General features: G+C 50.8%; 39 protein-coding genes and 1 pseudogene. 17 read left to right on the top strand and 23 right to left on the bottom strand.

All coding sequences use genetic code 11. The features are described 5' to 3' along the window. Positions 1–276: hypothetical protein (locus tag VGM55_RS13890; RefSeq protein ID WP_331635789.1), on the top strand; the 276-nt coding region annotated here is incomplete at its 5' end. 108 nt (positions 277–384) lie between these two features. Then, complete coding sequence (locus VGM55_RS13895) at positions 385–516, top strand: hypothetical protein (protein WP_331635790.1); 132 nt, start codon at positions 385–387, stop codon at positions 514–516. A gap of 426 nt (positions 517–942) precedes the next feature. On the opposite strand, the gene selB is transcribed toward VGM55_RS13895, so the two are convergent. From selB to VGM55_RS13910, 3 genes are all read right to left on the bottom strand, one after another. Continuing rightward, positions 943–2,778, bottom strand: coding sequence for a selenocysteine-specific translation elongation factor (selB, locus tag VGM55_RS13900; protein WP_331635791.1), 1,836 nt, complete (start codon positions 2,776–2,778; stop codon positions 943–945). After that, positions 2,775–4,163 (bottom strand): L-seryl-tRNA(Sec) selenium transferase, encoded by a 1,389-nt coding sequence (gene selA, locus VGM55_RS13905; RefSeq protein ID WP_331635792.1) that lies wholly within the window; start codon positions 4,161–4,163, stop codon positions 2,775–2,777. Before selA ends, selB begins: the two co-directional genes overlap by 4 nt. 69 nt (positions 4,164–4,232) lie before the next feature. After that, positions 4,233–4,841 carry a glutathione S-transferase gene (locus tag VGM55_RS13910; protein ID WP_331635793.1) on the bottom strand — a complete coding sequence of 203 codons (609 nt, stop codon included), beginning with the start codon at positions 4,839–4,841 and terminating at the stop codon, positions 4,233–4,235. A 618-nt stretch (positions 4,842–5,459) separates the two neighbouring features. Here VGM55_RS13910 and VGM55_RS13920 point away from each other — a divergent pair. From VGM55_RS13920 to VGM55_RS13950, 7 genes are all read left to right on the top strand, one after another. After that, positions 5,460–7,379 (top strand): PTS mannitol transporter subunit IICBA, encoded by a 1,920-nt coding sequence (locus VGM55_RS13920; protein ID WP_154187438.1) that lies wholly within the window; start codon positions 5,460–5,462, stop codon positions 7,377–7,379. 160 nt (positions 7,380–7,539) lie between these two features. Beyond that, complete coding sequence (mtlD, locus tag VGM55_RS13925) at positions 7,540–8,688, top strand: mannitol-1-phosphate 5-dehydrogenase (RefSeq protein ID WP_331635794.1); 1,149 nt, start codon at positions 7,540–7,542, stop codon at positions 8,686–8,688. 45 nt (positions 8,689–8,733) lie between these two features. Then, positions 8,734–9,273, top strand: coding sequence for a mannitol operon repressor MtlR (gene mtlR / locus VGM55_RS13930; RefSeq protein ID WP_154187524.1), 540 nt, complete (start codon positions 8,734–8,736; stop codon positions 9,271–9,273). Positions 9,274–9,345: 72 nt separating this feature from the next. Beyond that, on the top strand, positions 9,346–9,708 hold the full coding sequence (locus VGM55_RS13935; protein ID WP_331635795.1) for a YibL family ribosome-associated protein: 363 nt from the start codon (positions 9,346–9,348) through the stop codon (positions 9,706–9,708). 219 nt (positions 9,709–9,927) lie between these two features. Further along, positions 9,928–10,551 carry a hypothetical protein gene (locus VGM55_RS13940; protein ID WP_331635796.1) on the top strand — a complete coding sequence of 208 codons (624 nt, stop codon included), beginning with the start codon at positions 9,928–9,930 and terminating at the stop codon, positions 10,549–10,551. A gap of 32 nt (positions 10,552–10,583) precedes the next feature. After that, positions 10,584–13,256: an autotransporter outer membrane beta-barrel domain-containing protein gene (locus VGM55_RS13945; RefSeq protein ID WP_331635797.1), complete on the top strand. Its 2,673-nt coding sequence runs from the start codon at positions 10,584–10,586 to the stop codon at positions 13,254–13,256. 183 nt (positions 13,257–13,439) lie between these two features. Continuing rightward, positions 13,440–13,685 carry a DUF1471 domain-containing protein gene (locus VGM55_RS13950; protein ID WP_154187442.1) on the top strand — a complete coding sequence of 82 codons (246 nt, stop codon included), beginning with the start codon at positions 13,440–13,442 and terminating at the stop codon, positions 13,683–13,685. A gap of 43 nt (positions 13,686–13,728) precedes the next feature. On the opposite strand, the gene VGM55_RS13955 is transcribed toward VGM55_RS13950, so the two are convergent. Together VGM55_RS13955 and VGM55_RS13960 are read right to left on the bottom strand one after the other, a co-directional pair. Continuing rightward, the gene (locus VGM55_RS13955; protein ID WP_331635798.1) at positions 13,729–14,253 is read right to left on the bottom strand and encodes a GNAT family protein; all 525 of its coding nucleotides are present in this window, start codon (positions 14,251–14,253) and stop codon (positions 13,729–13,731) included. An 83-nt stretch (positions 14,254–14,336) separates the two neighbouring features. Beyond that, positions 14,337–14,510 (bottom strand): DUF1127 domain-containing protein, encoded by a 174-nt coding sequence (locus tag VGM55_RS13960; protein ID WP_154187444.1) that lies wholly within the window; start codon positions 14,508–14,510, stop codon positions 14,337–14,339. Between the two features lie 175 nt (positions 14,511–14,685). Between VGM55_RS13960 and VGM55_RS13965 the strand changes: the two genes are divergently transcribed. Next, a complete protein-coding gene (locus tag VGM55_RS13965) occupies positions 14,686–16,095 on the top strand; it encodes a PLP-dependent aminotransferase family protein (RefSeq protein WP_331635799.1) in 1,410 nt (469 codons plus the stop codon). 182 nt (positions 16,096–16,277) lie between these two features. Continuing rightward, positions 16,278–17,915, top strand: coding sequence for an STY4199 family HEPN domain-containing protein (locus VGM55_RS13970; RefSeq protein ID WP_331635800.1), 1,638 nt, complete (start codon positions 16,278–16,280; stop codon positions 17,913–17,915). A 248-nt stretch (positions 17,916–18,163) separates the two neighbouring features. On the opposite strand, the gene VGM55_RS13975 is transcribed toward VGM55_RS13970, so the two are convergent. The 3 genes from VGM55_RS13975 to VGM55_RS13985 all read right to left on the bottom strand — a co-directional run bounded on the left by VGM55_RS13975 (position 18,164) and on the right by VGM55_RS13985 (position 21,945). Next, on the bottom strand, positions 18,164–19,441 hold the full coding sequence (locus VGM55_RS13975; RefSeq protein WP_331635801.1) for an MFS transporter: 1,278 nt from the start codon (positions 19,439–19,441) through the stop codon (positions 18,164–18,166). A gap of 98 nt (positions 19,442–19,539) precedes the next feature. Continuing rightward, positions 19,540–21,147, bottom strand: a complete 1,608-nt coding sequence (locus VGM55_RS13980) for an FGGY-family carbohydrate kinase (RefSeq protein WP_154187448.1) — start codon at positions 21,145–21,147, stop codon at positions 19,540–19,542. A 48-nt stretch (positions 21,148–21,195) separates the two neighbouring features. Next, positions 21,196–21,945 (bottom strand): SDR family oxidoreductase, encoded by a 750-nt coding sequence (locus VGM55_RS13985; RefSeq protein ID WP_154187449.1) that lies wholly within the window; start codon positions 21,943–21,945, stop codon positions 21,196–21,198. Between the two features lie 147 nt (positions 21,946–22,092). On the opposite strand from VGM55_RS13985, the gene VGM55_RS13990 reads away from it, so the two are divergent. From VGM55_RS13990 to VGM55_RS14000, 3 genes are all read left to right on the top strand, one after another. Then, entirely contained in the window at positions 22,093–23,124 is a 1,032-nt protein-coding gene (locus VGM55_RS13990) for a substrate-binding domain-containing protein (RefSeq protein ID WP_154187525.1), read from the top strand. Positions 23,125–23,717: 593 nt separating this feature from the next. Then, positions 23,718–24,335, top strand: a complete 618-nt coding sequence (locus VGM55_RS13995) for a LuxR C-terminal-related transcriptional regulator (protein WP_154187450.1) — start codon at positions 23,718–23,720, stop codon at positions 24,333–24,335. A 282-nt stretch (positions 24,336–24,617) separates the two neighbouring features. Further along, positions 24,618–26,414 carry a lytic polysaccharide monooxygenase gene (locus VGM55_RS14000; protein WP_331635802.1) on the top strand — a complete coding sequence of 599 codons (1,797 nt, stop codon included), beginning with the start codon at positions 24,618–24,620 and terminating at the stop codon, positions 26,412–26,414. 169 nt (positions 26,415–26,583) lie between these two features. Here the strand turns inward: VGM55_RS14000 and VGM55_RS14005 are convergent, their stop codons facing one another. Continuing rightward, positions 26,584–27,516, bottom strand: a complete 933-nt coding sequence (locus VGM55_RS14005) for an omptin family outer membrane protease (RefSeq protein ID WP_331635803.1) — start codon at positions 27,514–27,516, stop codon at positions 26,584–26,586. 520 nt (positions 27,517–28,036) lie between these two features. Here VGM55_RS14005 and VGM55_RS14010 point away from each other — a divergent pair. Then, entirely contained in the window at positions 28,037–28,573 is a 537-nt protein-coding gene (locus tag VGM55_RS14010; protein ID WP_331635804.1) for a GNAT family protein, read from the top strand. 303 nt (positions 28,574–28,876) lie between these two features. Next, a complete protein-coding gene (locus VGM55_RS14015; RefSeq protein ID WP_331635805.1) occupies positions 28,877–29,770 on the top strand; it encodes a Kdo hydroxylase family protein in 894 nt (297 codons plus the stop codon). Positions 29,771–30,074: 304 nt separating this feature from the next. On the opposite strand, the gene VGM55_RS27510 is transcribed toward VGM55_RS14015, so the two are convergent. The 14 genes from VGM55_RS27510 to VGM55_RS14080 form a co-directional block, all read right to left on the bottom strand. Further along, complete coding sequence (locus VGM55_RS27510; RefSeq protein WP_038477760.1) at positions 30,075–30,326, bottom strand: FaeA/PapI family transcriptional regulator; 252 nt, start codon at positions 30,324–30,326, stop codon at positions 30,075–30,077. A gap of 456 nt (positions 30,327–30,782) precedes the next feature. Next, on the bottom strand, positions 30,783–31,073 hold the full coding sequence (locus VGM55_RS14020; RefSeq protein WP_154187455.1) for an Ig-like domain-containing protein: 291 nt from the start codon (positions 31,071–31,073) through the stop codon (positions 30,783–30,785). Between the two features lie 34 nt (positions 31,074–31,107). Next, positions 31,108–32,028, bottom strand: coding sequence for an Ig-like domain-containing protein (locus tag VGM55_RS14025; RefSeq protein ID WP_154187456.1), 921 nt, complete (start codon positions 32,026–32,028; stop codon positions 31,108–31,110). A gap of 93 nt (positions 32,029–32,121) precedes the next feature. Then, positions 32,122–33,726 carry an Ig-like domain-containing protein gene (locus VGM55_RS14030; protein ID WP_331635806.1) on the bottom strand — a complete coding sequence of 535 codons (1,605 nt, stop codon included), beginning with the start codon at positions 33,724–33,726 and terminating at the stop codon, positions 32,122–32,124. Between the two features lie 64 nt (positions 33,727–33,790). Next, positions 33,791–35,389, bottom strand: coding sequence for an Ig-like domain-containing protein (locus VGM55_RS14035; protein ID WP_331635807.1), 1,599 nt, complete (start codon positions 35,387–35,389; stop codon positions 33,791–33,793). Positions 35,390–35,479: 90 nt separating this feature from the next. After that, complete coding sequence (locus tag VGM55_RS14040) at positions 35,480–37,522, bottom strand: hypothetical protein (protein WP_331635808.1); 2,043 nt, start codon at positions 37,520–37,522, stop codon at positions 35,480–35,482. A 63-nt stretch (positions 37,523–37,585) separates the two neighbouring features. Further along, a complete protein-coding gene (locus tag VGM55_RS14045; RefSeq protein ID WP_154187460.1) occupies positions 37,586–38,665 on the bottom strand; it encodes a hypothetical protein in 1,080 nt (359 codons plus the stop codon). A 15-nt stretch (positions 38,666–38,680) separates the two neighbouring features. After that, the gene (locus tag VGM55_RS14050) at positions 38,681–39,535 is read right to left on the bottom strand and encodes a hypothetical protein (RefSeq protein ID WP_331635809.1); all 855 of its coding nucleotides are present in this window, start codon (positions 39,533–39,535) and stop codon (positions 38,681–38,683) included. Positions 39,536–39,839: 304 nt separating this feature from the next. Then, positions 39,840–41,228 (bottom strand): EAL domain-containing protein, encoded by a 1,389-nt coding sequence (locus tag VGM55_RS14055; RefSeq protein ID WP_154187462.1) that lies wholly within the window; start codon positions 41,226–41,228, stop codon positions 39,840–39,842. Positions 41,229–41,266: 38 nt separating this feature from the next. Next, positions 41,267–41,791 carry a fimbrial protein gene (locus VGM55_RS14060; protein WP_331635810.1) on the bottom strand — a complete coding sequence of 175 codons (525 nt, stop codon included), beginning with the start codon at positions 41,789–41,791 and terminating at the stop codon, positions 41,267–41,269. Between the two features lie 20 nt (positions 41,792–41,811). Next, positions 41,812–42,543, bottom strand: a complete 732-nt coding sequence (locus VGM55_RS14065) for a molecular chaperone (protein WP_331635811.1) — start codon at positions 42,541–42,543, stop codon at positions 41,812–41,814. Between the two features lie 17 nt (positions 42,544–42,560). Then, complete coding sequence (locus VGM55_RS14070; RefSeq protein ID WP_331635812.1) at positions 42,561–43,286, bottom strand: molecular chaperone; 726 nt, start codon at positions 43,284–43,286, stop codon at positions 42,561–42,563. A 26-nt stretch (positions 43,287–43,312) separates the two neighbouring features. Then, complete coding sequence (locus tag VGM55_RS14075; protein ID WP_331635813.1) at positions 43,313–45,760, bottom strand: fimbria/pilus outer membrane usher protein; 2,448 nt, start codon at positions 45,758–45,760, stop codon at positions 43,313–43,315. A gap of 48 nt (positions 45,761–45,808) precedes the next feature. After that, positions 45,809–46,345: a fimbrial protein gene (locus VGM55_RS14080; protein WP_331635814.1), complete on the bottom strand. Its 537-nt coding sequence runs from the start codon at positions 46,343–46,345 to the stop codon at positions 45,809–45,811. A 571-nt stretch (positions 46,346–46,916) separates the two neighbouring features. Here VGM55_RS14080 and VGM55_RS14085 point away from each other — a divergent pair. Then, positions 46,917–47,033: pseudogene (locus VGM55_RS14085) on the top strand (transposase); the annotation flags it as partial. Between the last annotated feature and the right edge of the window lie 139 nt (positions 47,034–47,172).

A 47,172-nucleotide genomic window follows, 5' to 3' on the forward strand; every position in this document is an offset into this window, starting at 1 on the left:
AGTTCCGGGCATTGGACGATTACAGGGCTCATCACTGCCGGCACGACCGTCCACGCTTCCTTGACCTGCAACTATTCCGGCGTCCAGCCGTCCGACTTCGTCGAAACGCTCACCGGCGGAGCCGGGGTCAGCGGTGTGTTAAAAGACGGTGGATACGAGTTCGACATCACCTCCGGGACCACGCACTCGTACACGCTGTCGCGCAAACTGACCAACATCGCTCACGCACCGGGGCACTACCAAGAACCGTGCACCCTGTCGGTTACGCCTACGTGACGCCGAACGCATGGCGACAAGATTTCTCCGAGCGCAATTCGGCCTCGGGCCCCGTTTTTTGAACTCGGTGGTTTTGAGCGCCATCCGGATAAAACCCAGGCGGGAAAGGTGGAAAACGGCTTCGACTGGATGGGCCTGCGGTTTGGGCGCGGTGGGCCCACCGTTGCGCCACGGGCGCTAACAAACCACCGCGAGCGACGCGCGCGGCTTTATGAGCAGGTGACGCCAGCGATTATCTGAGGAAGAAATCGGGCGGCGAATGCATGCGTATGACACGCGGTGGAAAAGATGGGCAGACAGCATGCTGGCGGCGGGAGCGATGCCCGCCGACAGCGGGTGACGCGCGTGTTGTTGCCCGATGGTAATTTACGCTGCAAATCCACATAACAACGGAAACAAACCATGAGCCGCGTTGTCACGGTCGTCGTCACCGCATCCCCAAACCTTCTCTGACCACACCGCTCGCGTAAAGGATGCGATATGCAACTGGCACATGGGCGTCGGAGGCCAGAACGACCAATGGTATGGTCGATACCCTGACAACGGATGTTGGCAATAACTATCCCTGCACGCGTGCGAAAATGACACCATCCAGAAAAATGCGGATGACATCCAGGTAATCTCCCTTCCCGTCCGTTATCACTGGCAACGCCGGCTGATTAGCGGTCAATCCTTCTGAAACAACGCCTTGTCACGCAGCAGGTGGTCGTTGCCGCGCCGGCGGGTAAAGCCGGTTTTGTCGAAATACTCCAGAATCTGAATCGCCAGCTTGCGGCCAACGCCTAGTCTGTCGCGGAAGTCTGCCGCGTTGGTGGCGCCGTGGGTTTGATCCAGTTCGCGGATCAGATCGGCGAAGGTTTGCAGCCGATCGTTACGGTAATAACGATCTTTCAGAATCGCGGTGACCAGACCCTGTTGGGCGGCGGATCGTAGCAGCTGACGCATAACCTGCTCTTCCTGGCCGGTCTCTTTTGCCAGGTCGCGCACCCACCATGGCTCATCGCCAAGCAGCGCGTCTACTTTGTCCCAAACCGCCTGCTGCGTGGCAGAAAAACCGGGCTCATGCCCCGGCAGGTGTAGCCAGCCCTGGCGGCTCATCAGCAGGCCTTCACCGCGCATTCTTTCGATAAGCGACAGCACCAGGCCTTCGTCTTCCGCGGGCAGCGCCATGCGGCGCAGGCGTTCGCGACCAGGGCCGGGCTGATCGTCATGCTGCTGGTGGTAGCGTGCCAGCACGTCGAGCAGTTTTTGCTGCCAGCGGGTAGCAACGTCCTGACTTAGCAGCGCGTTACCCGCCAGCAGGTAGCCCGGCTGACCGAGCAGCGCCTGTAGACCTTCTGCCGTTAACTGACGCGCCCAGCCAATTTCGGTAAGCAGCACGGCCCCGCGCGTTAAATGCGTCTCCAGCGTCTGCCTGTCGTCCCCGGTCTGGGCCAGCTCAGCCAGCCAGCTCAGGAAGGCGGGCTGACGCTTGCCGCGTCGCGGAGCGTTTAGCAGAACGGCCCGCGCCCCGGCAAGCGTGGTGCGGGCGCTGATGTCGCGCAGCACCAGACGGTCGTTATCCGCCAGCCACAGCGGTACATCCAGCACCAGTTCGGCCAGGTTTCCTTCAACCAGGGAAACTCGCCCGGTCACGTGGCGCGCAGAGTGGTGGATATGCAGCGGCTGCCACTGCTGGAGCGGGTGCAGCGTTTGCAGCTCGACAATGACGCGCTCAACCGGCTGCAGCGGTTTTTCGCTCAGCAGCCAGTCGCCCCGGCTGATGTCGGTTTTTTCCGCGTCACCGCTGATGTTCAGCGCAATGCGCTGCCCGGCCATCGCGCTGGAGACCGGCTGGTTTTGCGCATGCAGGCCGCGCACGCGCATCGGTTTCTCCGCGCCGGTCAGCCAGAGCGAATCGCCGATGTTCACTGCGCCGCTCAGCGCCGTGCCGGTGACAACCAGGCCTGCGCCCTTAACCGTAAACGCCCGATCGATAGCCAGACGGAAGCGGTGCGCGGTGGCATGAGGGCGTTCGCTTAGCGCTTTGAGATGCTGCTGTAGCGCTTCTACGCCTTCTCCGCGGGTGGCGGTGGTCACAAAGATTGCGGCGTGAGTATCGCCCAGCAGAACGGCAACTTCGTTGCGGACTTCTTCAATGCGGCTTTCGCTCACGCGGTCGGCTTTGGTCAGCGCAACGGTAATCTGCGGATTGCCCGTCAGCTGTAAAATCGCCAGATGTTCGCGGGTTTGCGCCATCACGCCGTCGTCGCAGGCGATGACCAGCAGCGCATGGTCGATGCCGCCGACGCCCGCCAGCATGTTGGCCAGAAACTTCTCGTGACCCGGCACGTCGATGAAACCAATCACACGGCCATCCGGCTGCGGCCAGTAGGCATAACCGAGGTCGATGGTCATGCCGCGCTTTTTTTCTTCCGGCAGGCGGTCGGCATTTACGCCGGTCAGCGCCTGAAGAAGGGTGGTTTTGCCGTGGTCGACGTGCCCGGCGGTAGCAATAATCATTGGGTAATGCCCTCCAGCAGCAGCGCTTCGTTTTCGAGGCAGCGTAAATCCAGCCACAGGCGGCCATCGGCAATGCGGCCAATCACCGGCCTTTCAAGCTCGCGCAGGGTTTGCGTCAGTGAGGCAAGCGTTGAGCCACGTCCGTCTTTCGGCGTGAAGGTCAGGGCCGCGCCCGGCAGGCGGTCAACGGGCAAAGAGCCGCTGCCGATTTGCGACAGGCACGCTTCAACGCGCACGTTAAATCGTTCGCCAAAACGCTGCTCAAATGCGGGCAGCAGGCGGGTTGCCTGCAAATGGATGTCTTCCGCGCTGCGGGTTAGCAGGCGCAGGGTTGGCAGACGTTCAACCAGCGTTTCCGGGTGCTGGTACAGCCGCAGCGTGGCCTCCAGCGCCGCCAGCGTCATTTTGTCGGCACGCAGCGCGCGCTTAAGCGGGTGGCTCTGGATACGCGCGATAAGCGCCTTTTTGCCAACGATGATCCCGGCCTGTGGGCCACCGAGCAGCTTGTCGCCAGAGAAACTGACCAGGCTCACGCCGTCGGCAATCAGCTGCTGCGGCATCGGCTCCGGCGGCAGGCCCCACTGACTTAGATCCACCAGCGACCCGCTGCCCAGGTCGGTGACGACCGGCAGGTTACGTTCGTTGCCCAGCGCGACCAGTTCGGCCTCGCTGACTGTTTTGGTGAAGCCTTCGATATGATAGTTGCTGGTGTGAACCTTCATCAGCAGCGCGGTGTTTTCGCCCGCGGCCGCGCGGTAGTCTTTCAGGTGTGTGCGGTTGGTCGTGCCGACTTCAACCAGCGTACAGCCCGCCTGGCGCATGACGTCAGGGATGCGAAACGCGCCGCCAATTTCCACCAGTTCGCCGCGCGAAACCACCACGTCGCCGCCGTTCGCACAGGCTGCCAGCATCAGCAGCACCGCTGCCGCATTGTTGTTGACGATGCAGGCGTCTTCCGCGCCGGTCAGTTCGCAAAGCAGGTCGGCGATGGCGCGATCGCGGTGGCCGCGTCCGGCGTCATCCAGCGAATATTCGAGCGTCACGGCGGAGCGCATGGCTTCGCTTACGGCATCAATGGCCGCTTCGGCCTGGAGCGCCCGCCCGAGATTGGTGTGCAGCACGGTGCCGGTCAGGTTGAAAACCGGCTGCAGCGCGCTGCGCTGGCTGGCCTCGAGTACTGCACGTGCTTTCTTTGCCCAGTCCTCACTCCAGTCCGGCAATGCGTTTGCGGTGCGGATGTGCTCGCGCGCTTCGCTCTGCAGCGTGCGCAGGGTGGTCACCACGCGAGTATGGCCGAACTCGGCAAGCAAGGAGGTAAAGGCGGCATCGCGCAGCAGGCGGTCGGTCGCCGGAAGATGACTAAAAAGCGTTTGAGTTATCGTCATGGCAGGGACTGAATTAGGAAATGTGTTAGCAATATTACAGGGGACAGCGTCCCCTGTCCTGGCAGCAGATCATGCCGTGGGTGGTTCGGTGCGGGCAAAACTCTCACGCTGGAACAGCTGTTCGACCAGCCTGACCAGGTGATGGCGGTTTACACACCAGCCCGGCGCGACGCGACGAAAATTAAGATAGCCCACGGCACAGGCCGCGGAAATATTGGCCAGATTGAGCGGCTCTGCCGTCAGCGTGCCGTCGGCGGCGTACTGCTCCAGCATATCCAGGGCGCGACCAATCTTCTCGCGTTGGCGGAACAATACCTCTTCAGACTGCTGCTCTACCGGGCGTAACTTCTCACGTACCGACGTTAACGCCGCGTCCAGAATACCGTCTGATAAGGCTTCAAGCTGGCGCACTTCCAGCGCCGCTTTCGGATCTTGCGGAATCAACGCTGGCGCAACGTTCAACAGCTCAAGGTACTGGGCGATGATCGGTGAATCAAACCAGCGTTCGCCTTCATCGGCGATAAGCGTCGGCACTTTGCCGAGCGGGTTATATTGCGGAGCCGGACTGTCGCCTACCCACGGGTTGACGTTAATAAACTCAAAGCTAAGGCCTTTCTCCAGCAGGATAACCGAGATTTTTCGCACGTAGGGGCTGGTGTAATTACCGATCAGTTTCATGACATTATCCATTTTTGCCAACCAGAGGTAAGTATGGAACAGATACCCAACATTGGTGAAAAAGTCTACGCCTGCCGCGCTTTAACGTAGTCGACGAAGGCGCGTAGCGCGCTGGGCATGTACTGGCGGCTTGGGTAATAAAACTGGAAGGGCGGAAGATCGGGCAGCCAGCCTTCCAGCATCGAAACCAGCCTGCCGCTTCGCTGTAATTTACTTTCATCCCGTGATTACGCTTCGTTTTTTGTCAACGCCTGGATTTTAACTGGATCACATTAGGATTAATCCTCCTCAAAATACTTTGTGAGTTAGATCACAAATAAATAACAAAGACGTCATAACTAAATGTGATGTTAGTCACATAAAAAGGTCAGTCAGGGTTAAAAATGCATCCGTGTACTTTTTTTACACAACGATTATGTGATCGATATCACTCAATATTGACGGGTGATCCCTGAATATTGGTGATCTAAGTCACATAATAAGGCGCTTGCTGGACAGCTTAACGATTCAGTGCCAGATTCGCGTCACTTTACTGCATCAGGCCGGCGACCCTGCCGCTACGTTAACAATAAACCTCGGGCTGCTTTTCAGCGCGGAACACCAACAAGGGGTATGTGTATGTCATCCGATATCAAGATCAAAGTGCAAAGCTTTGGTCGTTTCCTCAGCAATATGGTAATGCCAAATATCGGGGCGTTTATCGCCTGGGGTATTATCACGGCCTTATTTATTCCCACCGGATGGTTGCCAAACGAGACGCTGGCGAAGCTGGTAGGCCCGATGATCACTTACCTGCTACCGCTGCTGATCGGTTTTACCGGTGGTCGCCTGATTGGCGGTGACCGCGGCGGCGTCGTCGGTGCTATCACCACCATGGGCGTTATCGTTGGTGCAGACATGCCGATGTTCCTCGGCGCAATGATTGCAGGCCCGCTGGGCGGCTGGGCGATTAAGCACTTCGACAAATGGGTCGACGGTAAAATCAAATCCGGCTTTGAAATGCTGGTGAACAACTTCTCCGCCGGTATCATCGGGATGATCCTGGCGATTCTGGCGTTCCTCGGCATCGGCCCTGCGGTTGAAGTCCTGTCCAAAGTTCTGGCGGCAGGCGTTAACTTCATGGTGGTGCACGACATGCTGCCGCTGGCGTCTATCTTCGTGGAACCGGCGAAAATCCTGTTCCTGAACAACGCCATCAACCACGGCATCTTCTCGCCGCTGGGTATTCAGCAGTCCCACGAGCTGGGCAAATCCATCTTCTTCCTGATTGAAGCGAACCCGGGTCCGGGTATGGGCGTCCTGCTGGCGTACATGTTCTTCGGTCGCGGTAACGCTAAGCAGTCTGCGGGCGGCGCGGCTATCATCCACTTCCTGGGCGGTATCCACGAAATTTACTTCCCGTACGTACTGATGAACCCCCGTCTGATTCTGGCCGTTATCCTCGGCGGTATGACCGGCGTGTTCACCCTGACCGTGCTGAACGGCGGCCTGGTGTCTCCGGCTTCCCCGGGCTCTATCCTGGCGGTTCTGGCGATGACCCCGAAAGGCGCTTACTTCGCTAACATCGCGGCTATCTGTGCGGCAATGATTGTTTCCTTCGTGGTCTCCGCCATCCTGCTGAAAACCAGCAAAGTGAAAGAAGAAGACGATATCGAAGCTGCGGCTCGCCGTATGCAGGAAATGAAGGCTGAATCCAAAGGTGGCGCAGCGCCGCTGGCGGTAGGTGCTGGCCTGTCTAACGACCTGAGCCACGTGCGTAAAATCATCGTTGCCTGCGATGCAGGTATGGGCTCCAGCGCCATGGGCGCAGGCGTGCTGCGTAAGAAAGTGAACGATGCTGGCCTGAAAAACATCTCCGTGACCAACTGCGCTATCAACAGCCTGCCGGACGACGTTGACCTGGTGATTACCCACCGCGACCTGACCGAGCGTGCGATGCGCCAGGTGCCACAGGCGCAGCATATCTCCCTGACCAACTTCCTCGACAGCAGCCTGTATGCCAACCTGGTTGAGCGTCTGATTGCCTCTCAGAACCTGAGCGACAAAGAAGTGAAGGTGATGAGCAGCCTGGAAGACAGCTTTGTCTCCAGCGAAGACGCGGTATTCAAGCTCGGCGCGGGTAACGTGTTCCTGGGCCTGAAAGCCAGCAACAAAGAAGAAGCGATCCGCTTTGCCGGTGAGCAACTGGTGAACGGCGGCTACGTACAGCCGGAATACGTGGACGCCATGTTTGAGCGCGAAAAACTGACCCCAACCTATCTGGGCGAAGGTATTGCGGTTCCTCACGGTACCGTTGAAGCGAAAGACCGCGTACTGAAAACCGGCGTGGTGTTCTGCCAGTATCCGGAAGGCGTTCACTTCGGTGAAGAGCCGGAAGACGTTGCCCGCCTGGTTATCGGTATTGCCGCCCGCAATAACGAGCACATCCAGGTGATCACCAGCCTGACCAACGCGCTGGATGATGAGTCGGTGATTGAGCGCCTGGCGCACACCACCAGCGTCCAGGAAGTGCTGGATCTGCTGGCCGGTAAGAAATAAGACCCTCACCCCGACCCTCTCCCTAAAAGGGAGAGGGAGTAAAAAGGGGCGATTCTGGATGTACCCTCTCCCTCTTGGGGAGAGGGCTAGGGTGAGGGGATTCGCATACAGTATCCTTACCCCAGCCCTCACGGGTGAAATAATCAGGAAGGTTAACGCAATGAAAGCATTACATTTTGGTGCAGGTAATATCGGTCGTGGCTTTATCGGTAAACTGCTGGCAGACGCCGGTCTGCAGCTGACTTTTGCCGACGTAAACCAGGTGGTTCTGGATGCCCTGAACGCGCGTCACAGCTACCAGGTTCACGTGGTGGGCGAGCAGCAGCAGATTGATACCGTCTCCAACGTGAATGCCGTCAGCAGCATCGGCGACGACGTTGTCGCGCTTATCGCGCAGGTCGACCTGGTTACCACCGCTGTGGGCCCGGTTGTGCTGGAGCGCATCGCGCCAACGCTTGCCAAAGGCCTGGAGCTGCGTCGCGCCAACGGCAACGACACGCCGCTGAACATCATCGCCTGTGAAAATATGGTGCGCGGCACCAGCCAGCTGAAGGAGCACGTGAAAAAAGCGCTGTCCGCTGAGGCATGGGCGTGGGTTGAGCAGCACGTTGGCTTTGTCGATTCTGCGGTTGACCGCATCGTTCCGCCGTCCGAGTCTGCCACCAACGACCCGCTGGAAGTGACCGTTGAAACCTTTAGCGAGTGGATTGTCGATAAAACTCAGTTCAAAGGTGAGCTACCGAACATTCCTGGCATGGAACTTACGGATAATCTTATGGCGTTTGTCGAGCGCAAGCTCTTCACGCTGAATACCGGGCATGCTATAACCGCGTACCTCGGCCAGCTGGCCGGGCACCAGACTATCCGCGATGCCATTCTTGATGAGAAAGTGCGCGCCGTAGTGAAAGGGGCGATGGAAGAGAGCGGCGCGGTGCTGATCAAGCGCTACGGTTTTGAAGCCGATAAGCACGCGGCGTACATCAAGAAAATCCTTGGTCGTTTCGAAAACCCTTATCTGAAAGACGACGTGGAGCGCGTTGGCCGTCAGCCGCTGCGTAAACTCAGCGCCGGCGATCGCCTCGTCAAGCCGCTGCTCGGCACCCTTGAGTACGGTTTACCGCACGTGAACCTGATTAAAGGGATTGCGGCGGCGATGCACTATCACAGCGAGCAGGACCCGCAGGCTCAGGAGCTGAAGCAACTGCTGGCGGCTAAAGGCCCACAGGCCGCACTGGCGGAAGTGTCCGGGCTGGATGCGAACAGCGAAGCCGTTGGTGAGGCGGTGAAGGCGTATAACGCCATAGCGTAACCTTATGCAGGCGCGGTGGATGCCGCGCCTGAAACATGTCTTGTGATGCAGGCAAAAATGGAAGAAACCCAGGCCTTTGAAAACCGCGTGCTTGAGCGACTGAATGCCGGCAAAACCGTAAGAAGCCTGCTGATTGCTGCCGTCGAGCTGTTAACCGAAGCGGTAAATATCCTGGTGCTACAGGTGTTCCGCAAGGACGACTACGCGGTGAAATATGCGGTAGAGCCGCTGCTGGACGGCGACGGGCCGCTGGGCGATCTTTCGGTACGCCTGAAGCTTATCTACGGGCTGGGCGTGCTGAACCGCGCCGAGTACGAAGACTGCGAGCTGCTGATGGCGCTGCGTGAAGAGTTAAATCACGACGGTAGCGAATACAGCTTCACCGACGATGAAATACTTGGCCCGTTTGGCGAGTTGCACTGCGTGGCGGCGCTACCGCCAACGCCGACTTTCGTTGACGGCAGTGACCCGGCGCTGCTGGCGATGCAGCATCAGCGCTACATGCAGATAGTCCGTTCCACGATGGTGCTTTCCCTGACCGAGCTGATCTCACGGATCAGCTTAAAAAAAGCCTTCCAGAAATAGCCGCTTTTCGCCCTGTCCCTCAGGATCGTGTATCCTTGCCAGCAAGCCATCTTTATTCACGGTAAGTCAAAAATGAAAGAAATCGAAAAAACAGAAATTAAACGCCTTAGCGACCGTCTGGACGCTATCCGCCACGAAATGCCAGAACTGCACCTGATTAATGAGGCGGAAAAGTACGCCGAGCTGGAAAAAGAGAAGCAGAAACTGGAAATTGAAATTGCCCGTTTGCAGGCCGTTCGCAACCAGAAGCTGAGCAAAGAAGCGCAGAAGCTGATGGCCCTGCCGTATCAGCGTGCGATTACCAAGAAAGAGCAGGCCGATATGGGCAAGCTCAAGAAGAGCGTCCGTGGCCTGGTGATTGTTCATCCTATGACCGCGCTGGGCCGCGAGATGGAACTCACCGAAATGACCGGTTTCTCCCGCACGGAATTCTGACAGCCCTCTCTTTTCGGTGAAATAAACCGATAAAACCCGCCTCACCAGCCTCTTAAATCTCCATCCGGCTCTATAGTTAAGGGCCGGGTGACGATTCTTTTCGCCCGCATAGTGCCTGGGTTATGACTGGAATATCACCCATCACCTCATAATTTAATTGCATGGACCGCCGACTTCATTCGCTGAGATTTGTTTATCTTTCTTGATGTGAGAGAAAACATGAAAATAAAAGTCTTTACTCTGGTCCCTGTCTGTCTTGCTGGTTTCAGCGGCTCGCTGCCGTTAGCCGCCAGCGCAGCCTGTTCATCCACTTCTCCCGTAAGCGGCACCTCTGTCACCTGTAGCGGGGTGACGACGCCCGGCGTGGTAGCCGCGGCCGGCAGTAACAATGTCACTATTAATATCGATTCAACGGCATCCGGCAGCTTTTCTCAGCCCGGTACGTCGACACCTTTTTCCGTAGACACATCCAGTTCCATCACGAATAACGGCTCGTTGAGCTTATCTGGTGACGGAAGCGGCGTCGCTAACCGTGGCGCGGTGCTTATTGGCACTGCCAGCGGCAATACGCTGACTAACGGCTCATCGGGCAAGCTGAGTACCACCGGCGCCTACAACGACGGCATGGCGGCCAACGGTAACAACAATACCCTGATAAACAACGGCACGATCGCCACCAGCGGCAATAATGCCTACGGGATGACCGCTGCCTGGGGACAAAGTAACCCGGGCGCGTCGGGAAATACGCTGACCAACACCGGAACGGTAACAACGTCGGGTAACAACGCCAGAGCGATTTCATTACTGGGGGGAGCGGCACGGTTAATAACAGCGGCAAGCTGACCACCACGGGCAGAGATGCGCCGACGGTTTATATGCAGGGGAATAACGCCACGCTGAATAACAGTGGCTTAATTCAGTCTACCGGGACGGCGACGTCGAGCGGCAGCGTTGATGGGGTGGTGTCGAATACCCTTGGGAGCAGCTTTACTGCCACCATCAATAACCTGGCTGGCGGGCAAATTATCAGTAATAACGGCATCGGGATCCGCTCCACCAACGGCAAGACGGCTATCACTAATGCCGGATTGATTAAGGGGGGAGGCGGCATCGCCATTCAGGGCGGCAACGGCGATGTAGCCCTGACGCTCCAGACCGGCTCGCAAATTATCGGCCTCGCTGACGGCGGACGGGGCAATAGCGCCGTTACGTTAGAGGGAACGGGTACGGCGTCTAACGCTTTTACTCACTTCAGGACGCTAACCATGAAGGGCAGCGACTGGACCTGGGCCGGCACCGGTGCGTTCACCACCGCCCTGGTGCAAAGCGGAACGCTTGATCTCACCGGCACGCTAGGCACCAGCACCGGTTCGGTGACGGCTTCGGTAAGCAGCGGCGCGACGCTTCAGGCGAATTCAACCAACCTGCCGCTGTCGGTGAACAACAGCGGATGGGTTCGCTTCCTGCAAAACAGTGATGGCGACTATTCGGGGGTTATCACAGGGAGTGGCGCCGTTGAGAAAAGCGGTAGCGGCGCGCTACGGGTTACGGGGGTCAATAGCTACAGCGGCGGGACGACGCTTACCGGTGGGATGCTACAGGCTGCCGCAGATAGCGCACTTGGGGCGGCTGCGGGCGGGCTTATTTTTAATGGCGGTACGCTTCAGTTCGGCAGCGCTTTTGACCTTGCGCCATCCCGTGCGGTGTCGATAACGGCCAATAACGGGACCATTGATACCCAGGGTTTCACCTCAACTATCGGGCAGGGGATAACCGGTGCGGGGGGGTTAACCAAACTGGGCAGCGGTACGCTGGTACTTAATGGTGCCAACAGCTATGCAGGCGTCACAGGGGTAAATGCCGGTACGCTAGTGGTCGGGGAGAGTACCCACGCTTCAGCGGCTATTGCTGGCGGCGCGATGGTCGCTTCCGGTGCCGTGCTCGGGGGGTACGGCTCGGTAACGGGTGACGTCACAAATAGCGGAACCCTCGGGGTGGCCAATGCGCTGCCGTATCTTTCTGCTGGCCCTGTGGGTAACTTCAACATCAATGGCAATCTAACCAACTCGGGGCTGATGCAGCTCGGCGGCAACGGTGTAGGCAATACCTTGACCGTTGCAGGCAACTACAGCGGTCAGAACGCCACTATTGCGCTGAACTCTGTACTGGCGGGTGACGGTGCGGCGTCGGACAGGTTAATCCTCAACGGTGGCAGCGCAACGGGCAGCAGCACGCTGGCCGTGACCAACAGCGGAGGCGGTGGGGCGCAAACGTATGCGGACGGGATCCAGGTTGTGCAAGCCATCAACGGCGCGACCAGCTCGGCGAATACCTTTCGTCTGTCCGGCGGCACCCTTAGCGCCGGGGCTTATTCATACTATCTGGCGAAGGGCGGAGTGTCGGACGGCAGCAATAACAGCTGGTATCTGCGTAATACCGTTGTCGTCCAGCCTGTCGTGCCGGTTCCACCGGATGAAGGGACGCCAACGCCTCCGGAAAGCGTGACTCCGATTACGCCGGCGGAAGGGACGCCAGACTCCATCGTCGAGGCAAGCAAGGGCGGTCAGGTTTCGGGCGGCAGCGAGACGATAAATGTTTACCGGCCAGAGGTGGCACTTTACGCAGAAGCGCCTGCGGTTGCCCGCCAGCTTAATCTCCAGCAGATCGACACTTTCCACGACCGCCAGGGCGAGCAGAGCCTGCTCACCGGCGATAGCAAAGCCCCGGCATTCTGGGCCAGAAGCTGGGGAAGTCACGCGGATATTCACCAGCGCGGTGATGTTAATCCTTCCTTCAACGGCACGCTGTGGGGGCTGCAGCTGGGGCAGGATTTGTATACCGCTACGCAGGACGACGGTGCGACCCACCACGTTGGCGTGCTGTTCGGTTTCTCCAGAGCCACCGGTGATGTCGACGGGTTTGCACTGGCAAAGCAAGGGATGCGGGTTGGGAAATTACAGCTTAATAACTACAACTATGGGGCGTACTGGACCCGGGTTGCGTCTTCCGGCTGGTATACGGACACGATATTAATGGGCAGCGCGCTGCGGCTGAGTACGAATTCGGTGAACGGCGTGGGCGCGTCCTCCAGCGGCAATGCGATTACCGGCTCCATTGAAACGGGGCTTCCTGTCAGCTTAAGCGAAGGGCTAACTCTGGAACCCCAGGCGCAGCTGGTCTGGCAGAGAACCTCGCTGGACTCGCTGAATGACGGGGTTTCCGACGTTCGCTGGAATAACGGCAATACCCTACAGGGGCGAGTCGGTGCGCGTTTGCAATGGGCGTTCGAGGCAAACGGTGTTAACTGGAAGCCTTATTTGCGTGCCAACGTTCTGCGGTCATTCGGGCAGGATGATGAAACGGCTTTCGATGGCAGTACCACCGTAGCGAACAGCATCGGACAAACTGCCGGGCAGGTGGGGGCGGGTCTGGTGGCGCAGGTTAGCCAGAGCGGTAGCCTGTATGCCACGACAGGCTACCTGACTAATCTTGGCGGTGAGCATCAGCGCGTGGTCACCGGCAATGTCGGCGTGCGCTGGACCTGGTAATCGCCGTGTGGCTCCGGGTCTTTGTCTGGAGCCACATCCCTTTATTTAACGGTCATTTTGCATTCAATTTTTTTGAATGAGATAAGCGAATTGTTCCGCTAACAAACAAAGCTGTGCGGCGCTATTCTTATCTCATCGAAGGCAGTCAGTCTTCTGGCTAAACAAAATGCAAAGGTAACCATCATGAAAAGCATCAAATATTTTGCCGTATTTATGACTCTGGCCGCGTCCTTCTCCGGGTTCGCCGCTGAAACTCAGCACGTTACCAGCCAGACAATGGGCACGGTATCGGTGAGCGGCGCATCGAACCTGGACAGCCTGCAGCACCAGTTGCAGCAAAAAGCCGAGCAGGCCGGGGCAAAATCCATCCGCATCATCTCTGCCGGTGGCGATAACAAAATGTACGGCGTGGCTGAAATTTACAACTAAGCGCTGAATCACGCAGTATGGGCCGCCCCGAGCGGCCCGTGTCTTATCTGAATTCTCGCGCCAGCAGGCCAAAAATCCAGTCATCCTGCCAGCGTTCATTCAGCCAGTAGTTTTCCCGCAGCGTACCTTCCTGCTGAAACCCCACTTTCTCCAGCACGTTCTTTGACGGAATATTGCCGGCGGTGACCGTGGCCACAAGCTTGCGGATGCCGGCCTCAGCAAAAGCAAAGTCACAAACCTCCAGTAGCGATTCGTAGCCGTAGCCCTGACCGTGAAACGACGGGTCGAGTAAAAAGCCCACTTCAGCTATGTCGTCCTCGCGCAGGATAAAACCGGTGACGCCAATCGGCACGCCGGTTTTCAGATGCCGCATCACCATACAGAGCCAGTGCCTGCTGCCAGGCTGCCACTCGGGGAGGCGGGCGTCAAAGGTGCGGCGAATCTCTTCTTCCGGGCGGTTTTCGTCGACGTAGCGCATCACCTCCGGCTGCTGCTGCAGGTAGCGAAAGAGCGGCCAGTCGGCTTCGGTAAGCTGGCTGAGTGACAGGCGAGGGGTGTGAAGTTGCATAGTGCGTTGACTCGTCTTTACCGGGAATGCTCTTTGATAGCAGTAAATAAAAAGCGGCGCCAGTTTGTGGCACCGCTTATGTGTTAATCCCAGCGCGATAAGTCATCCCGTGTTAGCCCCATATCCCTGAGTTGTTCCGGACTGAGTTCGCGCAGGGCGCGTAAAGCCTGACGACGCTGGTGGCTACGACGAAAATACTGGTAAAGCATGACCAGGCCATAAAACGGTCTGCGGTGGTGGTTCTCTTCAAAGCCCATGGCATCACTCCTCGCGGTTTTGTGGGGTTATCATGCGGCGAGCGGGCAAAAGCAGACAGATTCAAAAATCACTTTTCTTTAACATACAGAAGGGCTAAAACATGAGCTGAATGGCATTTATTGCGCCATTCTGTATTGGTTTTTCCTTCTGTATGGTTTCCGGTGAGGATACAGCATGACGCGTTACCAACATCTCGCCACGCTGCTGGCCGAGCGTATTGAGCAAGGACTTTATCAAAGCGGTGAACGTCTGCCCTCGGTTCGCAGCCTGAGCAGTGAGCACGGCGTCAGCATCAGTACCGTGCAGCAGGCTTATCACGTGCTTGAAGATCGGCAGCTGATCTCCCCCCAGCCCCGCTCCGGCTACTTTGTTGCGCCGCGTAAAGCGGTTCCTCCCGTTCCGCGCTTAACGCGTCCGGTACAGCGACCGGTCGAAGTGACGCAATGGGATGCCGTGCTGGAACTGGTTAACTCCCGGCAGGACGGCGAAGTGATCGCTTTTGGCAGCGGCTCGCCGGATCTTACCCAGTCGACAATAAAACCGCTTTGGCGGGAGATGGGGCGGCTCGCACAGTACCAGGAGCCTGAACTGCTGGGCTACGACGGCATGTTCGGCGTGAAAGCGCTGCGCGAGCAAATTGCCCGCCTGATGCTGGACAGCAACTGCGTGGTGAATGCCGACGACATTGTGGTGACGAACGGCTGCCATGAAGCCCTGTCGATTGCGATTCGCGCGGTATGTGAGCCGGGGGACATTGTGGCGGTCGAGTCACCGTCTTTTCACGGCACCATGCAAATGCTGCGCGGGTACGGCGTTAAAGTTGTTGAAATTCCTACCGATTCTGTCACCGGCATGAGCCTTGAGGCGTTGGAGCTGGCGTTAGAGCAGTGGCCGATAAAAGCCGTCATTCTGGTGGCCAACTGCAATAATCCTCTGGGGTTCATCATGCCGGATGCGCGCAAGAAAGCGGTAATGAGCCTTGCCCAGCGCTTTGATATCGCCATCATCGAAGATGATGTTTATGGCGAGCTGGCCTATGAATACCCGCGCCCGATGACGATCAAATCCCTGGATGTTGATGGCCGTGTTCTGCTGTGCAGCTCGTTTTCAAAAACGCTGGCGCCGGGGCTGCGAGTGGGTTGGATAGTGCCTGGGCGCTACCTCGACCGGACGCTGCACTCCAAATACATCGGCACAGGCAGCAGCGCCACCTTCACCCAGCAGGCGGTGGCGGCGTTTATTCGCAACGGACACTATCACCGCCATCTCAGACGCATGCGTCAGCACTACCAGCGCAACCTGGACGTCTTTACCTGTCGCGTGAGGCAATATTTCCCCTGTGGTATTTGCGTAAGCCGGCCTCAAGGGGGCTTCCTGATGTGGATAGAACTCCCGGAAGAGGTCGATGCCGTGCGGCTTAGCAGCGCATTGAAGGAGGCCAAAATCCATATTGCGATCGGCTCGTTGTTTTCGGCTTCTGGTAAATACCGTAATTGCCTGCGGCTGAACTATTCTTTGCCGTGCAACGCCGTCACCGAGGCAGCCCTGAAAAGGCTGGGTGAAATTGTCGAATGTGAGATTTGAAAATGCCCGACTAAATCGTTCCTTTTATCGCCATTGATTCTTATTTAGCTGTTTTACACTCGGCTGTAATGGCGAAGTTTGGTCCTGGCATCAATAACCATAAAAAATAGCCGCCTGGGGCGGAAAAATGCAGTTTTTTCTGCGTTCGGCAGCGCGATGCCGGACATCGACAAAGGACTATCATGAGCAGCGCAACATTGCAGATGCGGGAGCACTTTGAGACGTGTCTGGGGATTATTCGGCAGGCGTCGCTCCAGATCCTGCCGCTACTGAACATTCGTGCCGCCGAAGGCAAAGATCCGCAATGGTTTTTTCAGCAGCTTGAGCAGGCTCGTATGGCGCTTGGCAGCTGGGGCGCGGTAGCAAAAAGGCTGAATCTTAACGACTCCGAGATTTCACAGTTCACGCTGCTACTACGCCATTTGCAGCAGCTGGTGCCGCAGTATGAGAGCGGGCAAGAGGTCACCCAAAACCAGCTGCTCGCCGCCCTGCGCTTCACCAGCTACCTTGAGCATGTGCGGTTCAAGCAGCCGCTGCTGGGCTATTCCACCGAATTATCCTCTGATGTTGACGGCCTGCAGAAAGGCGCGCAGCAGCAAATGTGTGCTATTGAGCTGATGCTTAAAGGGCTGGTGAACCAGGCCTGGGAAAGCCAGGCTGACCTGGTGAATCAGCTAAAAAACCAGTTTGGTGCCGATAAGGTTCGCCGCTGGTTGAAGCGAGGTGAACGGGGCGACGTGCTGAGCGGGATGAAGTTTAGCGAGCTGGCGCTGATGCTGGTGGATAAGAAAGAGTTCGCCCATCACTACGCAAAAATTTACCAAAACTCGCCGCAGCTGGGTTTTCTTATCGACCAGCGCAAAACCCTGCAAATCTTCCTCGATGGCACCCGACAAATCCGCAACGATCTGATGCACAAGCAGCCTTTGACCACCGTGCAGGTGGCTCTGCTCGATGGCTATTTCGGTGAAATCAGCGGCCCGGTACAGAAAGCATTTAGCGAAGGTCGTACCAACGTTAACCCTTCCGCTCTGTTAGACTCTGATGACGCCACGCTACAAAGCTATCTTGAGCAGGCGCGTAAAAACCACTCGGCACAGGGCGGCGACCCGGAAGAGATCAAAGAGTCCATCGAGCGCTACGACCCGCGCGCGGCCAAAAAGCAGCAGGATACTACCGGCATGATCTCTACCGCGCTTTGGGCATCGGTGGGAATTGTTGTTGTCGCGGTCGCGGTGGCTGGCCTCTATTTGTTAAGCGACATCTCTTCGAAGCCCGAAGTGACGGCGGCTCCGCCGGTTGTAAGCACGCCGGTGCAGCAAAAAGAGCGCCCTGAATACAATAGCCCGCGCGATATGCTGGCCAACATGGGCATCAGCTGGGATGAAAATAACCTGCGTGCGGCAATTAATCGCAACGATGCGCGTATCGTGCGGCTATTTATGCAGGGCGGAATGAACTGGAAGGTCTATTTTGCCGAGCAGGCGCTGGCGGGGGATTACCGCGATGTGCTGACCATCTTGCTGCAATATCGCCCGCAAATGGATGAGGCCCGGCCCTGCCGACGCCTGATCGGCTCCACCGAGTTAGGAATGAAGAAAGGGCAGAAGCTGACTTCGCTGAGAAAGCAGTTTTTGGCCAACTTCTGTAGCTCTGATGCAGCGGTGAAGCGCCAGAAAGAGGAACTGGAGCGGGCTCAAATGCGCCTGGCGGCGCAAAAGCAGCGCTATGAAAACGCCATAGCGCAGGGACTGGATGCAGAAGCCGTTGATGAGCAGACGGTGAAGATTCAGCAGTCGATATACAACGCTATGCGCTGATACTACAGGGTTATCGCCTGTTTTTGCCGCAGAGAGGATCGGGGGGGATGTTGTTCGCGCAAGGTCAATTCAGAACGGCTCCGGAAACCTGTATGCGACAGGCTACAGTACTTCGCAGGTCTGCCGCATACCGTTTTTTATAAAGCGTTGGAGGCGGGTTGAAAAGTCGTCTTGAGGTCATTAACCTCCCGGCTCCAGAGTGTTCGGGCATGTGGCGTTGACACGTGTGCGACAAACCCAATGAACCATTATGAAAGGTTAACGGAGGTCCGGACACCGGCGGCTTTAGTGTTGATGCCGGGTTGTTCGACATGAATGTAGCGGCAGCAAACAAAGGCCAGCAAATAGAGAACGGTATAAGCGATGACAACGCCAATCGTGCTGAAATAGGGCAATAGCACAACGGCAATCGCTGGGGCAAGGAAGTTTGATAAACCGGCAGAAAGGTTATAGACCGAAATAGCTGCCCCGGTATGGTTTGGCTCTAAGGCAGGGAATACCGCCGCCATAGGGACAAAAGCGGCCACGAAAGCGCCCAGCGCAATTGCAGGAATGAGCGCCATCGCAAAATTATGGCCAAAATGCTGGGGAATATAGTAAAACGCCATGCTTGAAGCCGCCATTCCCAGGCAACCAAACCAGCGTATCACTCTCATCCAGCCCATTTTTTCGGCCACAATGCCCCAGAAGATATTGAAAACGATAGTCATAAAGAAGAAAACTGCCCAAATCTGAAGCCATTCAGAGGTGGTAAATCCCAGTTCGTCAACAAACATCATTGGCATAACAACGGCAAAACCAAACAGGGAAAGCGTGTTAACGATGCGGACAAAGCTCGACAGCAGAATATTTCTGTTGGTATACAGCAACGTAACGGCACGGCTAAGCTCGCCAAGTTTCTCTTTTGTGGTGAGATTCAGTTTGTTCGCAGGCACCTTTACATCATTAAGGCAAAATAGTGCAATTAGCCCACCAACAACACAGAATGCCAGCGCTAACCACAGTGTGGTCATTTCGCCCACCAGTGGAATGGTGAAGCTCGGAATATAGCTTCCGGCTACGCCAATACCCACGGAATATACCGCCCAGTACCACCCCAGTGCAGAGCTTGATTTTTCGGTTGAAACATTGTGGATGATAATAACAATAAAGGAGTAGAGGAATAGTGGATAAGCAAAACCACGAATACCATAGAACAGCAGAATAAGAGAATAGTTTGCCTGCCCGAGACCAAAAACCAGAAAAAGAACATGAAAAATAGCCCACATCACAAAGCCAATAAACATGGTTTTTTGCGGCGTAATAAGTTCTGCAACGACGCCGGATACCCAGGCCGCCAGCGCTGCGGCCAAACCGTAAAGCGTGAATGCCAGCGAGGCTTGAGACGGCGTAAAACCCAGACCAGTGATGTAATGTGACAGAAACGCGAGCTCGAATCCGTCACCTGTCATAAATATTGCAATGGCGATATAGCCCCAAATTAGATTCAGCGGTAGACCCATCCACTGTTTATTATTTTTGGACATAATGACCTCGATTTGTAGGGTATAGGGGCTCCGTTTTTCCGGCGCCCTGATGTTATTAGTTTGTCATTACTTATTATTACGCCAGCGTACTGGCGTAATTACTCCTGAAGCATTCTGGCGGTTTGCTGTAGGCGTTGATAATTCTCATAGCGTCGCCGGTGGGTAGCACGGTACGTTTCGTTGACCGAATAAGACCGATCTTTATGAGTGAATTGCTTCATCGCACTCACAACGGATGGCGCAATATCTGCCGCCACGGCCCCCAGAATGGCAGAGCCCAGTAGAACAGGTTCATTGCATGTGGTTGAGATGACGGGTAATTCGCACGCATCTGCCAGAATTTGGCGCACCAGAGGGTGACGTCCAGCCCCGCCGCTGATGACGATGCTGTCCGTTTTTATGCCCTGTGCATGTTGTGCATCTACGATTTGGCGCAGGCCGTAACCGATACCACAAAGCCCGGCAATATAGAGCGCAACCAGACTCGCCAGGTCGCGTTCCATCCCCAGTCCTGCAATGAGGGCGCGGGCATGAGGATCGGCGAATGGCGCGCGGTTGCCCAGGAATTCAGGCACCACATAAATGCCCGCAGCCAGTTCGACTGCGGCGGACGCCGTCGCCGATTTCTCCTGTGCCAGATTGGCCAGAAATACCGGTAATGACACCTTTGCTTTCTCAGCCATTTCCATGGCTTCAGCGCCCAGGGGATGCATCGCCAGCAGCTGATCTATTGCTGCCCCTGCGGAGCTTTGCCCACCTTCATTGAGCCAGTAACCAGGGACCATCGCAGAGTAATAAGGTCCCCATACCCCGGGAACGGCAATAGCCTCCCGGGTACTGGTCATGGTGCAGGAAGAGGTGCCGAAGACATAGGCCAGGTTGTTCAACGCGCCGTCGGCAATACCGACCGTACCGATCCCCCCGGCATGAGCATCAATCATGCCGATGGCAACCGGCGTGCCGACCGGCAGCCCCATTTCCCGTGCGGCCTCTTCAGTCAGACCACGACCGCACGGCGTGCCCGGTGCTGCCATTTTCTGGCCTATACGTTTGAAGTCCTCATCGGCCAAATCGCCCAGGCCAATCGTACGGAAGTAATCAGGGTCCCAGCGGTTTTCATGGGCAAGCCATGTCCATTTGCAGGTGACGGTACAAATGGAGCGCGTCAGATCGCCCGTTGCGCGCCACGTCAGATAGTCCGCCAGATCGAAAAATTGCCAGGCGTTGTCATAAACCTCACGGCGATTCTCTTTCAGCCAGAGAATTTTTGGCGTTTCCATCTCCGGTGAAATTTTTCCACCCACATATTTCAGTACAGCATGTTGTGTGGCATTGATTCTTTCTGCCTGTCTGGTCGCCCGGTGATCCATCCATACGATGATATTTTGATCGTCATCACCGTCTTCGCTGGTGGCGAGTGGACGGCCATTTTCACCGACCACAACCAGAGAGCAGGTGGCATCAAAACCCAGCCCTACTACGTTTTCCGGGCGTATTCCGGTTGTTTCCAGGGATTGCCTGACGCAATGACAAATCGCCTGCCAGATTTCCGTGCTGGATTGCTCCACGCGGCTTCCTGAGCGGCGAAAGACATTAATTTTCTGAACCGCGTGCGTCAGGAGTTTTCCTTTTAAATCAAAGATTCCTGCGCGAACACTCCCTGAGCCGACATCGATGCCAATAACCGCTTTATTCTCGTTATTCATACTTTTTTCACCTGGAAAAATGATTGATGCTTGCCGGTTTTGTATGGCTTAGAGGTCGACACTGTTTGGCAGAATGACTAAATCACGTACGGTCACGTTTTTAGATCGTGTCACCATAAACAAAACGGATTCTGCAACTTCAATCGGTTGCATCAGGCTGCCATTAGCCAATGCCTCTTCCATTTTGGCTTTCGGCCAGTCATCGAGCAAAGCTGTTACTACAGGTCCAGGCAGTACTGCCCCGACACGTACGCCGTGCTGTGCGACCTGGCGACGCGTGGTATGGACAAACGCCTGCACGGCAAATTTAGATGCGGTATAAATGGGTTCCCAGATAACCGGGACGATGCCTGCGATGGAGCTGGTAAAAATGATGTCGCCAGATTTTTGTTTGATCATTTCAGGCAGAACTGCGCGGACACAACGAAAAGCGGCATTGATATTCAGGTTGAGCACGCGCTCCCAGACATCAGGATCGCCTTCTGCTACAGGGCCGCCAATATAGGCGCCTGCATTGACATGGAAAATATCCAGGCGCCCGGTCAGGTTAAGAATGCCGGAAAGCATGTTGTCAACCTGCTCCGGTTTCATCAAATCAACCCGCAAGGCAAACGCGTTCTCGCCCAGCTCAGTCACGAGTTTGTCCAGCTTTTCGCCTTCACGGTCGATGAGAACGACTTTCGCGCCCGCGGCCAACAATGTTTTGGCACAGGCCAGACCGATACCAGAAGCTGCACCGGTAATGGCTGCTACTTTACCTTCAAGTGAGGAAGTTATGGATGAACACAAAGATGTCATTTTATAATCCTTTATAATGTTTGAAATGAGTCGCTTACAAGTTTTTACAGCACATAAAATAGGGTGGGAAACGGTTTTTTCTGGCTTGCTCAATCGATGGAGCAGATCTATCACCTAAAAAAAAACAAGGCAATAATCTTCAAGAAAATGGGGGACAGATTTGTGACGCAAACTGGAAAAATTAAGAAAACGACGATCTACGATCTTGCGGAACTGACCGGCGTATCGGCCAGTGCCGTGAGCGCAATTTTAAACGGGACTTGGGAAAAGCGGCGGATAAGTAAAAAATTGGCCGACAGGGTGACAAAAATTGCTGAAGAGCAGGGTTATGCCCTGAATCGCCAGGCTAGTCTGCTGCGTAGCAAAAAATCCAACGTGATTGGAATGCTGATACCTAAGTACGATAACCGGTATTTTGGCTCGATAGCAGAGCGCTTCGAAGAGATGGCGCGTGAGCGTAATATGCTGCCGATCATCACCTGTACCCGTCGCGATCCGAAACTGGAGCTGGAGGCCGCTCGTATCATGCTTTCCTGGCAAGTAGACTGGATAGTGGCTACCGGGACGACTTTTCCAGATAAAATCACCGAGCTTTGCCGGCAGGCGGGCGTGCCTGTGATTAATCTCGATTTACCCGGAACTCTGGCGCCGTCGGTTATTTCAGATAACTACACCGGTGCAAAAAAATTAACTGAAAATATTCTGGCTCAGAGTACCTCTCGTTACGGCACGCCAGCACCCTTATATTTTATTGGGGGGCGTAAAACGGATCACAATACCGCAGAACGTCTCAGAGGGTTTATTGATGCACATGCAGCTCTGGGACTCAGCGTGCCGGAAGAAAACCTACTGATAAGCGGTTATTCTCTGGGGAGCATCGCCCGTACCCTGCAAGACGCTTTTGACAATGGTGAAATTCATCTGCCGGGTATTTTTGTGAATTCAACCATCTCTCTTGAAGGGGTGGTGCGATGGCTGGCGCAGCACGGGCTTACTGACAAAAATCAGCCGCCGCTGGGCTGTTTTGACTGGGATCCCTTTGCATCGCTGCTGGGGCATAATATCTCTCTTGTGCGTCAGGACGTACCGGCAATGTTGGATGCTGTTTTTAACATTATTGATACTGGAGAAGCCTCTTCAGGAACGGTTGAAATTCCCACTATCCTGGTGGAAAAATAAACGGTTCCCGGCCTCGCTTGTTGCAGGAGCCTGGGGATAAAAAATGGTGCTTGAGTAAATAATAGGGTCCCCCTATATGCAACCAGGCGGCGCCGGGTATTCCTGATGATAACAGGTGTATATTTTGGCGCGGCGTCAGGCTTGCCTTCCGGGGACTCAATGAACAGAACCGTTCTGGGGGCGCTTTTTTTGAGTCATGATACTTTGATATCAGAACCCTGATGGCAGCATAGAATGCAACGCCGACCTTTAGTCGGCAGGCCTGTCAAAACGCCGAATTAACCCGGTAGATATCTGTTTACTGTAAACTGATAGAGAGGTAAACGGTATATCCAGAATATCTATCCGTGGCTCTCTGTCATATTTACAAACTATATTATTTACTGTAAATTCCGCTGTTTCTCTTTCATAAAGCAATCAGACATTCATTCTGAATGTTGGCGAAAAATCCTTTCTGGATGGGCGCGCTAACCGAGGAAATCTGTTCTTCATTGCCTGATTGATTTGCGAGAAAGTTCTTGTTTTAAAATGCTTTTTTCTTTTCTTATGCGTCCGATATGCTTAATCTCTTCGTTAAATAAGAGGTGCAATAGATGTCGGTTATCATTATTGATCCTTGTTGTTTTACAGCGACCGGTATAAGAAATTATATCAAGCAGAAGTGTAGAAGGGAGCGGGTTATTGTAGATACCCATCCAACAAGAATATTGACCAGCTCTTTTAATCTCATTATGCCCAGGCTAGTTATTATTAATGATGGCTGCTTTTCTCATCATGATTTCTGTATTGATTATTTTAGGTCGGTTATTCAAAATAATAAATCAGTTCTATTCATTGTTTTTGTTTCCTCATTTAATATTAGATATCAGGAGTTGGTGATGTTGGATTATAATCTGATCATTTGCTCTAAAGAAATCAAAAAAACTACATTAGGTGCACTATTATCTCCGAATCTCTTAAGCACCAATATCGCAGAGAATGCGTGTAATTTTTCTTTGAGCCCAACTGAGTTAATTCTTGCGAGTTTATGGGTGCAAGGAATGGCAGTGGAGGGTATTGCAAGCACACTTGGCATTACAGCAAAAACGGTTTCAAGTCATAAATGTAATATTAAAAGAAAACTCAGAACGCATAATATGCAAGTGATTTATAATATTGTACGTTTATCAGAAATGTTATTGCCAGGCCCGTCCGGTTCGATCTCACGTTAATCATTATGATTAGCGTGACGAAACGTATGCCGTCGTCAGGCGGCTACTCAGAATAATAGTTTCAAACTTTTAGCTTTTTATTGCGCAGAATTTCACCACCAGGAGCCTGGGTGAAATTTTCGTAATTTAGGAAAATTATAGTAACCCTTACCTCTCTGAAATGACAACACTCATCAAAAATAGACGTTTCTTATAATGTTTCTCTCCAGTCTGATATGTTTTCGGCACGCCATTATATATTGTGTCATTCTATTACAAAATATTAAATAATGGTTAATGTCCATGATTGCGTATCAGAAAAAAATACTTTCCGTCATCATTGGTAGCTTAACGCTATCTTCTTTAGCTGGACCGGCCTTTGGCCATGGGGCAATGGAAAATCCAAAAGCACGCCAGTGGGAGTGCTTCAGCGAGGGCAAACACTGGGGGAATCCCAATGCCCTGAGTAAAGCGTGTAAAGCTGCACTGGACAACAGCCCGGCCGCGCAGGCACCTTTTGATAACTGGAGTGGTTTTACCGGTTTTGCCGTTGCGCCGCACGGCGTTGAGCAGGCAAAAAAAGGTGTGCCGGATGGCATGCTATGCAGCGGTAATAATCCTGGGTTTGTAGGGTTTAACCAGCCTCGAGCGGACTGGACCGCAACCACTATTCAACCCGATCAGCATGGCAACGTTGGTATGACGTATTTCTATACTAAAGCTCACGCTCCATCGTTTATTGAGTTTTACATCAACAAGAAAAACGTTGATCCCACCAAGAAAGCGTTGGGTTGGAATGATGTGGAATTACTGAAAAAATTTGATATCGCGGATGGCGACACCAGTATCCGTCACACCGTCAACGTTACTATTCCAGAGGATCGTACTGGCAAGGCCATCATATTTACTCGCTGGCAGCGCATTGACTCAGGCAATGAAGGCTTCTACAACTGCAGCGACGTTAATATAAAGTCTCGTGACGGTTCTGAGATCCCTGAAGGGGGTGGTGAAGAGGATGAAAGCACAGAAAATGGCTGGATCCATAAAGGCGATTTTATTACAACCGCATCCAATCCGGCAGTAGGTGAGAAGGTGCGCTTTCGTCTGATGGGAGGTACTCGCGGCGATAATATCGTAGACGTGTATTATGAGATAACTGCCCAGAATATTAATAATCATAAGTGGGTGATAGAACTCGGAAAATTGCTTAACCGCGATCACAGCAACTTCCTGCAAATTGGCCAGAAAGACGAAGGGGGTAATATTACCTTTAATGAATTTCTCCCGCGCCACAACCAGGTTTTTGTCAGTGATAAAAATTATGGCTACGCGATTGAAATCGTGAGTCATTCTGACGCGCCGACAGTATCTCTCGATCGCTATAATATCGAACCTATCGCCACTAACACCACGGCCTTCGGATACCCGGTGATTGGCAGCAGCGATAAAACAGGCACAGCCTGGAAGTGGAAGCATGTGGCAGGTGACACACGTATTACGGCCAGCCCGAATAATCAGGCCAAAACGCAAATCCGGGTACCCGGTGGCGTAAATGCAGGCGCTTCTGCCACGTTTGAGTTAATCGGAACCAACCCGAAAGGTGCTTCTGGTAAAGCAACCCTGAAGGTAAATGTCATTGCTCCTCATGTGACGCTGACTGGCCCGACGAGCCTTGCTGCCGATAAGGAAGGCAAGTTCACTGCAAAAGCAAACTTCGATAATGGCAACGGCCAGGTGAAATATACCTGGTCCTTGCTCAGAGGTGGTCACGCAGTTTCCGGCATCGATCAAAATGGTAGCGTGAAGGGAGGCCTGGCTGGCGGTGATTACCAGGTTAAAGTGATGGCTGAGCATGATACCGGCGAACGGTCTGCCACCGGCAGAGCAGAGTTGAAAGTGTTTGGCAACGGTGAACTACCGGCTAATGTTCCTGCATATAACGCCAGCATTGCCTACCCGACTCAATGTACTAAAGTTTCTCATAACGGCAAGATTTGGCAAAACCAGTGGTACGTCAATCCTAATCAGGAAGAGCCAGGTACAGGTGGACTGTATGGCGTATGGCGTGTCGAGAAAGCCAATGATAACAGCTGTAAATAATTTAATTACCCCGTAATTCGTTCGCCTCTTAACCCTGCCAGATCTGGCAGGGTTAATGCTAAACGCCCAGTGAACTCGCCTCACGCCGCCTTCAAGAAAAGAGACCGTGGCTATTTAGCTTTCTCAGATAAGAAAAAGGATCTGCGTGCTGGCAGATCCTTAATAAAAATTAAAAGCGATATTGGATCCCCACCCCGTAGGTATAGCTGTCGTTGCTCAGACCCGCAGCATTCCCCCCCTGAGACCAGGTTTCCCCGGTTTTATTATCACGCGTTTTTGTCGAGGCCTTCGCTTCGGCGAAGCGTGTCCAGGTTAATTCTGTATAGAGTCGTGTATTTGGCGTCACGTAATACCCGGCAGAAAGGGTAGCGGCATAATAATCAGAATGACTGCCTTTTTCGCTAAAACTCAGCTGGCGCATATAATGTTCGTCATTATCACGCGCATTTACCCACGGGCTAAATTTGAACTGGGCTGCTAAATCAAAATCCTGATAGCGGTAGCTTCCGGTCAGGCCAACATACGGCAGGCTAAATTTCTGGCTGTAGCCAATACCCGGTTTCCCGGCAGGAAATTCACCCACAAGCGCGCCGTTGAAATAATTGTATGAGCCGCCTCTGGCGGTCCAGCTATAGCGTGTTTCCTGGTAGCCGGTGACGATGCCGAGGTTATAAGCCGGTTCCTTTAACAGCCAGCCGGTCAGGTTGAGATCGAACTGATTGGCGTAATTCAGACGGGTATCCGGGTGGGTGGATTTGTCGCTCCAGTGGCTTTGGCCCGGCGTTTGCCAGTCATAGTCTGACATGTGCGACCTGCGTGAGGCGAAGGTTGTCCAGCCGTTAGCGTTGAGGGTGATGTAGCGCTGTGCATCCCAGCTAATACCGCCTTTAATAATAGGTGTATTTTTAATTTTCCATTTCAGTTCACTTAATTTACTGCCATCGTGTTGATTATAAACGAGCTCTTTAGATTCTCCGTTGAGAACGCCGGTGGAAATATTGGTGGTGACTGCATCGGGTGAAAAATTGAAGCTGGTTGAAGCGAGAAGCGCCGGGCTAAACAGCAATGCGGCAGCCGCAGGCAGGTATTTTTGCTTGTGCATGATGTATCGTTCTGTTTTCTATAACATTGGTTTGGTGTTGCAAAAAATAAACCTGTACGGACAGGTCGGTGGCCGTAAAGGGTTATTGTTGCGCGATAAATTATGTTGTTGAAAGTTATTATTAGGTTGTCTTGCCAGGCAAAACGGAGCGTATTTTATGGTCTGTTTTCAGGCAGAGGAAAGATTATTTTCCATTGGTGAATATTTGAGCGATGAATCGTTTGATTTTAAAGAAAATTAAATTTGTAGCTTTTTGTTACAGGGATATATCATAACTATTCATATGTATTTATTGAGAAAATTTAACTTAAGGCTGGGGCGCTGAGTTTTAAAATGTAAGCGGACTCACGGTTATCCGCTTATTTAAATAGAAATGGGCGTAGCATATTCATTTCACTATCTTTTTTTGCGACCTGAAGGTTCCTGGGCGCCTGAGCATGCGGCGTAATATGTTAAAAATTTAAAGCTGTTATCCTGCATGCCGACACTGTTGCTGTAGAACACTCACGAGGAATGACTTATGGAATCGTTACTGACCACCCCGCGCCTGACGCTGCGAAAATTTACTCGCGCAGATTTGCCCGTATTTATTCAATACCGCAATCAACCTGAAGTCGCTCGCTACCAAAGCTGGGACAACTATAGCGCGGCCGATGCCGATGCTTTTTATCTCCAGCAAGCGCCGCTGGAATTTAATACCGATGAAAGCTGGTTCCAGGTTGCGGTCGTGCGCAGTGAAGACCAGCGTTTGCTGGGAGACGTGGCCGTTCACTTTTTTGATGATGGCCAGCAGGCTGAATTAGGCATGACCTTCGATGAGCGCCATCAACGGCAGGGGTTTGCTTTCGAATCTCTTAGTGGAGTGATTGAGCTGCTGTTTACCACCTTCGACAAGCACCGCCTGGTGGCGACGGTGGATGCCAGAAACGAGGCCGCGGCTGGCCTGCTGGAAAAGCTGGGTTTTCGTCGCGAAGCACACTTCCGCCAGAATATTTTCTTTAAAGGTGAATGGGGTGATGAATATGCCTACGGGTTGTTACGAAGCGAGTGGAAATAAAAATAGCGGCCTGTTTAAGCGGCATTATTTAACTGGGGGCTACTGCTGCAAAATGGGAGGGTATTTGTGAAATGTTCACCGAGCGTTACTTTATGATTTTGTGCGTTTTAATTTAGCACTGAATGCGGTGTTTAGGTTTTGTTTAACTTTTGATTTACATTCTTACTATACTGGCACCAACTCCTTTCTGGTATGAATTCGCCATCTTTCGGCGCCTTCATCCTATTCGTCTTTCTAAAAATAAAATGTTCCGGAAAATCATCTGTTAAATACACCATCCGGATATTTGGCAAGGACAATGATATGTCAGATTTAAACATCTCTCTTGATACTGCAACCCTGACACATCCCCTTTCTCAGTGGGGAAACACAGCCGCAGAATCCGTTGTTAGCGACCTGGAGCAGGGCAAAGTTATCTTTCTGCCGCAGCTGGCGTTCACGCTCACCGAACAGGAAAGGGCGCTGCTGAACCCGGCAGTGGTTGACCCTAAACGTAAGAACATCAGCTATCAGCCACTGAAAGATAAACTGACCGGCGTTGCGGTCGCTGAGCAGGAGCCAGAGGTTCGTGCGCTGCTTAAACGCCATTACGAATCCTGCCAGCAGCTTATTGCCACCCTCCTGCCTGAATACCAGCAGGTGCTGCACACGCCGACCAACAGCCTACGCCTGCACCCGGTTAAGCAGTGGACGCAGAACACCTCCTGGCGTAAAGACGACAGCCGCCTGCACGTGGACGCCTTCCCGTCCCGCCCCAACTATGGTGAGCGTATTCTGCGCATTTTCACCAACATCAATCCGGCCGGTGAAAGCCGTAGCTGGCGCGTCGGAGAAGCCTTCCCCACGCTGGCAGAGCGCTTCCTGCCACGTTTAAAAAGCTATTCTCCGTTCAGCAGTTGGCTACAGAACGCCGTCGGCATCACTAAAAGTCGCCGCAGCCATTACGACCACCTGATGCTGCAGATGCACGACGCCATGAAGGCCGATGCGGACTACCAGAAGCAGGGGCCGCAGGTCGCCATCGACTTCCCGCCGGGCAGCAGCTGGATTTGTTTCTCAGACCAGACGCCTCACGCCGCAATGGGCGGGCAGTTTATGCTGGAGCAGACGTTCTTGCTGCCGGTGGATTCAATGCAAAATCCGCAGCTATCACCGCTGAAGGTATTGGAAGGGTTGCTAAGAAAGGCGCTGATTTAGTCATTATGGCCGCGTGTAAAAAGCCGCTTGGGCGGCTTTTTTATTGGCGTCATCCGTACGCCGGACAAGCACCCTCTGCGTTGACAAAAAGAATGGGTCAAAATAGCAATAGATATACCGTCATAGGCAATAGATTTGCTTCGAAAAAAGATGGCATTAGCGTTCACGGTAAAATTTAAATAGGAATTACCTGTAAGTTACATGGCTCATTACTACTATTGATATTTATCAATACTCTACCGCAAATGATCGGTGAGGCATCATCTGTATAATAGTTTTTATGATTTTTTAAATGAATTATTTGTTAGGTCCGGCGATTGTTTTGCATCCAGACAAATTTTTTCATTTTTGATTTTGAGCACTGAATCATGCCTTTTTCTTCTAACTTCAGTAACCAGTTTCTGGCTATGTATATTGAAACATTGCAATTATTGGAGATCTCTCTTGTCGTGACCTCGCCATTATTAACAATTGTGTCATAAATTTCTTTCATCAGTTTTACAGAGCAAGGGCGACTGATATGCTCGTCCGTTTCGGTACTACGGAATCTTTCCATCTGAGTGAACCTGTCTTAAAGTACAGGTTGATTTTATCACAAGATACCATATGTGAAATTATAATTATAAGTACTGCGTAATATTTTCTGTTTTTATATCAGACACAAATTTATGGTGATAAAATATTTGGTTATGCCCACGGTTTTATTAACTCTTTTACAGGATTGTTGGTACATATCAGAAACGTAGTTAACATTCATGAAAAATAGAGTCAGATTATTCCGTTAGGTGGCGTTGCAAGAGGGTGTAGGCCAGGAAAGCTTGGTTTTTTCTGCGCTGTGTTTGGGGTGTACTAACGGCAACGTATCAACATTGAAAGTAAATATTTTACTGACTGGAGCGGCATCTGGCTGGAGTAAGCTTTCGAGAGACGATGTATAAGCCGTAAAAGAATAACTCTGAAATCTATTATTCCAGAGTAATATAATTAATAAGCTACAATGTGGCGTACGAGGTTAAATAAAATTAACGATTGCATACTGGAAGTTGAGTTCGCCCCGGTCGTAGTAAAACGCTTTAATGCTTACATCCTCTTTGGTCTCACTTGCAAGATAAACTCTTGCGATACCCTGTTTATCGGTAACCTGCGTTGTATGCGATAGTCTGGCGTGCCCGTTGCACAGGAATGACAGCGTTAACCCACCCACCGGCGTATCGCCCTCTTTTACGCAAAAATCGATGCAGTTTATTTCCTGAGTGCCGACATTGGCTCTTTCCTGAATGGGTGTGTAGCCGATGGATTGCATGTTTCATTACCTCATTTCTATGGACTTAGAAAAATTAAGCCGCTGTTACAAAATGCACTTTTGTTCTGGAAACAATATTGTCGTCGTCGGTGTATGCGCTGACGATAACAGGCTCTGCGACAGTGTTGTAAACATATAACGTAGCGGTACCAGAATCATCGGTGGTGAGGGTTCGTCTGGAGGGGAAGGCGGTCACGCTTTGCAGAACAATCGAGATCTCTTTTTGTTCATTTACATTATGAGCACTCTTTTTCGTCAGGATATAGAGTATCTCGCAGTAGGCTTTACCATCAGCATCCACCTTATCTCCGATGATATGGCTGGTTAAGGCATTAAGCTCATCGGCTTTAGAAAATGAAATTCCGTTGACGATGAGCACGTCTTTCTCACCATAGATCTCGACGGAGATAAAGAAATCACCCTCAGACCGGGCTGTACAGCTGACTACTGCTTTACCTGTGGCATCCGTTAACAGAAATCTGTCTGTCAGCGTCAAATTCGTGCTCGGCAAAAACTGCAGCAATTTATCCTGAACCGGATTTCCGAGTGAATCCAAAACTTTAATGGATACCTTGTTTTGGCTGATGCCATCCGCGGCGGCGTTGTTTTCGATCAGAGTACTTTCTAAATGATAAGAAGCTTCGACATTGCTGAATACCAGGGTGTCAACAGCGCCCTGAAAAAGGCCATCAATGGCCGGAGAGGCGGAGATCATTACTTTCTCTGCCTCGGTATTGGTCACATTCAGGACAAAATTACCGCCTGCATCCGTCTGGCCAAACGCTGAAGATAATACCGCGTGACCCGCTGAACTGACCGCTGAGAATTTAAGATATTCATCGGCGTAAGGCACACCGTTTCTCGTCAAATGATAAATAATGGTGTTTTCTTTTTTGCCATCCGCGACCGCGTTGTTGCCCTGAACGGTCGACTTAAGAATGATGATATCATCCATCTTAAAGTCCTGTATTTTCGCTATTGGGAACCACTAGTGAGTTTTAAAAAGGCCACGGCGGGTTTAAAGCCGCGGCCTTGCTCTCGAGAAAAATTAATTAACGCCTAAATCAATAATGATCAGGGTGTAGGTCAGTGAAGAATAATCCCCAATCTGATAGTAAACATTTGTCGCGGTATCAACCCCGCCGTGGGTACATTTTGCAATAGCCCCGTCGTAGTTAAAGTCAGCAAACTTCGCATAGTGCGGGTCAGAAATAATCTGGCACGACTGCGATGTTTTGATGATGTTATACCCGTCCTGGCACACCTGTTTTTTAACATCGCCCGCTTCTTTGGTACTGAGCATAAATTGATAAGAGTGGCCGGTAATAAAGTCATACTGACTGCCGGTAAACATATCAAGGCTGCAGAAGGTGTCACTGGTGATTGTGCCAGAGGTGACCGAAACAGGTTTTCTGAAGTTAACGACGGTTTCCTCGCTGATATCCTCAAAATCTGTTGTGGCCGTTACCGTTACGCTTTCAGCGACGGCGTTGTAGACTTTTAACGAGGCAAGTCCATTTGAGTCGGTGGTCAGTTTGTTTTCCGAGACGGTGACATTGCCGCTGTTCACTTTAATATAAATATTATGCCCTTCAGCGGCATCCAGAGAGTTGGCTTTGGTCAGGCTGTACTGAATCTGGCAATAATCACCTTTCCCCACGGTGGCCTCGGCATTATCTCTGACAACAATACCGATTAAATCCTTAATATATTCCGGTTTTGCAAAAGAGATCCCCTCGACAAGACAGGTGACATCGCTGTTTGAATAGAGCAGTGCTTCGATACTGTAATCGCCCGCCGGCACGAGGGCGGTACAGTTGACGGTGACTTCACCGTTTAAATCTGTCTGGTGGTACTGGCCGTCAGGCAGCGATAGATTATGGCTAGCAATGCAGTCTAAGACCTGATGCATTGCCGGCGCGCCCGTTTTGGTGTCCGTGACCTTAAACAGCACGGTATTGGAGCTGGTACCATCGGCGAAGGCGTTGTTAGACACAATATTGCCGGTGATGGTGTAAGGAGGCAGCACGGCTTCGAAGATGAGTTCAACCGGTTTAGCTTTTACGCCAATTAATACCGCCTCTGCTTCAACGGTCACTGTCTCGGCAAATGCGTTGGTAATATTGATGGACGCAGTGCCGAAGTCATCTGTAATGAGGGTGGTTGGGGTGGCCGTCGCACCGCCAGAAACGTTGACAAAAATATACTGGCCTGAAATGGGGGCGGTGCCGTTTTTCAGCGAATAGACAACGACGATTTTATCCAGCCCGTCAGCAGCGGCCGTGTTATCATCCAGCACGGTTGCCGTTAACGTTTCCTGACCTTCCACAGCCTCTTCAAACACGCTTTCGATTTGGGTGGAAATAAAATCACCGTGGTAGCAAACGGCTTTAACCAGAATGTGGCCCGCGACTTCACTTTTTAACTCGACGTTGCAAATTCCGTCGTCATTTGTGATGGCTGAAATATCCTGTCTGCCGTTTGAAAATGTCGCACCTTCAGCGGTGACAATAAAGTTGACGGAAACACCAGGAACTGGCGTTGCGTCATCGCGCAGCGTGGCGGTAATTGTATTGGTGTCGACATTATTAGCCGTTGCGACATCATTTGAATGGATATAAAAGTTAGTAGCACGAACGTTATTTTCGCTCATTACCCGATCTCCAAATAATAAATTAGAAATACATGCCGGAATCACCGGCATGTGGATGCCAGAATTAAATTTTCCAGCTGTTAATTGTTAAGCTGTAACTATAGGAGTAAGAACTTCTGTAAACATAATTTCTGAAGTAAGCTTTAGTCCCGGGGCGAACACAGAAGAACGTTCCCTCGCCATAAAAATAGTGTGTGGATGCGAATCCTGCACCTATATCAGGCTGGCCGTTGGAGTATGAAACACAGCTACCATTAACATATATGCCGTCTCCATAATTGCAATAATCGTGGTAAGTATTATCAGCAATAAATTGGTACATACGCCCTGCGACAAAATTATAGGCACCAACAGGAATCATTTCATCGATACCATGGGTGCCTGGAGTGAATGTACCGGTAAAGGTTATACTCTCTGGCTGCTCTGGTTCATCAGGACCAAAGGTGATTTTCGTCCGTGCACTGATATCCTGATTTTTGGTATAAGCACTGACCACAACGTCTTCGGCTTCGGTATCAAAAACCTTCACGGTGGCAATACCAGCGTAATCCGTAGTCAGGGTGTGAGCTGAGGCATAGGCGGTCACACTGTTAAGTTCAATCTCAATTTGCTGATTGGCCACCACATCCTGTGTTTTTTTGGTCAGGCGATACTGAATCTCGCAGTAGTCTTCCCCGTCGGCGGTGGCATTATTTTTTAATACAATCCCGGTTAGTGCATCGAGCTCATCGGCCTTAACAAAGGTGATGTTGGCCACGCGGTGCTCGACGTCTTCACCATAAACAACGGCGGTTAAGCTGTAGACGCCTTCCTGCAGGCTGGTGCAGCTGAGCGTCACGCTGCCGCTTGCATCGGTTTCAATGATGGAATCGTGCAGGGATAAGTTGGTGCTCGGAATAAACTGCAGCAGTTTCTGTGGCACTGTGCTTCCGAGCGAGTTTTTGAGGATGAATAAAATTTTATTCTCGCTCACGCCGTCGGCCTGCATGCCATTCACCATGATCAGGGATTCGAGCGTATAGGATGTGGCAACGGGGACGAAAGTCACTTGCTTGGCGATGGAGGGGAAATCATCCGTTGCGGATTTCGCGGTGACCAGCACCGATTCTGCCGTGGTATTGGTGATATCGAGAATAAAGTTGCCGCTGCTGTCCGTCTGCCCAAAGGACGCTGACAACTTCGCATTACCGGACGAACTGATGACGTCAAAGGTCAGAAACTGACCAACAGCGGGCGCTGTGCCCTGCATCACGCTATAGACAATACGGTTTGCGGTCTGGCCGTCCGCCCGGGCGTTATCAGTCTGAACCGTGGCGGTGAGTACCATGGTATCCACCTGGGCACCAAATTCACTTTCTACTTCTGTCATTTGACTTTCTCCTGCGAAAGAACATATTCCTGAAACTTTAATTTTCCCTTCGGCCAGGCTATGCAGTTGCACCGTGCATTTACCCAGGGCGTCGGTTGTGGCCGTGATGGTCTGAGCATTATTGCTAAATGCTGCCCTCGGCTCTGTTATGCTAAATAGAATATCAATGCCGTATTGATGATCCCCATCAGCAATCAGCGTTGCCGTAATATCGTTGGTATCGGTATTGTTGGCCGCTGCACCTGTGGTAGAGGTTAAGGTGAAATCCACCACGGCTAATTTATCTTTGGTCATGTATTGGCTCCTGATTAATATCAAAAGGTGGCCGTATTCAGTACACGCTTATCTCTGAATAAACGTATTCATGAATAATTAAAATTAAAATTAAAAGTTACTAAATGAAAGACTGACCGTCTGGTTAACCTCCGTGCTTTGTGGCGAGGTAATAATGACTCCCGCGGCTGAAACTGCCGTATTGCTAAGAATATCTATTTGGGCAGAGCCGTCAGCGTTTAAGGTAATATCAACAGTTTCACCAATTTTATGCCCACTGACCCAAAGCGGCGTGGGAACGGCAACCCTGATAGTGGATATAGTCAGTCTGGCTTTCTCTTCAATATAAAGATAAATACTGCACGGTGACACGCCATCAGGTAGGGCATTGGTGGTATTGGCTATGGCATTCACAATGCCATTCCCCAGTCGATAGTTTTCGAAGGTCAGCACCCCGGTGATAACGTTCGTCGGCGTGTTGGCGTTGCTGATGGAAATAGCAACATCGCCCAGTACAACCGATTTCACTCTAAAACGCTGTACGCCAGTCGCGTCCATGGTGAACGTATAGTCGGTAGCGTTGCTTTCCAGGATGGTGGCGCCGGTCTGGCAGCTGACGTTAATGACGTCTCCGGCCGGAGCCTGAATAAAGCCATAGTTGCAGGGTGATACATGAACGGCGCTGTAATCATCCACCGGTGAGCCGCTGGTGCCCTTAAATTTAAAATCCGTGGTAATGCCTTCGGCCAGCAGTGCGCTTCCGGCGGTGGATAAATACTGGGATCCCGCCGTGGTCGTTACCATGTAGGTAGCATATAGCGTGCCTTCAGCCCCTACCGCGTCGGCATAGGCGGCAGAAACGGTGATATTTTGGCTACCGGCATTATCAACAATAAGCTCATAAGGCGAGTTGCTATCCGGGACTTCCACACCTTGCTTATCTTCACCCCGCATAACGACGATAACGCGGTCACCAATGGCTATTGAGGGATAAGCGATCTCGACGACGATACCGTTGTCGGAATGGATATCACCCAGCTTAATTGTGCCATTACTGGCCTGAGGGAACGTAGGAGCCGGCAGCGTGCGCTCTGCGGACATATTAATGAACGCTATTTTGGCATGTGAAACCCGATAAGGATTGCTCGCGCTTTTTACCCGGTAATAGATATCGATTTTGCCTGAATCGATGGCTTCAGCGACAAAAGATGACAGCGTAATATGGATGATGTTATGGGCAATGTCGGCAGAGGATACCCGATACTCAACCCGACCATCTGCATCGGGTACAGCTTCATTCCCGGTGTTAAATCCGCGCCATATCAGCGTGATGAGATCGCCGACCGCCATATTGCTATAGGCATTAATATGAACACGAATACCATTAGCAACGTCATACTGGGTTAACCAGCCGCTAAGGGCATCGGTAAAATGCGGATTTTCGAGGAATTCTACAATGCCGTTCAGCGTGACGTTGGCATCGAAAGAGAGGGCGTTTGTGCCGTCGGAGATTCTGGTGATTCTGTAGAAGGCGACGGCTCTGGCGCTGTCTGGTAAGAAGATTTTTGATTCCGGGATAAGCGTCTGGTAACCCGTTGTCAGGTCAGCTGAGACGACGGTGTGCGTTTCGCTGACGCTAGCCTCCGGAATAATTTCATCTCCGGTATCGTAAACCAGGTAATTCAGCTCTACCCGGTCTCCAGCCTCAATGCCCTGATAAGGCGGTACCTGAATCCGTGTGCCCTGGTTTAGCTTTACGCTGTCGAGGGAAACCGTGTCGTTCACCGCGTCAATAAACACCGGTTTTTCCAGCGTTCTGGTACCGTCCCGGCTGACGATGGCCAGCGCTTTGGCCGAAGAAGTGGGGTTGCTTGATAAATCGATTGCCGTATAACTCACGGTATAAATGCCGTCAGGAACATTAGCTTCCGGGATATGAAATTCTATGTTCTGACCTAGATTTGCATCACTGACAACTTCAGTGAGGGAAACCAGTTTCCCAAAGTCCAGAATAATAAGATCGCCAATCGCCATGTTGCTGTAGGGCGGGATAAACACATAAATATTGCCGCTGCCCAGGTCGTTATTATCGATAATACCGTTGTCATTCATTTGCGGCACTAAAGGGGCACGCAAGTCTCTGCTGGTCCGCATTTTTTTCTCCCAGGTAATCTGATTATCGGCAGCATTCACTGCCGATATATGGGGCATTAAAATTTATTTGCGGCCTGGTGGTACAACGTCAACGTAATAGGTTTGTTCTTTGGAGGCGTGGAGTTTATTGTCGATTTCCATAACCATCTCGTAGGAGATTTTAAGGATACCTTCACCCAGCGCGTAGAATAAATCACGCAGCGCATCGGTTCCGCCGTCATAGGTGTCGTCGAGCACAACTGGATTTAGCCTCCCTTCAGCATCAACAAGGAAGGTGAAAACGGTGCTGGCAGCAGGAACTTCTTCCTTGCCGATATAGGATTTCCAATAAATATTACAATAGGTATTTTCTTTAGCTGCGACATTCACAATCTCACCGTTGTAGTCGCCATTAAGGGTAATGACTACGCCGAGAGTGGCCGAGGCGATATTGATAATATCGTTTTCTGCGTTAGCAATCTCAAATGCTGGAAGGTCAACAATAGTAGAGGAAGTGCTGTCGCGCTGAACGTTCACCGTAGTAACGTGCGAGAATTGAGGATTACCCGCCGAGTCGACAATGTAGTAACCCGTATCATGCGCACCGGTTGTCATATATTCGTCAGGAACGGCAATCGGCAGAATGTTTTCAGTGGTGTTGTTTTCTGAATGCCTGATCAGGGGATTTACACCGAAATGGAATGTGACCAGATCTGCCACATTCGGATTGTCAATGACGAGAATAGCGTAGACGCCCGCGGCCACATCGTCTTCGGTAATTTTATTTTGATCGCCACTGGCAATCGGGTAGTCAGGGGCTTTAACGGTGGGTGCGACGATGACAACAGTAGAGGTGTATGTTGCGCCAAGCGTACCATCATCTTTAACAACTGACGCAGTAATGGCAAGTTTCTGTGGTGCGGTGGTTGCAATCTTAATCTCGGCGGAAACTTCCCCGTTATAATTGGTCATCAGCTCAATAGTGCTGGCGTCGTTCTCCATCCAGCTCCCACTCCCGGCAGGAAGCTCAAAGCGAACAATTTGCTCACGCTGTGGGAGAAGTGTCGCGTCGTCCACAACACGTGCGGTCACTCCAAAAGGAATGCCTGACCAGGTATTACACCAGGTCTTATTTTCAGTTGAAATGCCGACTAAAAATGCCATCTTAATTCTCCTTACCTATGGATAAGAAACAAAGAGAACTCCCGAACCATTAAAAGACCCGATTCTATTTGGTGTTCCCTTTAGCTCACTGGTTAATTTAATAATGTTTAGGCCCTGCTGGCCGGATAATGTTTCTCCTAATAATGTGCCATTATCCGTTGTTAATTCAGCATGCATGCCATTATCAAGCGGTATTTTATCATTGCCTCTAAGTCTTAACGTATATGGAATAGCATCGGTACACTCGACATTAATATCCTTCGACTGTATTGCTCCTGGTGCTTGCTTCACAGTTAATGAACCATAATAAAATTCAATCTTATCCTGGCTCAGAGCACAGTATTGGTTTACTGGTGGTGTGCCAATACACTGGGTAGCAGCCGTTGCAGGGTAAACTCTTGAATTCCACATTGAACTGTAGTCATTAGCCGTGGCCGCGATACCAATACATTCGCTGCCATTGTGGTCCCCGTCATGATAAACAGTGTATGTGCCAGACTCACCATTTTGCTCAATCCATTTTTTGCCAATGCAGCTGAACGTAATTAAAGAATTAGGGCACTCAGGTCTAAGAAGGTGAAGTTTAGTCGACGGGTCCATTGACCCTATCTGAACTTCACCTTTACTTGTTTCGTGCCGATGTATTATGCCCGTATATCCTGGAGCATAAGCGTCCAGGCTGTCATCGATATCAATCATCGTCCAGTTTCCGGTATAGGTTGCGGTGCCTGGCCCAGTAAGATCCACGGTGACATCTAATACCACCGGCCATTTGAATGCGTAACTAACATCTGGTACCACTGAGAAAATTACGGCCATACCAATGCCAATAAAAAATCGGTAAAAATCTCGGCTGAATAGATTGTACATAGACTATTTTATTCTCCATGAAGGCTATATTTAAATGGCAGTCATGTAAGTCATCCGATGTGGATAACGTTACTGCTGAAATATTTTCTCTGCAAGTTTTACAAAGTGAAAATGGGACGAAAATAATTGTGCGCACAGTTATTTCGCGAATTAATAAAATGAAATTTCTTGCGACATTAAAAGTCGTGATAAGATAATAAAACAGAGAAAGTGACTGCCATTTTCTGTTTTTATCAGGTTTAACAATGTTTTTTTGACATTGGTTTAGTTGATTTGCGAAGTTCCATGAGGGGGCCGGTAAAGATCACATCGCTCGCCAGTTGAAATAGGAAAGCAAATCGACATTATTCTGTAACCCCAGCTTGCACATCGCTGAACGCTTATAGCTGCTCACCATTTTGGGGCCGATTTGCAAAATTTTGGCGATATCTGAGTACTTCATTCCTTCGCTGACTTTGGTGATGACATAAAGCTCCTTATCATTAAGCTTCTGATTTTTACATATTATTGAACACCCCGTTGAGCCGTCTATGATGTTTCTGTTAGCGCGCCCATTCTTGCCGCCAATGACCAGCCGGCGCAGGCTGGCATAAAGCTCCTGTACCGTATCTTCTAGCGTGATATAGGCCGAAATAGCAGGGCAGTGCAGGCGATTATCCAGCTGGTTTTTATTGGGATACACCAAAATCATTCTGCGCTGCGTCGCCTTCTGTCGGTACACGGGGTCATGCCGATAGCGGTCGCAGTTTATCGGCGGCAGCCCGCACCACGACTCCCTGAATATGAGATCTGAATTCGCTTCATTAGTCAGCACAATGTCTTGAAGCATGCCTTCGCTATGAAGAATTTCAGTCAACAGCAGCAGGATGCCCTGTACCCAAACCTCATTTCTATCCGGTATGCTAATTCTGATGCCGTTAACTTTTCGTCGGTTTCTTGCTTCCTCCAGACGTTCTGCATAGCTTTGGATCCCCGTTGTGCTGAGGGCCAGGCTTTTCTCTGGCCATAAAAAGCCCTGGCCTAAATCTGCGCCAGAAAGCACAGCAAGATCGCGCATATCCTCGGTTTCAATGCCTTCGGCAACGATAACTGAGCCATGCGATCGCAAAGAATACACCCAGCCTATAAACGCCTTTAGCTCGGCTTTGGTGCGAGGCAGGGCAGTGCGACATGTTTTAATACCCTTAAATTTCAAACCAATAGAATCTATGTCTGCGGTTAAATCCGGCGTAACATCGTCAAGGTAAACTGGCCATCCCGTTTTTTTCAGGCGACGTAACCCTTTGATAAAATTAAATCGGGATAAAACATCCAGCTTTTTAATATTTTCAGGATCCTGGACCTCGATAACAAAGCACCCTTCATGGGCTAAGGTGTTGAGTTGCTCAATAGAAAACTCGTCAGCAATCACCGCCACCGGTAAATTTAACCAGTATTGAGCAGGCCCGGTTTTTAGAGACCTGGATTTGGCCGCATGAAACTGACTAAAGAAAATCGCGAGGCTTTGAGCGGGTGTTATTTCATTGAAAAATTTTTCTATATCACTAATTTCAGGTGATAATCGGCTCAGGATTTCCCATGCGACAATTTCGTTTGTTTGCAATGAAACCAGCGGTTGAATTCTGAATTCAATTATCTTTCTGTAGATGCTGTCGTTATTTTTAGTCGTCAAAACATCCATCATGATTGACATGATCTGCCCTCCTGTTGGCAGGGTTTGTATGGAGGTCCTTATTGAATATCTATCTGGATCACAGCCGTTGCATAGAAATTACCTGCGTCGACTGTTTCACCTTTCTTTTTTACAAGTAACGCATCCAGATTAATAACGCCAGAAGCAACATCAAAATTTTCTGCATGATCTAACGCCAGTTCCTTGCCGTCCTTAAATAGTTTCACACCCAAATTATCAACGTCGTTAACCTTTATAATTGTTTTGTTGCCCGTATCAAAATCTGCGACGGTACCCCCCAGCGTAAACGTGAATATGCGTCCGTTGGCAATGGCATTGGGTTCGCAAACGACGTCAAGGCTAAAGTTTTTAAGATATTCACCAGCTTCTATTTTCGATTGGTTAACCTGGCCAAATGACACTGTTTTTTCATCACCACCGTTTATTTCACAAGGCGGATCTTCCAGAATTTCACCCGTAACGATAACTTCTGTTGTCGTTCCTTCAATGGCGTTAATAGAAAAAGCATAGCTAACATGCAGGCAAGGAAGCAGCACCATAAGTGCCAAATATTTATTACGCATATAAAGTCCGTTTATACAGATTATCGTTTTGGTATAATGATATCTTCTATCTGGCATATATCTTTTCGGCAGGAAAAAGATAGCGTTCTTGGGCTGCCATAATCATTTATTGCGGTTAGTAATATTTTTTCCACAGCTTCACTACCTTGGTGTTTTAACGTGTAGCTTCCTTTAGGTGGCACCATGAACGGTGGTATTTTTACCTTCTCTTTCAGCTCCAGTCCGGTAATCGACAGGTAGTAAGACGTTGGATTATTAATTTCATAACCACGGGCGGACTTGACTAGGGTGACCGCCTTCATGCCGGGCACGGTATCATCCGCTTTTGTGACTTTCAGCGATTTTGGGCGCCAAAAGACCTTTATCCTTGTCTGAATAGCCAGGGTAAGCACGTTTTCTTTGTGACTTTTTTGCGGAATTTCCCGCAGATTAAAGTAAAAAACGCTTTCGCGGTCTTTAGGGAGGTTCATCGCCTTCGCCAACTGCTGGAGCCTGAAGATGCTGTATTGACCGGCTTCAATTCTTTGCACCGGCGGCACCACCATAAACTGGTCAATCAGCTGGCCATCAGCGTCCTCGACCCAGCCCTGAGCAAGATAAGGGTCTGATTCGCTTTTGTTGGTAACCCGAAGCGAAACTGCATTTTGTTCTTCATTAATAATGAGTCTTGTACGATCAAGCGATAAAGCTGCATTGGCATCAGACACAACACTATTTAAAATGACCAACATAAAGATATATACAAATTTCATTTTGTATCCCTTATCCCTTATTCTTTTAGCTCTGGGCGGCATTCATTGCTGTTGCAAAGTAAATTGAACGGCATCTTTGAACCAAAATCATTAACAATGGAGATTTTCCCTAATGTCTCTGTTTTGAGATCGACAAGCTCTTCGCTAAACGGGGGCAGTGTTATGGCTTTTATTATTTTTTTTCCATTTTTGTCATTGAAGCTAATGATGTTGAGATAAAAAGCAGAGGCATTTGCCAACTGATATCGATTAATGCCCACTTTATGAATTGTTAATTTGTCCATGTGGAAGTTTACTTCGTCATCCTCGAGTGCTTCCGGGCGATAAAATAGCTTAACTTTAGTTTGTAGGGCCAACTGCATAACATTTTCTGTTGAGCTGACGGTTGGAATTTCAAGTACGCTAAAGTAGTACATACTTTCTCTGTCTTTCGGCAGATTTTTTTCCAACGCTGTTGGGCTTACTCGAATAAAAGAGTAAGTTTCAGGTTCAATGCGCTGTACCATCGGTGTGGCAATAAGCGGCACTGATGCACTGTTATCTTGCTTATCCGCGACCCAGGCCTTCGCCAGGTAGGGGCGAGTATGATTATCGTTTCTTATGCGGATGGACAAATTATTGTCGCCTTCGTGATATATCACTCTATTTCGGTCAACGGCAATCGCCGCGCGCGCCTGCTGGTAGTTCATCACGGCAATAATAAAGAGGAGTAAAAAAGTATTTAGGTTGATTTTCTTCATCATAAAAATTATCTATTCATTCACTTTGGTTATTCTTCGCACGGAAGAAGTAACATATTTTGTGGGTTGATATATTCCGGCAATGCGATTTTGCACTGCGCGTTCCCATTCCATTTTGCCGTCAATGCCTGGTGGGTATTAATGCCTGATAGCCAGGTCAGTCCGTTGTCACCCACAATGCCCAATTCGACACCGTTTTTGTTCAGCACGGTCGCGCCAAAGGGCACGGGGTTGCCATCTTTGAGGCGCAGCGTTGCGGCGAGCTTAAGCCCCTTAATCACGTTTATTTTCTTGAAACCAATGGCGCCATTTGTCAAAACTTGTTCTGCCACTGGAGAGCCAATAACTTCTATATCCTCAGGTAAGCGGGTGACATCAACCTCACTTCTTACTCGTGAATAGCTGGTAACACCGGCCTGTACGGCAATACCCATGCCGTTTGTGACCAGGTTTTTTCCCAGCGGAACATCGGCGATGCCATCGGTGTCGATCATCACACGCGTTGATCCGCGGTTACCTGATGGGTGCATGGCGATGCCTTTTGTCGTGGCTGTAATCCCCCCGTTTATGTTCAGGCCTGCGGAGGTATAATTGTCTTCTTTCCAGTTAATGTTGGCTGACATATTTGCCAGTGAGCCATTGTGGTAATAGAAACCGTTTAATAGATTTTTGGCACCATTATTCTTTGGTTTGTCGATGCCGGTTTGTAAGCGGTAGCTATCGCCATTGTGAAGCTGCTGGTACCAGCCGGCGACCTGGTTAATATTATTTTTCGATATACTGTTGCTATAGCTGACTGTGCCATTACCCAGTGGAATGCTCAGGTTGAGGTACACCATGTCATCCTGGCTGCGGTAATAGTTGTTTCTTACGGCCGACAGGCTAAAAGTAATATTTTTCCATTCATGAAAATCAATATATTTGCTGAGGTTTAACGAGTAGCTGTCATTATTTCCCCCGGCCCAATAGGTCTTGTGCAAAAAACTGGCGCTCAGCGACATTTTTTGTTCGCTGAAGTTTTTCGTTAGGCTCACGCTGTACTGGCTACGATCCCGACGGCTGTCATCCCAGTCATTTTCTTTGTTTATATAGTCTGACATGCTGAAAAAATCGGAGTCCGAATACTGAATCCCAGAAACCGTGAACGTGCTGTTTAACTCTTCAAAGTTTTTATAATATTTAAGTCGGTATGACTCGCCCTTGTAGCTGTTGTTTTTGAAGGTTGATTCTGCATGTGTAACATCGGCGGATACCACACCTGCAACGCCTAAGCTTCTGGCTACGCCAAGTGCCGCACTTTTATAAGATCCAGAGAGTATGGCACCCGCATATGCGGACCACTCTCCCGACAGGCCCCGGGACATTTCTGAGGTCACAAACAGGTCACCGCTGACATGGCGACGTCGATCTTCCGGCCTGCCTAAAGCCAGTTTGTACTGTGTTTGCCCCGGCCTTGTCAGGTAGGGCAGTGACGACGCCATGACCTGGTAATGCTGCGTGGACCCGTCCTGTTCTTTGATATCCACATCCAGCAAGCCCGACGTAGACGTGCTCAGTTCCTGAATAGTGAATGGGCCTGCCGCGACAACCGTCTCATAGAGCACTCGCCCCTGCTGGCTCACGGTGACGGTTGCGTTGGTACGGGCGATGCCGTTGACTTCCGGGGCGTAGCCACGCAAAGCTGGCGGGAGCTGCTTTTGGTCGCTAGCCAGCGACACGCCGCTATAGCGCCATGAGTCAAAAATATCTGAGGTAAGATTACTTTCACCCAGCGTCAATTCAGACTGAATATCCGGTAATGCCCGGTACGCGTAAAAACGGTCCCAGTCAAAATTTTGCTGGGTGCTTCCTTGATGGCCAGTTAAATGGCTATAGTTTCCCTGGTAGTCGCCCCTGAAGCGCCAGGCACCGGCGTTGAAGCCGAGAGTCCCGTTTGTGCTGGTCGTTTGAGACTGTGAGCTACCGCGGTTTTTCCCGGTATTGAGGCTCATGTTGTAATCTAAAATCATCCCGTTCAGGCCATTGTCCCAGTAAGCCTGCGGTAGCCAGTTTGCGTCGTGGTACTCAAGCATTTGAGGCGAGATGGAGATATAGAGCGATTCTTTGGAAAGATCGCCTTTAACCACGGCACCTTTCAGCGCGTCAAGGCTGTAGCAACCGTCAAGCTGATGACTTAAGACCAGATCTCTATATTCTTTTCGTAGCCCCAGTTTTTCGACAAGCTCTCTGGTAATACATGCTTCAGTATTATCTTTTGCGGTAATAAATTTAATTACTGTACTTTCGGACAGAATGTTTTTATTTAAATAAATATCGAATGAATAAGTGCCCGGCATGATAAATCCAGCATTGGAAAACATTGAAAAATCAATATTATTCTTATCATTGGCATTTAACAGATCGGTATTGAACTCCACGGCACTTGCGTCAATGCAGAAGAATGCCAAAGAGAGGACCAGGATATTGTTTTTTTTCATTAGGATTTATTCAAAAGGCATTCCCTGCAATGCAGGGAATGCTTATTATTACTCGTATGCTAAAGTGAAGTTTGTAATTGCGACAAAATCACCCGTCGTGATTGCTGATATATTAGGCAGTTTCTCAAGGTAAGCGTTATAGTTCAGGGTATTTCTACCTGCGGTAATGGAGTGAGCATTAGCCGGTGTTGCACCCCATTTAACGGCGGTGTTCTGCCAGTCAACCATGGTCACGCCAACACCATCAACGCCGGAAACATTCAGGTAGGTTTCGTCAGTCACCTGCTGGCCGCTAAAGGTTACTTTTACAGAGTCATCATCGCCGTTGCCTGAAAGCGTACAGTCTTTCAGCTCAATGATGACTTCTTCAGGACCAGATTTAGCACCTGTGCTATTTAGAAAAGCTGAAGATACCTGACCGAAGTTAACTTCCTGAGTCGTTTTATCCGGGTCAATAGAGCATGGGGACTCAATAATGCTACCAATGAAACGAATTTGTCCCTGTCCCTGATCGGCTGCCATTGCACCAGTCGATGCCATGAAAAGACCCACCATTGATGAAACCATTAATTTTTTATAAGCCATTACTATTCTCCTTGTGCCTATTTATTTTTATAGAACGCAATATCCAACTACGTCCCGGCACTGATAGTAATTATTTTTTGTAGTCTATAGAGGGGGAATGTCTGATGTGGGGTTTTTTTAGTTTTTAATTTCAATGCTGGCGGCTACTAATGCATCATTTTGGTGATTTGTGCTGATTTTTTTGTGTTTGTTGAATCAAAAAACCATCATTTCTTACTGGTGCGATTGATTGGTTTGGGTTTTTATACTTTGCCATATCACTAAATAACCAACTAAGTTACATAACTGGATCGCTAAATACTGTAATTTAATTATTTCATTCACAATCGGGGAGAGTTTTCCGGGCGAATATTCTTAATAGGAAGTATGGCTTCCGGGGGAGTGCAATAGGCTGGCAGTATTTAGGATTTAATTTCTTGATCTTGAATATAAAAAAGGCCAGAAAGAATCTGACCTTATTGTTCTTGCCCCAAATGAAGAGGGGAGCTAACGTGATCTCCCCCCTGAAAACAGTGCCAGTCTAAACTGAAGTATCTGGTCTTTCTTTCATCTCACAAAGAGGCTCATCGCCATGAAAAAGACCCGTTATACCGAAGAACAGATTGCATTTGCGCTGAAACAGGCCGAAACCGGCACCAGAGTGGAGGAAGTGTGCAGAAAGATGGGCATTTCTGAAGCCACTTTTTACATCTATGGACTACCTCCGTTTTGCAAGCACTGATTCTGGTTTTGGGTTGTTGCTTACATCTATCCGGCATCAGGAAAACCTGTGCCCAAATGGGTAATTCGCACACAATCGCCTCAACAACTGGACGGCCTCTTAGGCC

It is taken from the genome of Cedecea sp. (assembly GCF_036500665.1).
Taxonomy (GTDB): Bacteria; Pseudomonadota; Gammaproteobacteria; order Enterobacterales; family Enterobacteriaceae; genus Cedecea.

What these genes read in the sequence shown, in the direction of transcription:
- VGM55_RS14005 (WP_331635803.1), bottom strand. Translation starts at nt 27,516, where the DNA reads ATGCACAAGCAAAAATACCTGCCTGCGGCTGCCGCATTGCTGTTTAGC.
- mtlR (WP_154187524.1), top strand. Translation starts at nt 8,734, where the DNA reads ATGCAGGCAAAAATGGAAGAAACCCAGGCCTTTGAAAACCGCGTGCTT.
- VGM55_RS14045 (WP_154187460.1), bottom strand. Translation starts at nt 38,665, where the DNA reads ATGGCATTTTTAGTCGGCATTTCAACTGAAAATAAGACCTGGTGTAAT.
- VGM55_RS13980 (WP_154187448.1), bottom strand. Translation starts at nt 21,147, where the DNA reads ATGAATAACGAGAATAAAGCGGTTATTGGCATCGATGTCGGCTCAGGG.
- VGM55_RS14050 (WP_331635809.1), bottom strand. Translation starts at nt 39,535, where the DNA reads ATGTACAATCTATTCAGCCGAGATTTTTACCGATTTTTTATTGGCATT.
- VGM55_RS27510 (WP_038477760.1), bottom strand. Translation starts at nt 30,326, where the DNA reads ATGGAAAGATTCCGTAGTACCGAAACGGACGAGCATATCAGTCGCCCT.
- VGM55_RS13910 (WP_331635793.1), bottom strand. Translation starts at nt 4,841, where the DNA reads ATGAAACTGATCGGTAATTACACCAGCCCCTACGTGCGAAAAATCTCG.
- VGM55_RS13995 (WP_154187450.1), top strand. Translation starts at nt 23,718, where the DNA reads ATGTCGGTTATCATTATTGATCCTTGTTGTTTTACAGCGACCGGTATA.
- VGM55_RS14010 (WP_331635804.1), top strand. Translation starts at nt 28,037, where the DNA reads ATGGAATCGTTACTGACCACCCCGCGCCTGACGCTGCGAAAATTTACT.
- VGM55_RS14060 (WP_331635810.1), bottom strand. Translation starts at nt 41,791, where the DNA reads ATGCGTAATAAATATTTGGCACTTATGGTGCTGCTTCCTTGCCTGCAT.
- VGM55_RS13985 (WP_154187449.1), bottom strand. Translation starts at nt 21,945, where the DNA reads ATGACATCTTTGTGTTCATCCATAACTTCCTCACTTGAAGGTAAAGTA.
- VGM55_RS13950 (WP_154187442.1), top strand. Translation starts at nt 13,440, where the DNA reads ATGAAAAGCATCAAATATTTTGCCGTATTTATGACTCTGGCCGCGTCC.
- VGM55_RS14015 (WP_331635805.1), top strand. Translation starts at nt 28,877, where the DNA reads ATGTCAGATTTAAACATCTCTCTTGATACTGCAACCCTGACACATCCC.
- VGM55_RS13975 (WP_331635801.1), bottom strand. Translation starts at nt 19,441, where the DNA reads ATGTCCAAAAATAATAAACAGTGGATGGGTCTACCGCTGAATCTAATT.
- VGM55_RS14065 (WP_331635811.1), bottom strand. Translation starts at nt 42,543, where the DNA reads ATGAAATTTGTATATATCTTTATGTTGGTCATTTTAAATAGTGTTGTG.
- VGM55_RS14040 (WP_331635808.1), bottom strand. Translation starts at nt 37,522, where the DNA reads ATGCGGACCAGCAGAGACTTGCGTGCCCCTTTAGTGCCGCAAATGAAT.
- mtlD (WP_331635794.1), top strand. Translation starts at nt 7,540, where the DNA reads ATGAAAGCATTACATTTTGGTGCAGGTAATATCGGTCGTGGCTTTATC.
- selA (WP_331635792.1), bottom strand. Translation starts at nt 4,163, where the DNA reads ATGACGATAACTCAAACGCTTTTTAGTCATCTTCCGGCGACCGACCGC.
- VGM55_RS14070 (WP_331635812.1), bottom strand. Translation starts at nt 43,286, where the DNA reads ATGATGAAGAAAATCAACCTAAATACTTTTTTACTCCTCTTTATTATT.
- VGM55_RS13920 (WP_154187438.1), top strand. Translation starts at nt 5,460, where the DNA reads ATGTCATCCGATATCAAGATCAAAGTGCAAAGCTTTGGTCGTTTCCTC.
- VGM55_RS13945 (WP_331635797.1), top strand. Translation starts at nt 10,584, where the DNA reads ATGCAGGGGAATAACGCCACGCTGAATAACAGTGGCTTAATTCAGTCT.
- VGM55_RS14030 (WP_331635806.1), bottom strand. Translation starts at nt 33,726, where the DNA reads ATGAGCGAAAATAACGTTCGTGCTACTAACTTTTATATCCATTCAAAT.
- VGM55_RS13940 (WP_331635796.1), top strand. Translation starts at nt 9,928, where the DNA reads ATGAAAATAAAAGTCTTTACTCTGGTCCCTGTCTGTCTTGCTGGTTTC.
- VGM55_RS13965 (WP_331635799.1), top strand. Translation starts at nt 14,686, where the DNA reads ATGACGCGTTACCAACATCTCGCCACGCTGCTGGCCGAGCGTATTGAG.
- VGM55_RS13955 (WP_331635798.1), bottom strand. Translation starts at nt 14,253, where the DNA reads ATGCAACTTCACACCCCTCGCCTGTCACTCAGCCAGCTTACCGAAGCC.
- VGM55_RS13935 (WP_331635795.1), top strand. Translation starts at nt 9,346, where the DNA reads ATGAAAGAAATCGAAAAAACAGAAATTAAACGCCTTAGCGACCGTCTG.
- VGM55_RS14025 (WP_154187456.1), bottom strand. Translation starts at nt 32,028, where the DNA reads ATGGATGATATCATCATTCTTAAGTCGACCGTTCAGGGCAACAACGCG.
- VGM55_RS14075 (WP_331635813.1), bottom strand. Translation starts at nt 45,760, where the DNA reads ATGAAAAAAAACAATATCCTGGTCCTCTCTTTGGCATTCTTCTGCATT.
- selB (WP_331635791.1), bottom strand. Translation starts at nt 2,778, where the DNA reads ATGATTATTGCTACCGCCGGGCACGTCGACCACGGCAAAACCACCCTT.
- VGM55_RS14035 (WP_331635807.1), bottom strand. Translation starts at nt 35,389, where the DNA reads ATGACCAAAGATAAATTAGCCGTGGTGGATTTCACCTTAACCTCTACC.
- VGM55_RS14055 (WP_154187462.1), bottom strand. Translation starts at nt 41,228, where the DNA reads ATGTCAATCATGATGGATGTTTTGACGACTAAAAATAACGACAGCATC.
- VGM55_RS14080 (WP_331635814.1), bottom strand. Translation starts at nt 46,345, where the DNA reads ATGGCTTATAAAAAATTAATGGTTTCATCAATGGTGGGTCTTTTCATG.
- VGM55_RS13990 (WP_154187525.1), top strand. Translation starts at nt 22,093, where the DNA reads ATGGGGGACAGATTTGTGACGCAAACTGGAAAAATTAAGAAAACGACG.
- VGM55_RS13970 (WP_331635800.1), top strand. Translation starts at nt 16,278, where the DNA reads ATGAGCAGCGCAACATTGCAGATGCGGGAGCACTTTGAGACGTGTCTG.
- VGM55_RS13960 (WP_154187444.1), bottom strand. Translation starts at nt 14,510, where the DNA reads ATGGGCTTTGAAGAGAACCACCACCGCAGACCGTTTTATGGCCTGGTC.
- VGM55_RS14000 (WP_331635802.1), top strand. Translation starts at nt 24,618, where the DNA reads ATGATTGCGTATCAGAAAAAAATACTTTCCGTCATCATTGGTAGCTTA.
- VGM55_RS14020 (WP_154187455.1), bottom strand. Translation starts at nt 31,073, where the DNA reads ATGCAATCCATCGGCTACACACCCATTCAGGAAAGAGCCAATGTCGGC.